Consider the following 45,076-nt stretch of genomic DNA (forward strand, 5'->3'; position numbering starts at 1 on the left):
GGAGCAGTCGAGGTTGCACAGGGAGGTCGACTGCACCACCACCAGGCCGATGGGGCCGAAACGGCTGAGATCAGGCCCGGAAGAGAAGGCTCGGATCACCAGTTGATGAACGTACGACCAGACCCATTGCGCCAGGCATCACCGCCCCCGTTGCGCCAGGCGGAGCTGCCCCCATTCCCCCAGCCGCCGCGGTAGGACCCATTGCTCCAGGTGGGGCGGCTGTTGCTCCACTTGGCGCCGCCCTTGCCATTGCTCCACTTGCCGCTGCCACGGGTGTTCTTGAAGGCGTGACCACCGCCGTTCCCCCACTTGCTCTTGGCAATCTGCTCGCCCTCGACGGCAGTGGGTCGCAGCAGGTTGCTCCAGTCACCATTTCTGACGGTCTCGATGCGGCTGTCGAGGCTGTTGGCAGGATCGGGCTGGCCATAAAAGACCGAGGCGTCGGCGCTCTGGCAAAGAGTGGCACTGCAGGCCAGAAGAACCTGGAAGGTGATCAGGGAACGTTTCATCGATGCAACAGGCTGGGGTTGGGGATGACACTCAGGGAAGCGGAATCAGAGGGGGAGATTCACTCGGGGCCCTGCTCATTCGCATTCGGTGGCTTCACAGTGGTGGAAATCTCCGCCGTGGAGGTCAGGATCATCTGGTAGAAGTCGCCGATCTGCTCTTCAGACAGTTTGATGGCGCTGCCCGGTCCCACCCAGCGATTCACCATCTCACGGGAACCGCTGTCGCCGTCCACATAGGCCTGCATCATCTGGGCGATGGCCAGGTTGCCGGCGGTCAGCAAGCCAGGATTGTTCTGCGCCACGATGCAACCGATGCCGGTTCGGGCATAGGGGTAGTCGGGCACCAGCATCTTGTTGCCAGACCCCCTGTTGGCGGCCAGCCAGAGGCTTGAGCCTGCCAGGATGTCCACCGTGTTGTCATTCAAAGCGGCCAGGGCCTCTGCCGGAGTCTTGAATCCCCTGAGCTTGGCCGCAGGCACCACACTGGCGATCACCTGGGCGGCGGCGGAGTTGTCCACCACCCCCACGGTTCTGCCGCTCAGGGAGTCAGGTGTGCCATCGACACCGGCGGGCGCCAGCAGGCGGGTGCCGCCGATGGCGAAGGGAAGGGTGAAGAGCACCTGCCGGGTTCGGGGCCAGGTGAAGGCCACGCCGCAGGCGATGTCGGCCTTGCCGGAGGTGATGGCCTCGAACCCTTCATCGATGCTGGCCGCAGGCAGGAAGCGGAGGCTCGTGGCCCCCGCCTCGTCTTTCACGGCGCTCAGCACATCAACGGCGAGACCCTCATAGCTGTCGCCCCGTTTCTCGATGAACGGCAGAACGGCATCGAAGACCACGGCCCTCAGTTCGCCCGTCGCGGGGCGGGACTGGGCGGCAGGCGGCATCAGACCGGCCAGCAGCACGAGGGCACCCAGGACGGGGACGAGCCGGGAACGCATCGGAATCCGCTGAACGACCATCCATGGATATCCGGTACCGCTGGGGCCAGTCGGCAGGACATACATATTGAAAGGAAGACTGGCTGAGTCAGGCATCATCGGTCCTGGCCAGGGCGGGCATCCTGCGGTGTTGATCGCACTGGCCACCGCCAGGGGAACGTTGCCCTGGTTCCCGATGCAATGTCAGGGGCGTGCCAGGCCCCATGGGTGCCATCAGTGCCGGTAGCGTCAGCTGATTCCCCCGGTCCAATGGATGGTGAACGGCTCTGAACGACCTGAGCGCCCGGCGCCCCAGGCCCCGGCAGGGCATCTGCCGGTCCAGCTGATCCACCGCTATCTCCGCCTGTTTGCCTTCTACGACCGCGATGGCGACGGACGCCACACCCTGCGCGGCGATTTCGAGCCGGTGGCTGCTCAGCTCGCTCAGCGCTGGCAGGGTCGGAGGACTCCCTTCCCGAATCTGCTGCAGCTTCTTCTCGACACCTACAGGCACGAAAACGCGCGTCGAGACAGCGACCATGACGGACTGGTGACTCAGGTGGAGTTCGTGGCCTCCCACGCGCGGGTGTTCGCTGCCTTCCAGGCCGATCCGGATGGTGCACGGCGGTTCATCGCCCGGTCCGCCGGTGGTTTTTTCGACGTGCTCGACCTCGATGGCGATGGCATGCTCTGCCTCGACGACCTGGCGGCCTTCGCCTCCGCCTACGGCCATCCCACCGGCAGCATCGCCGCCAACCTCGATGCAATGCTCGCCGGCCTGGGTTTGCCGGCAGGCCTGCTGCCGCGCGAGGCTTTCCTGACGCTGGTGGAACAGTATTGGTTCGATCCCTCCCCGGAGGCGCCCGGCCGCCACCTCTTTGATGGCGTGGGCCTGTCCGATCCATCCGATGCCCACACCGCAAGCATTGCCCCCCCCATCAGTGGATGACAAGCCTCGACTGGATGGGCCTGAACGCTGAACGGATTGGAGGGGTGCACTGTTTGTTCCCCGATCATTCGATTCAGACATCTCTTGCTGATCACAGCAAAAAACCTCGCCAGGGATTGATCCAAAACATCCTCAATGGCCGCATTCTTCGCCATTGCATGCCTGGTTAACGGGCAAGGCAGTTCAACAGCAGTTATCAGCAATGGTCATCCTTGTCGACAGCAGCCATACAATGAAGGTTAGACGCTCTTGACAGCTGATCGCCCAAGAAAAGGTATCCTTAGAACTCACTCCTCTTTTCAGATCCATTCTCCTTAAGATCCATATTTCCGAAATCCCTCCCATTTAGTGCTGTTTCTCATTTGAGAGATCCAAGCTCTTGAATCCGCTAGTTTCAGCCGATCCAATCCTCCCTTTCAGCAGGGGATGAACCATGGCTCACCCATTGAAGCGTTCGTTCGATAGGTAACGCCTTCCTCCATAGGATGACGTTGTCGTTGTCAGGTGGGAGGCGCCCCCAATCTGTGGCTCAACAAACTGGATGATGGGTTGCATCTGGCGGTGCTGTTCGTGCCCGACGATCGCGGCACACCACCACGCTGCGCTCAGGGCACTGCGGGATCTCTCCAATCACAACAACGACGAGGGCCGCCCCTTCATCGAAGGCCAGGCAGAGCTGCTGGGTGGCGGCCGCATTCCGGTTGGTCATGCCAACGTCAATGACCCGCCGCTGTATCGCTTCTTCCGCTACCTGGAGGCGATCACCGCCAGCCCGATCGCCGTCGGCCACAAACCAAACCCCCGCGATCTGCTGGTTCAGCGCAACTGAAGCAGATCCATCAGTCGCTGGCGCATCAGGGCGATCGGCTGGTCGGCTTCGATCAGATGCTCTCCTATCGGCCAGGGCTCGAGCACGGCGGCCACGGCGGTGAGAATCGCCCGGTCCTGATCGATCAGGCCCCGCTCGAACCGCACCATGGCAGCAGCCGACACCTGCTCTTCGGTGTCGTTGCGGACGAAGAAGCGGCTGACTCGCGTGTCCTGGGGATTGGTGGGCACGGCGTGGAACACGATCCGCTGCCGCAGGCCCTTCGGCCATTCCAACTCCAGGCTGAGGCCGGGCGGCGCAATCCAGCTCACCTGCCGCTCCAGCGATCTGGATCCCGGCAGATGTGGCATCTCGCGGTCTCGGGAGGGGTGGCTTTCAGCCCCGACCGCGACTCTGATCGCCGAGAGGCCAGCCGTCACTGTGCAGCTCCGCCGTCGCCCGGATCTCCGTCAGTTCCTCCGCAGGGATCTTCTCCAGTTGGCGCAGCACGAGCGTCATGCGGCCGTTGCGGCTCAGGTCGTGCTGGTGGCGGGCGAGGAAATCCCAGTAGTGGGCATTGAGCGGGCAGGCCTGCGGGCCGCTGCGCTGGCGGGGGTCGTAGCGGCAGCCCTGGCAGTAGTTGCTCATGCGGCGGATGTAGTTGCCGCTGGCGGCATATGGCTTGCTCGCCAGGCGCCCGCCATCGGCGAACAGGGCCATCCCCAGCACATTGGTCTGCATCACCCAGTCGTGGCCGTCGATGAACATGCGATGGAACCAGGCGGTGAGGGCCTGGGGATCGAGGCCGGCGATCAGGCCGTAGTTCGCCAGCACCATCAGCCGCTGGATGTGGTGCGCGTAACCGGTGGCCTTCACCTCCGCCAGCACCGTGTCGAGGCAGGCCATGCCGCTGCCGCCCAGCTCCTCGAAGAACGCCGGCAAGGGTCGCTGGTGGCCGAAGTGATTGCTGGTGGCATAGGCCTCACCGAACCAGTGGTAGAGGCCATGGGTGTACTCGCGCCAGCCGAGGATCTGGCGGATCACCCCCTCCAGCCCCGCCAGGGGCGTCCCCCGCTCCAGGCCCGCCGTCTCCAGCCGGCGGATCACCTCCAGCGGATGGAGCAGCCCCAGGTTCAGATAGGGCGAGATCAGCGCATGCCAGAGGGTGGGCTGCCCCTGAACCATGGCGTCCTGATACGGCCCGAAGCCATCGAGGCGGGTGGCAATGAAGTGTTCCAGCACTGCCAGGGCCTGCTGCCGGCTCACCCCCCAGCCGAAGGGACGGGGACTGCCCGGCAGTGGCGGCAGCCCTTCCGCGCGCCGCTGCTCCTGCAGCCGCTCCACCCGCTCGATCACCGCCTCGGTGATCGCATCCGGGGCAAAGACCAACGGTGCCGGACCCTCCAGCCCCCGCGGCGGTGCCTTGCGGTTGTCGGCATCGAAGTTCCACTGGCCACCCAGGGGACGGGCCATCTTGCCCTCCCCCTCCAGCAGCACGCCGAAACGGCGGCGCCCCTCGCGGTAGAAGAATTCCAGGCGCCATTGCTTCTGGCGCCCGGCCCACGCCGAGAACGCCTCCCGGCTCCAGAGGAAGGCGTTGCTGGGCAGCCACACCAGGCGCACCGGGAGCCGCAGGGCATCGATGGCCTGGCGAAACTCCCGGTCCGCCGGCTCCATCAGACGCAGTTCCTCGATCCGGTGCTCGGCGATCCAGCCCCGCACCGCCTCACCGGAGCTGGCCGCCTCACGGTGATCCACCTCCCAGCCCACCTGCCGCAGCGCGATGGCGAAGTGCCGCTGGGCGCTCCACTGCAGCACCAGCTTCTGGCAATGAGACGCCCGGCGGCGGAGTCCCGCGGCGCTCTCGACCAACAGCACCCGCGCCTGCCCCGGCCCGATGCTGGCCAGGGCGGCCTGATCGGCGCTGAGCTGATCGATCAGCACCCATACCCCCAGCCTGGGCGCGAGGTCAGCCAATCGGCTCACCGCTGAGACGGCAGGCGCGCCGGGTCACCGCCGCCACATAGCCCCGCTCCACCGGTCCCGTCGCCGGGCTGAGGCGCCCATCACGGCAATCCACCACCAACCGCTCGTGGTGCCCCTGCTGATCGCTCACCCGCAGGCGCAGCTGGAAATGGTGCTTGGCACTGCGGGTGATCTGATCTGCGCAGACCGGTCCGATGCACAGGCCCGGCTCCGCCAGGGCCTGCGGCATCAGAGCCTTGGGTGCCAGGGCCAGCGGGACAGGCAGAGGCAGGAGCAGCAGGGGAAGTGCCACCGTCAGAAGGCTCAGCAGCAGGCCAGCGATGTGCCTCAACCGGCGAGCTCCAGAGGGGTTCCATTCTCCTGGCTGCCGCAGTCAGGAGCGGAATCGGTGAGGCGTGGATCCTGATCCGCTGCTGGTGCCGTGTCGGTGTCGGTGTTGATGTCGGGGGTGTCAGCATCCGCATCCGGGTGGAAATAGGCCCAGATCTGCTGCGCCAGGGCCGGCCCCACCCCCGGAGCCTCGGCAATCCGCTCGGCACTGGCCAGCTGAATGGCATCGATCGAACGGAAGTGAGCCAGCAGCTCCTTGACGCGCTTGGGCCCCAGACCCGGAATATCGGAGAGGCGGGAGCGTTTCATTCGCTCCCCCCTCTGCTGCCGGTGGAAGCTCACAGCGAAACGGTGGGCCTCATCGCGCAGGCGACGCAGCAGCTGGACACCCAGCTGCTCGGGCTCGCTTTCGAGCGGCTCCCGGGCACCGGGCAGGAAGACCTCCTCCCGCTGCTTGGCCAGGGAGCAGACCACCAGGTCCTCGTCGAGATTCAACTCCCGCAGGGCCTCCATCACCGCCGAGAGCTGCCCCTTGCCGCCGTCGATCATCACCACATCCGGCCAGTCATTGAGCCCGCCGGTGTGCAGCGCCGAATCGGCCGCTCGCCGCAGCTCACGCAGATCCGCCCCCTCGGCCTTGGCCTGGGCCCAACGGCGGAAGCGGCGACGCATGATCTCGGCCATGGCCATGAAGTCGTCGGAGTGGCCGGAGCGGATCGAACTGCTCTGGATCTTGTACCTGCGGTAGTGCTGCTTGGCCGGCAGGCCATCGAGAAACACCACCTGCGAGGCCACCGCATCGCTGCCCTGGATGTGGCTGATGTCATAGCCCTCGATGCGGCGGGGTGGATGGGTCAGATCGAGCAGCTGGGCCAGATCTTCCGTCGCCAGCGTGTTCTGTTCACTGCTGCGCTGGGCCCGCTCCAGTTCATAGCCGGCATTGCGAACCACCAGCTCGATCAGCTCGGCCTTCTGCTGCCGCTGCGGTACCACCAGCTTCACCCGGCGGCCGCGCCGCTCCGCCAGCCAGTCCTCAATCAGGCTCTGCTGAGGCAGGGGGTATTGCAGCAGCAGCTCCGGCGGAATCTCCACTGGTTCCACCTGGCTGTAGTGCTCCTCGATCACCCGCTGCAGGATCCGGCCCAGGGCCTGCTGCCGCTCCGGCGCGGCTGGCAACTCCCCGCCAGCTCCTTCCTCCGCAGCGGGAAGGGCCACCGCATCGGCGGTGAAACCGAGCCGACCCACCAGTTTGCCGGCACGCATCTGGAACAGTTGCACCGCCGCCAGCCGGTCATTCGCCGCCAGGGCCAGCACATCGCGGGAGACGGAACTGTCCCCCAGGCTCATCTTCTGATCGGCGGTGAGGTTGGCCAGACCCTGCAGCTGGTCTCGTACCCGAGCTGCCGACTCGAAATCGAGCCGCTCGGCATAGCGCTCCATCTGGACCTGCAGCAACTCCAGGAGCTCATCATTGCGCCCCTGAAAAATCATCGCCACCTTGCGCAGGATGTGATGGTAGTCGTCTGAACTGATCTTCTCCTGGCAGACACCCGGGCAGCGGCCGATATCAAAGTTCAGGCAGGTGCGATCCCGATGCAGCGGCTGGGGCCGTTGCCGCAGCGGAAACACCCGTTTGACCAGGCCCAGGGTGCGGCGCAGCAGTCCCACATCCACATAGGGCCCGTAGAAACGATCCAGCGGGCTGCGGAGGCGGCGGCGGCGGGTGATGAACAACCGCGGATAAGCCTCACTCCAGGTGATGCAGAGATAGGGATACTTCTTGTCGTCCTTGAGCAGCACGTTGAAGTGCGGCTGGTTCTGCTTGATCAGGTTCGACTCCAGCGCCAGCGCCTCCGCTTCGCTGTCGGTGACGATGAACTCGATCTCACACACCTGCCGCACCATCAGGCCGATGCGGGGGCTGTGCCCCTGGGAGGCCTGAAAGTAACTGCGTACCCGGTTGCGCAGCAGCTTCGCCTTGCCGATGTAGAGGATGCGATCGTCGGCGTCGCGCATCAGATAGCAACCCGGCTCCGCAGGGACCGCCTTGAGGCGGGCCCGCAGACGCTCAGGCTGTTGGATCAGGGGGCGCTGGGTGGCCCCGGCGGGCTCGGGGAGGGACTCAGCCACGGGGCAAACCACCGGGTGCTGCGTGGGATCAGCCGCCGTACTGCCAGCCGGTGCTGCTCAGCTCCAGGGCACTGGCATCGCGGTGCAGCACAGCGCTCTTCACCTCAGCCACGAAGACGGTGTGATCGCCGTGGGCCACCTGCCCCACCAGCTCACACTCCACGCCGCCCAGGGCGTCGTTGAGGATCGGCAGGCCGAGGGGGCCAAGACTGAAGGGTGCCGCATCAAAGCGGCCACCCATGGCCTTCTGGGGCTTGAAGAACACGGCCGCCAGATCCTTCTGATCGGAGCTCAGCACGTTCAAGGAAAACCGTCTGGTGCGCTGGATGATGCCGTTGCTGGTGGAATCGGCCCGCACGGCCATCACCACCAGCGGCGGCTCGAACGATCCCTGGGTGACCCAGCTGGCGGTGAAGCCATTCACCTCCTCGCCTTCGGTCACGCCGCAGATGAACACCCCATGGGGGATCTTGCGCAGGAGCACCTTCTTGGCTTCGGCGTTCAGGCCGGGCTGGTCGGACATGGCAGGGGAGGGCGCGGACGCCCGCGGCTGTCCTGACTCTAGAAAGCCATCCGCAGGTGAAGCAGCCCATAGGCTGGCCGCCAGCAGGAACCGAGCGATGCGCGCCCTCTACCCCGGCAGCTTCGATCCCCTCACCCTGGGCCACCTCGACCTGATCGAGCGATCCGCCGGCCTGTTCGACGGCGTGATGGTGGCGGTGCTGCAGAACCCGGGCAAGCGCCCCGCCTTCACTCTGGAACAACGCCTGGAGCAGATCCAGGCCGCCACTGCTCACCTCGCCGGTGTGGAGGTGGGCAGCTTCGACGGGCTCACCGTCGACTTCGCCCGCCAGTGCGGCACCGCCGTGATCCTGCGGGGGCTGCGGGCCCTGAGCGACTTTGAGTTCGAACTGCAGATCGCCCACACCAACAAGAGCCTGGCGCCGGCGGTGGAAACCCTGTTCCTGGCCACTGCAGTGCACCACAGCTTCCTGAGCAGTTCGGTGGTGAAGGAGGTTGCCCGCTTCGGCGGGGATGTGCGTCACATGGTGCCGGCGGGAGTGGCGGAAGATCTGGCCAGGCTCTTTAATCGGACATCCACGACAGCCTGAGATGTCCGAGTTGCGCATCACCGTGCTCGATCAGCTGGAGCAGCTTGAGGAGCTCATTCTGGATGGCAGCCGCATCCCCTTCAGCGGCGGGCGGCTGGTCAACGAGCAGGACGCCATCGAGCTCATGGATGCGTTGCGTGACGCTCTGCCGAGCCAGATCGAACAGGCGGACGAGCTGATCCGTCAGCGGGAGAGCTTCATCGAGAAGGCACGCCAGCAGGCCGAGGAGATCGTCAACCAGGCGCGACGGGAGCGGGAACAGCTGATCCAGAACGCGTCCGTACGACAGGAAGCCGAACGGCAGAGCGCCGAGATGCGCGAACAGGCCCGCCAGCAGTGCGAGCAGGTGCTGCTGCAAGCCCGCCAGCAGGTTGCCCAGGCAGAACAGGAGCACCAGGGGCGTCTCGCCGGGATGGAACAGCAGTTCGCAGCCAGGCGCCAGCACCTCGAGCAGGAAGCCCAGGGCCGACGCCAGCAGATGGAGCAGGAAGCGGCAGAACGCAACCGCCAGCTGGTCGAACAGCACGAACGGTCCCGTCAGCAGAGCCTGCAAGAACTGGAAGGCATTCGCCAGGAAGGCCTGCGGATCCAGCGGGAAAGCCAGGCGGAAGCCGAACGGCTGCAGAACGACGCTCTGCAGTTCCGCCAACAGACCCAGCAGCAGTGTGAGCAACTGATCACCCGCAGCCGTCAGGAAGCTGCCTCGGTGCAGGAGGGGGCCAATCGCTATGCCGAGCAGGTGCTCGGGGAACTGGAAGGCCGCCTCAAGGACCTCAGCCAGGTCGTGCTGGCCGGCCGCCGGGAGCTGGTGCGGATGCAGACGGAGGAGTCCGTCACCTCCAGCCGGCCAGCTGCCTCTGCGCCCGCTCCAGCGGAGGGTCCTGAGGGCTCTGGAGGATCGGTCAGCAGGGCCCGCCGGGCCGCCGGTCGGCTGCGGCAGGTGGCCGGCGGCAGGGGCTGAAGCCCCCTCCGCCACCCCCTCCCAGCCGGACTAGACCGCTGGGCACAGTCCAGCTGTCTGCGCTTGGCGCAGCACCTGACCGATGGTGGTGTTCGGAGCTGCCGCACCATTGGAGATCGCACTCACGTAGCGGGTGCCATCCGCAGAATCGAGCACGCCACTGATCGAGCGCACCCCGCTGATCGTGCCGGTCTTGCCGTGGAAATGGCCCTGCAGCGGGGTGCCCACATAGAGATTGCGCAGGGTTCCGCGTTGGCCTGCGATCGCCATCGAGGCCACGTACTGACGGCCATAGGGGTGCTGATCCATGCGCAGCAGCAGGGCTGCAAGCATCCGGCTGGTGAGGCGGTTGGCCCGGTCCAGACCACTGCCATCCACGACCCGCAACCCCTCGGTCGGCAGGCCCTGCTCGGTGAGCCAAAGGGTGGCCGCCTGACGGGCCTGATCAAGATCCCAGGTGCCGCTGGCCTGGCGCAGCAGCACCTCGGCCGTGAAATTGTGGCTCTCGGTGTTGGCCAGGCTGAGCAGCCCGTACATCGGCAGCGAGGCCTCCTCATGCAGCAGCACCGCATCGGCTGGCAGGGGTGTGGTGGCTGATACCACGGCCAGTCGAGCCTTGCCTCCCTGCTGAACCATCAGTTTCTGCAACAGCGCCTGAAGACGGGCCGGCGGGTTGGCCACAGCATCGTGAATGGCGTTGCTGGTGACCGCAAGGCGCGTGATCGGAGCGCCATAGGCGTAGGCCCGATCGGCCGGATGCCAACCCTTGGGCCACCAGGCCTGGGCCGGTTCCTCGGCCAGTTGCAGGGTGACCAGCCCAGGCGCGACACCAGGTCCACCACCAGCACCGAGAGCCAGCTTGGCGAAGCGCTGAAGCTGCGGCACCGCCAGGTCGGGATCACCCTCGCCGGTGAGGCGCAGGGTGCCATCGGGCAGACGCCACAGGCGGGTGCTGAGGTGATAATCCGGACCGAGTCGATCAAGGGCGAAAGCCGTGCTGACCAGCTTCTGGTTGGAGGCCGGAATACGGGGAAGAGTGCCGTTCACATCCGCCAGCAGACGGCCACTGGCATCCGCCACGGACACGCTCCACACCGATCGCTCAGCACCGATGACGGCCAGAAGTCGTTGTTGCAGTGCAGGGCAACTCACCTGGGCCTGAAGTCGCGGCAGACCCACCGGCTGCGGCGTGGCGGGCAGGGTCAGCGGCAGGGCCGGTTGCAGAGCCACCGGAGGCGGCGAGGCCAGAACCGCCGGGCGCTGCTGGGCAAAGGCGCTGAGCGGCGTGGCCAGCAGACTGAAGGCCGTCAGGGCCAGAGCAGACCGGTGCGACAGGCTGTGGCGCCGGGAGGACTGCTGAACCCAGTGCAGCTTGGACAGGAGATAGGAACGCATCTCAACCCTCCCCGACCTGGAGGCCGGTAACGACACCCTGCACCCTGTATTGCTTGCCCTCCAGCTCCACCGGAGCCCCGATCTTGAGGTTCTGGTTGCCGAAGACCACCCCACCCTCACTCCTGCGGCCCTGTCCCTCCAGCACAAACCGGGCATCAAAACGGCCGAAGACGGCCTGGTTGGGATCAATCGCCGTGACCACCGAGCCATTCGGCTGCAAGGCCACGAGGCGGCTCTGAAGTGGGATCAGCTTCTGGATCGCCACGGTGCCATGAGGCTGGTTACGAATCACGATCGCTACCTTGCGCTCCGTCTCGATGGCGGAGATCAGGGCGCCGGGGTCAGCCACAGGGACACCCCTGACGTCCACCACGACTTTGACGGGCCGCAGATCACCGGTGGCCTTCGCCACGGCACTGCTCAACTTGGGGCTCCAGATCACGCCAGCGGCGGCCAGCAGCACGGCAACGGCTGCACCTGCATCCACCAGGCTCCAGCCGCGGGGTCGGGATGCGGGGGAATCAGCCATGGGCCTCCTTCTTTGGGGGAAGTGTAAGGAGGGCAACCATGGCCCTCAAGCCCCAACGCGAATGCGGGGGTGCTGACTTCCGAGATAGAGACCTGTCGCCCCTCAGTTGCGCAGGCCTTCGATGAACTGATCCAGCACCCGCATCTGTCCGCCCAGATCAAGGCCCTCCTCTCCGGCCAGGGCCATAGCCTGCTGCTCGGCATCAGGCTTCTGCTCGAACGTCGTGCAGAGGCGGTAGCCATCGGGATCGAGGCGGTAGAGCTCCCAGGGGCCGGGATAGGCCCGCTTCAGGGCTGCCTCCGCCTGGGGAAGCAGCGCGTAGGCGCTCTGCCAGCCCGCCAGGAAGCCCCGCCGCCGCTCCCGGGCGACGCTGCCGATCCCCACCGCCGCATCCTCCAGGGACCCGTTCACCAGCACCACGGCGCCGCGATGGCCACCGCAGACCTGCTCCACCAGCTCATAGTCCGCCTGGCTGGCGCCCACGAGCAGCAGCAGCTCGTTGCCCGAGGCCTCGCTCTGACGACGGATCTGGTCGCTGAAACTGGCGATGCAACCGGCGAGCTCAGGAGCATCCCGCTTCGCCAGAGCAGTGGCACCGGCATCGCTGAACAGCAGCCGCAGCTCCTGGCCCGTCTCCAGCAACGCTGCGGCCAGCCGCAGCACCACCGGCAGCACCCGCAACCCTTCAAAGCGCCACTCCACGGTCCAGCGGCCCTTGGGGTCGGCGAGGAACGCGGCCTTCAGCGCCTCGAGGGCCTGCGACTCGGCGGCGCGCAGATCGGCGGGAAGCATCGGCAAGGGGCGAGATCGGCGCGACCCTACCCATCCCGACCGTCACCGCCGGCTGAAACCGCTGCGAGGTCGGCACGGGCCTGCTGCAATGCCGCCGGAAATCCTTCCAGATCCGCCTCGCACAGCCACGGGCCGAGACTGAGACGCAGGCCGCTGGCCGCCTCCTCAGGGCTGTACCCCATGGCCAGCAGTACGGGGCTGGCATCCGGGCGCAGCCGCTGAGGATCCCCGCCGGGACCTGCGGTGCTGGCAGAGCTGCTGCGCACAGAACTTCCGCGTGCGGAACTGCTGCAAGCCGAACCACTGCTCACCGCATAGCCGTGGCGCCACAGCGCCCGCACCAGAGCCCGGCCCGCCAGCGGGCGGCCAGCGGCATCGGAAACCAGGAGACTGATGTGATGGGGCAGGCGTCCATCGGGATCGGCGGGATCGGGTCCGCTGAGGCGCACCCCCTCCAGACCCAGGAGTGTCTCCAGCAAACGGTCGCGCAGGGGGAGAAGCGGGTCGAGTCCTCCATGGCCGTACAGCCGCGCGGCCGCCAGATCGAGTGCGGCGGCGAAGCCGGCGGCGAGGGCAACCGACTCAGTACCGCCACGGCGTCCCCCCTCCTGGCCGCCGCCGCCGATCAAGGGATCGATCTCCACCCCTGGCGCCAGGACCAGAGCACCGATCCCGCGCGGCCCCTGCAGTTTGTGGGCGGTGAGGCTGAGCAGGTCGACCGGCAGGCGGCCCAGATTGACGCTGCGGTGGCCCACCACCTGCACCGCATCGGTGTGGAACGGCACTCCAGCCGCTCGGCAACGGGCGCCGATCGCCTCGATCGGCTGCAGCGCCCCCACCTCGCTCTGGCCCCAGATTATCGAGACCAGCCGGGTCGGGGCCTGTAGCAGCTCTTCAAAGCGATCCAGGCGCACCACCCCACGCCGATCAACCGGCAGGGCCCGCACCTGCCAGCCACGGGCCTGGAGACCGGCCGCCGCCGCCGCCAATGCCGGGTGCTCCACTGCGGAGATCAGCAGCCGACCTGGCTGCATCCGAGCCGCCATGCCGAGCAGAGCCGCATGGTTGGACTCACTGCCGCCGGAGACGAACACCAGTCGATCGGGCTCCACCCCCAGATGGGTGGCGATTGAGATCCGGCTGCGCTCCAGTCGCTCGGCCGCCGCCAGGCCAAACCCATGCAGGCTGGAGGGATTGGCCCAGGCCTCCGCGGCAGCGTCCGCCATAGCCGCCAGCACCGCCGGAGCCGGCGGACTGGTGGCACAGGCATCGAGGTAGACCTCAGCCGCCAAGGGGACCATTCGCTTCGATCCGGGCCCGGGTGCGGTCGTCCAGGGAATTGGTGGCGATCGCGACCAGGTCGTCGAGGGAGCGGCTTTCCAGCAGGGCAGCCACGCGGGCGCGGGCCTCGGCGCTGGGGCAGGCATCCGGCCGCACACAGCCGTTCACGCAGGCCACCGCACAGTTGATTTCGGGCAGGGCAGAGGCCGGGTTGGAGGCAGCAACCTCTGGATCTTGATCCGCAGCATCATCCTCGAGTGCAGCGGAGTCCGCACGGGGGGCTGGGGCCGGTTCGACAGCACCCTGCTGGTCCGGCTCGTGCTGCTCAAGATCCAGCAGGGCCGGAGCCACCACGCCGTCGAAGACGGCCTCGGCCGGGCCGGTCATGAACAGGTGGCCCGTGGCCTCATCCCAGTCGATCTCCAGGGGGCCGCCGGGCAGATCGAGCCGGGCGCGACGTTCACTGAGGCCAAGCCGGTGGCAGACCACCAGGGTGGCGCAGGCACCGGTGCCGCAGGCCAGGGTGGGCCCGGCGCCGCGCTCCCACACCCGCATCACCAGATGGGTGGGGGAGAGCACTTGTACGAAGTGCACGTTGGTGCGGGCGGGGAAGGCCGGATGCACCTCCAGCGCCGCGCCGAAGCTGTCCAGCTCCACCAGCGCCACATCGGTGACCGGGATCACCACATGGGGGTTGCCCATGCCGGCAGCGCCGACCGAAAAGGTGTAACCAGCTGCCTCCAGATCCCCCTGGGGGATGCCGGCCTCGCCCACGGGCAGGGTGGTCGGGACCGCCTCGGGGTCGAGCAGGGGCCTGCCCATGTCCACCCGGATCGTGCCGTCCTCCTGAAGCTCCGGCACGATCCGGCCCGCCAGGGTCTCGATCTGCCACTGGCGGCCCGGTTGATCGCCATCGCTGTCCGCCAGGAAGCGGGCCAGACAGCGGATGCCGTTGCCACACATCTCCGGTTCGGTGCCGTCGGCGTTGAAGATCCGCATCCGCAGCTCTCCCCCCTGGCCCGGAGGCAGGGCCAGGATCACCCCGTCGCCGCCCACACCGAAGCGCCGATCGCAGAGACGGCGCACCAGCTCGGAGGTGAGGCCCAGGCTGTCGTCCTCCTCGGGGGCGTTGCGCCCGTCGAGCATCAGGAAATCGTTGCCCAGGCCTTGGTACTTGCTGAACTGGAGCACGATGGTGCGCGACAGGAGCTGAGGGTGATCCTAGGAAGGGCGCCCCACCAGCCCGGCAGCCGAACAGCCCGTGCGCCCGCCATGGACAACCCGTACACCGACCGCCGCGGACCGATTCTCGACACCACCCAGCCGGGCATCCGCCACATTCAGGACATGATCCGGGAACACAAGCCCGTCAGCGTGCTGATCCAGAGCGGCAGCGAACTGGAGGGCGTCATCCTCTGGCAGGATCTCGAATACATCGGGCTGCAGCACGAGGACGGCCGGCCACTGATGCTGATCAACCGACGCTCCATCAGCATGCTCCGCGCCCTCGGCTGACCCACGGGATCAGCAGGGACCACCAGGCTGAGCCAGCAGGCCTGTGGCACGATCACAGGCTGCCCTGCGGCCCGTCTTCCACGGCCGGGCCCGCGCCGTGACCGATCCCGCCGTGACCGATTCCTCCCGTTACCAGCCGCAGGCCCTCGAAACGCGCTGGCAGGAGCTGTGGGATCGCCACCAGCTGCACCGCACGCCGGAGCCAGGCAACGGTGAGAATTTCTACGCCCTGTCGATGTTCCCCTATCCCTCAGGGAATCTGCACATGGGGCATGTGCGCAATTACGTGATCACCGATGTGATCGCCCGGGCGGCCCGGATGCGGGGCAAGGCGGTGCTGCATCCAATGGGCTGGGACGCCTTCGGCCTGCCGGCCGAGAACGCCGCCATCGAGCGGGGCGTGGAGCCCGGCACCTGGACCGACCAGAACATCGCCTCGATGCGCGCCCAGCTCAACCAGCTGGGCCTCTCGATCGACTGGCAGCGCGAGGTGGCCACCTGCCACGCCGATTACTACCGCTGGACCCAGTGGCTGTTCCTGCAGTTCCTCGACGCCGGTCTGGCGTACCAGAAGGACGCCACCGTGAACTGGGACCCGATCGACCAGACGGTGCTGGCCAACGAACAGGTAGACGGTGAAGGCCGCTCCTGGCGCTCCGGCGCCCTTGTGGAGAAGCGCAAGCTGCGCCAGTGGTTCCTGAAGATCACCGCCTACGCCGACCAGCTGCTGGACGACCTCGACACGCTGCAGGGTTGGCCGGAGCGGGTCCGAACCATGCAGGCCAACTGGATCGGCCGCAGCACCGGAGCTGAACTCAGCTTCGAGGTCGTGGACGCCAGGGGAGAGCCCAGCGGTGAACGGATCACTGTGTTCACGACCCGGCCGGACACGATCTACGGCGCCAGCTATGTGGTATTGGCGCCGGAGCATCCCCTGGTGGCCCAGCTCACCACTGCGGAGCAGGCGATCCACGTGGAAGCCTTCTGCGATCTGGTGAGCCGCCAGAGCGAACAGGAGCGCACCGCCGAAGACAAGCCCAAACGGGGCGTGCCGATCGGTGCCATGGTGCGCAACCCCGCCACGGGGGGCCTGATCCCCCTCTGGATCGCCGACTACGTGCTGGCGGAGTACGGCACCGGCGCCGTGATGGGCGTGCCCGCCCACGACCATCGGGACTTCGTCTTTGCGCGCCAATACGAACTACCCGTGCGGCAGGTGATCATTCCCGAAGGCAGCGATGAGCACGCCTTCGAGGGAGGCGCCTGGACCGAATCGGGGGTGCTGATCCATTCCGGCCCGTTCGATGGGATGCCGAGCCGCGAGGCCAAACAGGCCATCACTGCGGCGGCGGAGCAACAGGGATGGGGCACGGGCAAGGTCCAGTTCCGCCTGCGCGATTGGCTGATCTCGCGTCAGCGCTACTGGGGCTGTCCGATTCCGGTGATCCACTGCGAAACCTGCGGTGTGGTGCCGGTGCCAGCCGAGCAGCTTCCGGTGGAGCTGCCCCAGGGCATAGCGCTGGCCGGCAGGGGCGGCTCGCCCCTGGCCCAGCTGGAGCACTGGGTGACGGTGGACTGCCCCTGCTGCGGCAAACCCGCCCGCCGCGAGACCGACACCATGGACACCTTCATGTGTTCCTCGTGGTATTTCCTCCGCTACAGCGACGCCGGCAACACGCAGGTTCCCTTCAGCCGCGAGGCGGTGGATACCTGGTTGCCTGTGGATCAGTACGTGGGTGGCATCGAACACGCCATCCTGCATCTGCTCTACTCCCGCTTCTTCACCAAGGTGCTGCGTGATCGCGGTCTGCTGGGCTTCGATGAGCCCTTCAAACGCCTCCTCACCCAAGGCATGGTGCAGGGGATCACCTACAAGAATCCCCACAGCGGCAAGTACATCGCGCCGGCGGATGTGGCTGACCCCACCGATCCGCGCGACCCGATCTCCGGCGAGGTTCTGGAGGTCTTCTACGAGAAGATGTCGAAGTCGAAATACAACGGTGTTGATCCATCCGTGGTGATCGACCGTTATGGCGCCGACACGGCGCGCATGTTCATCCTCTTCAAGGCGCCACCCGAGAAGGATCTCGAATGGGACGACGCCGATGTGGAGGGTCAGTATCGCTTCCTGCAGCGGATCTGGCGCCTGGTGGATGCCGCTGCGGAGCGAGGTCTGAGCCTGGCCGCTGGGGCCGGCAACGCGGAGGCCGTGGCAGAGGCGATCGCGGCGGCAGGGGGCAGCCCTGGCCTCCTGGACGACGAACGGGAGCTGCGCCGGGCGGTGCATACCGCCATCGCCGCCGTGACTGATGACCTGACCGGCGAGGAGCTGCAGTGCAACACGGCCGTGTCGGAGCTGATGAAGCTCAGCAATGCCATGGCCAGCCATCTGGCGGCCAGTGGCGACGCCTTCGCCGCCGAAGCCCTGCGCACCCTGGTGCTGCTGCTGGCGCCGTTCGCGCCGCATCTGGCCGAGGAGCTGTGGCTGAAACTCGGCGGCCGCCGCGACAGCGATGACCTGGCCACCACCAGCATCCACGCCCAGCCCTGGCCGACTGCCGACGCCTCAGCCCTGATGCGCAGCACCATTCCCCTGGTGATCCAGGTCAAGGGCAAGGTGCGCGGCAACCTGGAGGTGCCGGCGGATGCCGATGCCGCCACCCTGGAACGCCTGGCCCTGGCCAGCGACATCGCCGCCAGGTGGCTCCAGGGTCAGGCACCGCGTCGGGTGATCGTGGTGCCGGGCAAGCTGGTGAACCTGGTGCCCTGAGGCTCAGGCGCGACGGAACACCAGGGAGGCCGGCTCGCCCCAGTTCCCATCCGCCTGATAGCCGCGGTCGTTGCCGCAGAGGTGACGCAGGATCCAGAAGAGTGGTTCGGGACTGTCCGATCCGAGTTCGTTCTGGAGGGCAGCCAGGGAGCGGGGCTGGCCATCGGCAAGGCGGCCTTCGAGCTGCTCCTGCAGCGACAGAATCACCGCGGCCGCCTTCTTGCCGGCCTCGACACCGGGCTGGTCGTAGGCATTGATGTTGACCAGTTCGGCGTAGAAGCCCACGGCCCGCTCGAACAAGGCAATCAGGGCACCGAGAGCTCGGGCATCGAAGCGACGCAGGGTGATCGCCATGGATTGCCGTCCTCCTTCCATCAGTGCTGAGCGGGTGCCCTGCAGGAATCCCTCGAGAAAGTCACCGGGCCGCTCCCCCTGAACCGGTTCGATATCGGCCGGATCATCGAGGGCTTCGATGAAGGTGACGAAGAAGTTGTCGACCCCATCGCGGAGCTGCTGCACATAGGCGTGCTGATCGGTTGAGCCCTTGTTGCCGTACACGGCAATGCCCTGGTTGACGATCAGGCCGTCACGATCGCGCTGCTTGCCGAGCGACTCCATCACCAGCTGCTGCAGATAGCGGCTGAACACCTCGAGGCGATCGCGGTAGGGGAGCACCACCATGTCGCGGGCGCCATGGCCTTCACCCGCCTGGTACCAGGAGGCGGCCATCAGGGCAGCGGGATTGCTCTCGAGGCGGGCCACCCGCGTGGCTTCATCCATCGCGGCGGCGCCGCCGAGGAAGGAGCGGATGTCTGCACCCGCCAGGGCCCCGGGCAGCAGACCCACGGCGCTGGTGATGCTGGTCCGCCCGCCGACCCAATCGAACATGTCGAAGCGCTGCAACCAGCCCTCCTGCTCGGCGAGGCGGTCGAGCTGGCTGCCCTGCATGGTCACGGCCACGGCCTGGGCGGCCCAGGTGCCGCCGCGGCTCTCGAGGCGGGCGCGGGCCTGCTGCATGCCCAGCCTCGGTTCCGGCGTTCCGCCGGACTTGCTGACGACGATCACCAGGGTGGTGGTCAGCCGCTCCTCCAGGGCCCGCAGGGTGCGGCTCATCCCCTGGGGATCGACGTTGTCGAAGAAGTGGAAGGGAAGGCCCGCCTCCTGCTCCTGAAGGGCGCGGATGATCAGCAGCGGCCCCAGCCCCGAACCGCCGATGCCGATCCAGAGCACATCGGTGAAGGGGCGGCCGCAGGGGGCCATCAGCTCCCCGGCGAGGATGCGGCGTCCAAAGGTCTCAATCTGATCCACCTCGCTGGCGATGTGGGCGCCGCTCTCGGCATCGGGGGCCAGCTGCGGTGCCCGCAGCCAGTAGTGCCCCACCATGCGCTGTTCGTCGGGGTTGGCGATGGCTCCGGCCTCCAGGGCCGCCATCGCCTCAAAGGCCTGGGCAAAGCGTGGACGAAGAGCGTCAAGGCCGGGCTGATCGAGCGCCATGCGGCTCACATCCAGCCAGAAGCCCAGGGCCTCGTCGTGCCAGAGCAGGGCGCAGAAGCGGTCCCACTGGGTCGCCGGATCGTGGCCGTTGAAAGCGGGAAGCTGGGACATGGGGCCTGGAACCGCCTGCGGTGATCAAATCGACGGTATCGGGGGGGCGAGAAGAACCGCAACCGCACACTCCTGCTCAGAGATGGGGCCGAATCTCTTTAAACTTTCTGTCAAAGACTCCCAGTTCCCCTTCAGGACTCTCCCCCTTCGTGCTGCGTTTCCTGCACCATCGTGTCTCCGGAGAAGTCTCAGGTGCTCCTTCGCTCTGCTCAGGGCCAGGCACCGCAGAACATTCCGCGTCTCCCGCCACCGGACGACCTGGTCGGAAGCGTCGACGTGAGCTTGCAGCCGCCACAGTGCTGCTAGCCACCGCCTTGGGTGGTGTTGGCGAAGCGCAACACCCCCTGGAATCCCTGATCAACGTTCCGGATCAGAGCAGCACCATCAGCGGCGACAGTCGCGCTGCTGTCGGCTCAGTCACTGAGGGCCAGCGGGTCAATCCGATCGATTTCACCCCCGAGGAACTGCGGGAGTTGCAGAAGCGCTTCGGGGTCCATGGACCTCAGCCACGCCTGGCCCAATTGCTCACCGAAGGCCTCGACCAGCTCGAACCGCTCCGCTCCCACACCCTCACCCGCCTGGAGGAGCTGCGGCCGGTGATCCTGAGTGAGTCCCTGCGCCGCCGTGTCAATCCGATGCTCGTGGCTGCCGTGCTGTTCGATGAAATGCAGCACGCCAAGCCAGGCGAAAGCCACCCGATCGCAGCCCATTCCGGCCTGTTCAGCACTCTCGGCCCAGCCCAGCTTGGATTAGGGGAGATGGTGCACCAGGGCCTGCTCCCTGCCGATGCGACACCGGAGCAATTGGAGGCGGCTCGCGATGCGTTGCTGGACCCGGAGCAGAACGTGACCCTCTTGGTGGGCAAGTTCGAGCGCCTCCAGAAGGAACTGGAACTGACCACTCCCCTCCCGCCGATCGCGAGCCGCTCCCCCCACGAAGCCAAGGCTCTCGCCACCCTGGCCTACCTGCACAACGGCAAGCTGGACTATCCCGCACGGGTGCTGCGCTACATGCAGGACCCTGAGCTCCACGCCCTCCTCTACGGCAACCGCCGCAAGCAGCTCCCTCCGCTGATCTGATCCAGCAGCTCTCAGGTTCAAGACCGCTGGGCTGGCCTCAGCGGGGTGGACAGAGCATCCCGAGAGCCGCCAGCCGGACCTCAAGTGCCCGCCAGTCGAAGCTGCGGGGATCGCCCCGCTCACCGCCCAGATCCACGTAGCGGTGAGTGGTGATGTTCTGGGCCGGAAAGCCAAACCGCCGCATCCAGTCGGTCAGCACCACGGCCATGGCGTCGTACTGGGCGGAGCTGTAGCCGCTGTGGGCTGGGTCGTTGTCTTCACCATCCAGCGGCGTTTCGAGGCTGAGATGCAGAGCGAAGTTATTGACCGAGCCACTCACCCTGGGATTGGTGATCACCCAGAGGCCATTGAAGGCGGAATTGCCGGCCCCGAAGGCCCGCAGGGACGGATCCACCGTGTTCAGCACCGCGCCATCACCGCCGATCAGGGTGTGGTAGCTGACCTGGTCATCGTCGTTCGGATGGGGGGTGAGGAAGGTGTTGAGGGCCGAGCCGATGCCGTAAACCGTCTCATGCAGCACCACCACCTTCGGGGTGGAATCCACCGGATTGCCGAAGGCATCGTGATCGAAACGTTGGCCGAAATTGCTGGGATCAATGGCCACGCGATGGGGCGTGTTCTGCAGAACAACCAGGCGATTCTCCAGGCGCTGGCGCAGGGCCTCGGCAGGTGGCGCGCAGGAGGGGCGCAAAGGCGAACGCCAGGCCTGCCTCTGGGGTGGTGGTGGAGCCTGACGCCGGCCTGCTTCCGGCGCCATCGGCGGCTGGCGGACCTCCTGAAGAATCTCCAGCAGAGAGGGGCGTCCCTCCGCGCCGCTGGCAGAGGCGATCAGCTGGCGCGCCATCCAGCCCAGTCCGCCCAGGCCAAGCAGCCCGGCAGCAGCGATGGCCACCAGGGCCGGAGGGGCGATCACGGTGGCAGAGGGAGAGCTCCAGCGGCGCCAACGCCGCCGCAGCACCACGCGGGCCCGCCTCATGGCACCACCCCGAACCAGGCGGTGCGTTGGGCAAGGGCAGCGGCCCCGGCGGAGGGATCCGCTTGCAAAGACCAGCTCTTCACCGCCGGCGGCCCCGGCTGCAGCCAACAGGAACGGACCAGTCCATCGCGGCAGACCAGCAACTCCAAGGCTGGGATCGCTGCGACCGGAGCCCCAGCCTCGTCCGCAGCTGCATTCCAGGCAGGACGCAGGGGATCGTTCCAGATGGTCTCCAGATCAGCGACAGCCCGGAGACGCTGGCCATCCACCGCCAGAAGCTCATCGCCCACATCAAGGCCGGCCTGCTCGGCCGCGCCGCCCCGCACCACCCCCTTGACGCGGATCACCCCGGGGCTCGCCTCATCAACAGTGATCCCGAGATCGGGGTGATCCTGCAGTTCCGGCAGCAGCTGCAGGCCCACACTGGCAAGGTAGCCATCCAGATCCGGTTCCTCCGCCTCGGTCGTGCCCTCAAGCCAGCGAGGCAGCAGGGCAGCCAGATCGGCAGCCTCAGCAGTGAAGGCTTCAAGCAGATCGGCCTCGCGGTATCCCCGTCCGCAGCGACCGAGCATCATCCAGAGCCTCCGAAGCACCCGGGCCAGGCAGGAGCCGGAGCGCCGCAGGTGCAGATCGAGCACCAGGGCGAGCACAGCACCCTTGAGGTAATAGCTCACCTGGTTGTCGGGGGAATAGGCATCGGCTCGATAGAGCTTGACCCAGGCCTCCTCACTACTACTCCGCAGGCTTTGCACCCGCCGCCCTCGATTGAGGCGGTACCGGCTCAGGTCGGCACCGAGATCCTCCAGCAAGGCGGTTTCGTCGCTGCAGCCGGCCAGCAGGGGCAGGAATTGGTCGAAGTAACTGGTCACGCCCTCGGCAAACCAGAGGGTAGGCACGATTGCAGCAGTGCCGTAATCGATCGGCGTCAGTTCCGCCGGGCGCAGGCGCCGCACGTTCCACTGGTGCAGGTATTCGTGCGCCACGAGCTGCAGCAATTTGCGCCGGCCATCGGGCCTGGCCAGGGCACGGCGGCCGTACTGCAGCACGGTGCTGCGGTCGTGCTCCAGGCCGCCATAGCCATTGTCCAGCAGATGGAGCACGAACAGATAGTCCGGCGCTGCCGGTGCCGCTTCGCCCATCAGGCGGCAGCAGGCCAGGCAGACCTTCTCCACATCGCTCAGCCAGGCCTGATCCAGTGCCGGCAGATCACCGCCCCAGCCCACCCAGCGGTGGGGCACCCCAGCCACCGTGAAACCATGGCAGGGGTGGGGACCGGCTTCGACCGGCGTGTCGATCAGCTGATCAGCATCGGAGGCGCACCAGTGGCCCCGGTCGTTGCGCGGCAGGGGCACAAAGGGCTCCCACCCGTCCGGCAAGCGCAGCTCCAGGTCATGGGGAGACCAGCGTTCGCCGTCCACCAGCAGGAGCACCGCCGCCAGAGCGAGAAAGCCGTGGTCGCTGGAGAGGTGACAGGTTCGCACCGTCAGCTCGGTGGCCTGGAGCGTGTACGCGATCGTCAGGTCTTCCGGACCCACCCCATCAAGCTGCCAGAGACTCGGCCCCAGCCGGCGGGGCTGCAGAACTCGGGCGGCCTGCACCACCTGCAAGCCCTCCAGGTGGCGCACGTACTCCCGCAACAGATAGGAACCGGGTGTCCAGCGCGGCAAGCTGAAACGGAGGCAATCCGTTCGCGGTTTGAACGACAGCCTGGCCCGCACCAGGTGCTGATGGGGCTCCGAAAGATCCAGCGTCAGCAGAGGCACCGGCAGCCGCGGATCAGGGAACGAGCGTCACGCTGGCACCATCAAAGGAGGCCTGGGCTTCCAGCAGGGCCAGGCGGCTGGCGTAGTGGCGGGTGAGCTCGGAGAGGAGGCGCTGCAGCGTTCGCGAACGGCTGATCCGCTGGAGATCGCCCACAAGGGCGAGGCTTCCATCCGCAGCTGGAGCCCAGCCCAGAACGCCGTGAGAACCAAGCTTCACCTGCAGTTGCACTGGCTCACTCTCGCCGGCGAAACCCTTGAGAACACCCCCCCAGCGGGGCTCAAAACCCATGGAAGTCAGACTGGCTGCCAGGCAATCGACATCGCGCAGCACCGTGGGCAGGATGGAGAGATGGGACATGGACACCAGGCCCGCTTCGTCGAACACTAGCGATTCCGGACTGGCAATCCAGTGGCCATTGCCACAACCGCCGTCCCAATCCCAGCCCCGATCCGAGTCTGAGCGGCATCCTCCCCTGCGGCTGGGGGTGATGGCGTCGGGCAACGGCACCAACTTCGAGGTTCTGGTGCACGCCTGCCGCAGCGGGGTGCTGCACGGCACGGTGGAGCGTCTGGTGGTGAACAACCCCGGTTGCGGCGCGGCGCAGCGGGCTGAGCGGCTGGGCATCCCCTGCCACACCCTCGACCATCGGCTTCAGCCCAGCCGCGAAGCGCTCGACAGGGCCCTGAGCGAGAGCTTCCAGGACGCGCAGGTGGACCTGGTGGTGATGGCAGGCTGGATGCGGATCGTCACACCGGTGCTGATCGCCGCCTATCCCGATCGACTGGTCAACATCCACCCTTCACTGCTGCCCAGCTTCCGCGGCGTCGATGCGGTGGGGCAGGCCCTGGATGCAGGGGTGCGACTGGCGGGCTGCACCGTTCACCTGGTCTGCGAGGAGGTGGACAGTGGCCGGATCCTGATCCAGGCCGCCGTTCCGGTGCTCGACGGTGATGATCGCGCCAGCCTCGCTGCGCGTATTCAGATCCAGGAGCACCGCATCCTGCCGCTGGGGGTCGCCATCGCCGCCCAGCGTCTCAGGGGTAGAACGGCAGCAGGGGGAGCCCAGTGGCGGCCGGCAGGCCCGCCATCAGGTTGAGGCACTGCACCCCCTGGCCCGCCTGGCCCTTGATCAGGTTGTCGACGGCGCTCATCACGATCAGCTGGCCGGTGCGCGAATCAACCTGCACGCTGATCAGAGCTCGGTTGGTGCCCCGCACCCATTTGGTGGAGGGATAGGTCCCCACCGGCAGCACCTCGACGCAGTCGGCATGGCGGTAGGCGGCGGCCAGCACGGTGGTGCAGTCGTCGGCGGTGAGGCCCGGATCCCGCAGCCGCCCGTACACCGTGGCCAGCAGACCCCGCACCATCGGCATCAGGTGCGGCGTGAACTGCAGCTGGATGGCACGCCCGGCAGCTTCACCGGCCAGCTGCTCGATCTCACTGGTGTGGCGGTGACCCACCACGCCGTAGGGGGCCACTGCTTCGCTGGCCTCCGCCAGCAACAGGTGCTCCTTGGCGGCCCGACCACCGCCGGAGGTGCCCGTCTTGGCATCGATCACAATGCCGCGGGTCTCGATCAGACCCTGCTGCAGAAAGGGAAGCAGGCCCAGCAGGCTGGCGGTGGGGAAGCAGCCGGGCGCCGCCACCAGCCGGGCGCCGCGAATGCGCTCTTCCGCCCACTCCACCAGCCCATAGACCGCCTCCTGGCACAGATCGGTGTCGCTGCGGGGAACCTGGCGCGCTTCGGTGGCGTAGACCTCCTGCCATTGGCTGAGGGAGCGGTAGCGGTAGTCGGCGGAGAGATCGACCACCTTCACGCCCCGCTCCAGCAAAGGCGGCACCAGTTGGGCTGCCAGGCCATTCGGCAGGCTGAGCACCGCCAGATCCGCCGCCGCCGCGATCGCCTCGGGATCGGGTGACTGGACCACGGGATCCCCCGGCAAGGGAAGGAACGGCACCAGATCGCGCCAGCGCTTGCCGGAACTGCGTTCACCGCCGAGGTAGGTCACCTGCAGCTGCGGATGCTGATGCAGCAACCGCAGGGTCTGCAGACCGCCATAGCCGGTAGCTCCGATCACCGCCACCCGGGCAATGGTCGCGGCAGGGACTGAGGAGGGAGCCATGCCGAATCGGCGGGAACGCCAGATCGTACCGGGCTCTATAAAGGACTATTGCGACTCGGTCGCTGGCCTTGACCGCCCTTTCCGAACCGTTCCAGCTCGAGGCCATCGCCTTCGACGCCATCGCCGACGCCCTGGCGGCCATCCGCAACGGCGAATCGATCGTGGTGGTGGACGACGAAAACCGCGAAAACGAAGGCGACCTGATCTGTGCCGCTCAGTTCGCCACCCCCGAACAGATCAACTTCATGGCCACCGAGGCCCGGGGCCTGATCTGCCTGGCCATGGAGGGGGAGCGGCTCGATGCCCTCGATCTGCCCCTGATGGTGGATCGCAACACCGACAGCAACCAGACGGCCTTCACGGTGAGCGTCGACGCCGGCCCGGAAAACGGCGTCAGCACCGGCATCTCCGCCGAAGACCGGGCCCGCACCATCCAGGTGGCGATCCATCCCCACTCCCGGCCAGCGGATCTGCGGCGCCCGGGCCACATTTTTCCCCTCAGGGCCCGTCAGGGCGGGGTGCTGAAGCGGGCTGGCCACACGGAAGCGGCCGTGGACCTGGCCCGCCTCTCCGGCCTGTATCCCGCCGGAGTGATCTGCGAGATCCAGAACCCCGACGGCTCCATGGCCCGCCTGCCCCAGCTGGCGCTCTACGCCCGGCGGCATGGCCTGCGGCTGATCTCGATCGCCGATCTGATCCGCTACCGACTCGACACCGAACGCTTCGTCCGCCGCCAGGCGGAGGCCGCCCTGCCCAGCGCCTTCGGCACCTTCCGCGCGATCGGCTACCGCAACGAGCTCGACGGCAGCGAGCATGTGGCGATCGTCAAGGGCAGCCCGGAGACCTCCACTGGCCCGGTGCTGGTGCGGGTGCACTCCGAATGCCTCACCGGCGACGCCTTCGGGTCGCTGCGCTGCGACTGCCGGCCCCAGCTGGAGACCGCCATGCAGATGATCGAGGCCGCCGGTGAAGGCGTGGTGGTGTACCTGCGCCAGGAGGGCCGCGGCATCGGCCTGATCAACAAGCTGCGGGCCTACAGCCTCCAGGATGGGGGCCTCGACACCGTGGAAGCCAACGAACACCTGGGCTTTGCGGCAGACCTGCGCAACTACGGCGTGGGAGCCCAGATTCTCAGCGACCTGGGGGTGCAGCGACTGCGGCTGATCACCAACAATCCCCGCAAGATCGCCGGCCTGGGCGGCTATGGGCTTGAGGTGGTGGATCGGGTGCCCCTGGTGATGGATGCGGGCCAGCACAATGCCGCCTACCTCCAGACCAAGCGCACCAAGCTCGGCCACCTGATGGGCCGCGACTCCCACAAACCCACGGCGGTGCTGGCCTGGCGCGGACAGAGCGATGAAGCCGTCCTTGCCCGGCACATGGAGTCCCTGGAGGTCTGGGCCAGCCGCCGGGAGGTGCTGCTGGAACGGGAGGAACACGTGCGTCTGCTCGCCCTGTTGGATCAGCCGCAGCTGGCGGTGTTGCTCACCGCCACGGCGGGCGAAGCCCTGGAGGCAGGGGTGCTGATCGAGGCCTTACAACTGATGGCCAGCTGGGAGGCCACCGCGGCGGTGAGCCTTCTCCTGGCCCCGGATGCTCAGCGCACCGCCCACCCCAGCGCCCTGCTCGAGCCAGAGCATCGGGACCTGGTGGCCCTGCGCAACGCCCCGGCCCCCCGGCTGACGCTCGAACCCAATGCCTTCCTGCACTGGGCCGCGCCGGTCACTTCTGAATGGTGACCGTGTTGATGCGGCTGCCGTTGCGCAGTGCCATCACCACATCCATGTTGCCGGTGTGACCGAACACGGTGTGCACCCCATCGAGGTGGGGCTGGGCACCATGGCAGAGAAAGAACTGGCTGCCACCGGTGTTCTTGCCTGCATGGGCCATCGAAAGGCTGCCGGCCTGGTGCTTGTTGCCGTTGATCTCGCAGGGGATCGTGTAACCGGGGCCACCGGTACCGGCCATGCCACGGGCACCTTCGCGGGAATTGGGGCAACCGCCCTGGGCCATGAAGCCATCAATGACGCGGTGGAAGGCAAGACCGTCGTAGAAGCCCTCTTCGGCCAGCTTGACGAAATTGGCGACGGTGCCCGGTGCATCGGCATCGAACAGTTCCAGCTCGATCGTGCCGGCGTCGGTCTCCATCACGGCTTTGGTCACAGGGAAGCAAGCAGAAAGGAGGACTGTATCGAGCTCGCCCTGCTCCGCCGGGTCGTCGCAGCGGGGGATCACCGCCCGGTCGCCGGACTCCGGTGCCGTGGGGTAGAACAGCCGCAGTGATTCACCCAGTTTCGGCCCGCAGGGCTTGACGATTCCAGGCACTAAGGCCCTTCCCTCGCCAGATTTCTTTTCGATGGCCCCACTCTCTGCAAGCACCTCCTCACGGGACGATCTGGCCAGTGCCCGGATCGGCGTTCTGGGAGGCAGCGGGCTCTATGCCATGGATGGGCTGGAAGACGTGCGTGAGATCACGGTCGACACCCCCTACGGTCCCACCTCGGACGACCTTCGGCTCGGGCGGCTGGGCAACGCCGAGGTGGTGTTTCTGGCACGCCACGGCAGGCATCACACCTACACCCCCACGGAGGTGCCTTACCGCGCCAACCTCTGGGCCCTGCGCTCGCTCGGGGTGCGCTGGATCGTGTCGGTCTCGGCGGTGGGGTCACTGCAGGAGCACTTCCGCCCGCTCGACATGCTGGTGCCTGATCAGTTCATTGATCGCACCCACCAGCGGCCGCTCACCTTCTTCGGTGAGGGCGCCGTGGCCCATGTGGGCGTGGCTGATCCGTTCTGTCCCACCCTCAGCCGCCTGCTCTCCGATGTGGGTGACAGCCTGATGCCCGGTGGCCGGGCCCTGCATCGCGGCGGCACCTATCTGTGTATGGAGGGACCCGCCTTCTCCACCCGGGCTGAATCGGAGCTTTACCGCAGCTGGGGCTGCTCAGTGATCGGCATGACCAACCACAGCGAGGCCCGCCTGGCCCGGGAAGCGGAGATGGCCTACGCCACCCTGGCGATGGTGACCGACTACGACTGCTGGCACAACGACCATGCCTCGGTCAGCGTCGAAATGGTGATCGACAACCTGCGGGCTAACGCGACCCTGGCCCAGCAGATCGTGCGCATGGCCGTGGAGCGGCTCGGTGAACTGCGCCCGCCCAGCACCGCCCACCATGCGCTGCGGCATGCGCTGATGACGCCCGCCGATCAGGTCCCCCCGGAAACCCGTCGCCGGGTCGATCTGTTCACCACCCCCTACTGGGGAGCCTTCGAGGCGGCGGCCTGAACCTCAACCCCTGGCGCCAGGTCCACCCCTGCAACGGCCAGAGTGGCCCGCAGGGAGGGACCATGCTGATCCAGCAGGCCACGGGCCACCTCAAGGGTTGATGCTGCGGCAGAGGCGGCAGAACCCTGTTCAGGGGCGGCATCACCGGCTGCGTCTCTGTTGGCTGTGATCAGGGCCGCCAGCAGCAGGGCCAGCTTCACGGATCCACCGGTCAGATCCAGCAGCTCGGCACCCTGCTGCCGGTCGACGCCAGCCAGATCCCGCAGGATGCGCAGGGCCCGATCCTCAAGCTTGCTGTTGGTCACCGCCACATCCACCATGCGGTTGCCGTGCACCTTGCCCAGCCGCACCATCACGCCGGTGGAGAGGATGTTGAGCGCCATCTTCGTGGCTGTGCCGGCCTTGAGACGGGTGGAGCCGGTCAGCAGCTCCGGTCCCGTGAGCAGGCGGATATCGAGGTCGCAGGGCATGGGGGCCTGGGCGGCGGGCACGCAGGCCATGGCGATGGCCATGGCACCGATCTCGAGGGCATAGGTGAGGCCGCCATGCACGTAGGGGGTGGTGCCTCCCGCGGCGATCCCCACCAGGCAATCGGCGCCGCTGAAGCCGCGGGCCTCAAGATCCTGGCGGCCCGCCTCGGCCAGATCCTCCAGGCCTTCCGAGCTGCGCAGCAGGGCCGCGGCTCCGCCGGCCAGAACCCCCTGCACCAGCTCGGGCGGGGTGCAGAACGTGGGTGGGCACTCCGCCGCATCGAGCACACCGAGACGGCCTGAAGTGCCGGCACCCAGATAGAAGAGGCGGCCGCCGGCACGCAAACGATCGGTGATGGCATCGATGGCCTGGGCGAGGACCCCGGCGGCGCCGGCCACAGCCCGCTGAGGGCCGCGCTCGTTCTCGCAGAACAGGTCCACCAGGGCATCGGTAGACAGCCGGTCGAGCCCCTCGCTGGCGGGGTTGGGCTGCTCGGTGAGCAGATGACCCCGATCGCTGCCCGTGCTGGATGGCTCCAGACTCACAACAGCCCCTCCAGCTGGCGGCGGAAGGCCTCCAGGTCGGCATTACCGGAGCTGATCGGTTCTGGAATCGCCTGCTCCAGCGCCTGCTCCTGCCACTGGCTCACGTCCATGTTGCGTTCAGGTGGAGCGATCAGCAGCCGCTCCTCGGCGGACTGGGGCAGGAATCCGGCCGGAACGAAGCGGGCCTCGTAACCGGACTGGTCACAGAACAGTTCCATCTCCTCCCGATCCAGCGCTTCCACCGTGGGAGCGGGGAAATCCTGGGCTTCGAGCAAACCGGCATAGCGCTCAGCGTCGTCGCGGTCCTCAAACAGCAGCACCACGGTGCGACCGCTCACCTCCAGGGAGTGGATGCCTTCACTCTCGCTACCGGCATCGAAGAGCAGAACGTGCACCGCCATGGCAGGCCAACCAGAACCTGGTCAGTGTCTCACTGATCCGAATCTGCCTGATCGGCACTTCAGTGATCCGAGGCGGCCTCGGCGGCCAGCTCCCGCAGCCGGCGATAGAGCGCCTGCTCCGCATCGCTGAGCAGCTCGGGCACCAGCACCCGAACCTCCACGATCTGATCGCCGCACTGCTCCCCGAGGCGCAACCCCCGGCCCCGCAGGCGCAGCAGCCGCCCCGACGACGACCCGGGCGGAACCCGCAGCTTCACGGGTCCGTTCAGGGTGGGCACGACCGCCTCACAGCCCAGGGCGGCATCGGGCGGCTGGAGCTCCAGGGCGTAGGACACGCGCAGCCCATCGACCCGTAACCCCTCGGCGGTGCGAACGCGCAGCTGCAGGAAATGGTCGCCGCCACCGGGAGCAACTCCGGCCAGCCGCAGCCGCCAGCCATCCCCGGCCAGGGGCGGCGTGCTCACCTCCACCACCGTGCCGTCTGACAGCTCCAACTGCACCGGTGCCCCGCTGAGGGCCTGTTCAGGGGTGAGATCGAGCACCGTTTCCTGATCTTCGGCAAACAGCACCGGCGGCGGCGACGCGGCGGCGGCCGTCACCTCACCGCTCTGGCCATCAAGACCGGGATCCTCGGAATCGAGATCCCCATCCCTGCTGCGGCCGGCACCGAACGGCCCTCCCCATGTCGCGACCGAATCGGAAGGTTGGGGACCCGGAGCGTGGGCGGGGCCTGGAGCGTCCACAGGTTCCGTGTCCTCAACCTGCCTGCGCCGGTTGCGCCCACGACCGAACAGGGTCTCAAGGTAGTCATGGAATTCCGGAAAGCCCGTCGCAAAGGGATCAGATGACGACGCCCCGGCCGCATTTCCCTCGCCGGCTTCCCAGGTCCGGCGGCGCTGCGGATCGGACAGCACCGCGTAGGCCTCATTGACCAGCTTGAATCGCTCCTCGGCCACCGGATCATTGCCGTTCAGGTCGGGATGCCAACGGCGCGCCTGAGCCCGGAACGCCCGCTTCAGGCTGGAGGCGTCGCTGCCAGGCTCCAGCCCGAGCACCGCCCAGTGGTCAGGGGCGCTGCCGGCACCCATCATTGGCATCCCCATCGCTGGCATCCCGGTCTGCGCGTCTCCCAGGCTCAGATCTCGCCCCAGGGGTCATCGTCGCGCCACTCGGAGCGCGGCGGCCGGCCGGGGGGACGGGGTGCAGCGCGCCGGCGGCTCTCGTCCAGGCGGTTGTCTGGATCCTGGCGGTCGGGATCGCGATAGGCAGGTTCGCGGAGGTCATTGCCGCGGTACGGGGGAGGCTCTGGGTAGGCGGACTGGGAGTAGCCGGTCTCGGAATACGAGCGCTCCCTGGGAGCACGATCCATGCGCAGGCCCTGCTCACTCGGGAAGCCGCCGGAACCCCCCCAACGGCTCTCGCGAGGCATGGCCGATTCCCGATCGAGCCCCACGCCGCCAAGTCCACCATAGGCGCCGGAGCCCCAGCGATCGGCATCGGAGCGGCCAGCACGGCCGGGACCATCCCAGTCGTCCCAGTCGTCATCGGAAAACAGCTCATCCTTGAGGGAGCCGAGCGTGTTCTTGAGGCCCTGCAAGGGGCCGCTCTCGGCCTTGCGTTCACTCAGCAGACGGCGATTGAGGCCGAACAGGGCCTCCTGCAACTGGCTCACCGCCAGATCCAGTTCGCCGAGATCACCACCCGCCAGCAGATCCTGCACATCGCGAACCGCCAGCTCCACAGCCCGTTGCTGCCGCTCCGCCCCATAGGGCCCAAGCTCCAGGGCCGCATCCCGCAGTCGCCGTTCGGCCTGGGCCACCAGGGTCTGGGCGCGGTTGCGGCGATCGACCTCGGCCCGTTTGCGGCGATCCTCGCCAGCCTTCTGCTCGGCCTCCGCCAGCAGGCTCTGAATCTCATCCTCGCTGAGGTTGGAGCCCCCCTGGATCGACACACTCTGCTTGCGGCCCGTGGTGCGGTCGGTGGCTGACACCTGCAGCAATCCATTGGCGTCGATGTCGAACGAGACCTGCACCTGGGGCACCCCCCGCGGCGCTGGCGGAATGCCGGAGAGGCGAAAACGCCCCAGCGACTTGTTGCCCTCGGCCATCTGCCGCTCCCCCTGCAGCACGTGGATCTCCACGGAGCTCTGGTTCGATTCCGAGGTGCTGAACACATCGCTCTTGCGCACCGGAATCGGCGTGTTGCGCGGGATCAGCACCTTCATCACCCCGCCGATCGTCTCGAGGCCAAGCGACAGCGGCGTGACGTCGTTGAGCATCAGATCGCGCAGCTCACCGGTGAGGATGCCGGCCTGAACAGCGGCTCCGATCGCCACCACCTCATCGGGGTTGACCGACTGGCAGGGTTCCCGCGGGATCAGGGTGCGCACCATCTCCTGCACCATCGGCATGCGGGTGGAGCCCCCCACCAGCACCACGTCGTCGATATCTTCTGAGGCAAGGCCGGCATCCCGCAGAGCCCGCTGCACCGGTCGTAGCAGCCGATCGAGCAGATCCGGGCAGAGGCTTTCGAACACCCGCCGCTCCAAGGTGGTCTCGATATGGAGGGGGCCATCCGGGCCCGTGGCAATGAAGGGCAGGGAGATGGGCGTGCTCTGCACGCCGCTGAGCTCCTGCTTCGCCTTCTCTGCCGCCTCGGTGAGCCGCTGCAGCGCCTGACGATCGCGGCGCAGGTCGATGCTGTGATCGCTCTGGAAGGCATCAGCGAGCCAGTCGACGATGCGGCGATCCCAGTCGTTGCCACCCAGCTGGGTGTCGCCGCTGGTGGCCTTGACATCGAAGACCCCGTTGGCGATCCGCAGCACCGACACATCAAAGGTGCCGCCTCCCAGGTCAAAGACCATCACCCGCTTGGCACTGCTGCGATCGAAGCCGTAGGCGAGGGCAGCGGCGGTGGGTTCGTTGAGGATTCTCTCCACGGCGATGCCCGCCAGCCGGCCGGCATCACGGGTGGCCTGGCGCTGGGCGTCGTTGAAATAGGCGGGCACGGTGATCACCGCCGCCTCCACCGGCTCGCCCAGGTAGGTGGCGGCATCGTCCACCAGCTTGCGCAGGATGCTGGCAACCAGCTCTTCAGGGGCGTACTCCCGCTCGGTGGCAGGGCAGACAACCCGCACATTGCCGGCCTCGTTGGCCCGCACCGTGTACGGCACCGCCAGGCTGCCCTCATCGAGCTCATCCCAGCTGCGCCCCACGAAGCGCTTGAGGTTGGCAAAGCTGTTGCGCGGGTTGAGCACCAGCTGACGCCGCGCCAGCTGGCCCACCAGCAGCTCCTGGTCCCGGCTGAACCCCACCACCGAGGGGGTGGTGCGACCGCCTTCGGCACTGGCGATCACCTGGGGACGGCCACCTTCCAGCACCGCCACCACCGAATTGGTGGTGCCCAGGTCGATGCCCACGATGCGGCCCATGAATTCCCGTTGCGTGCCCCAAAGCTACCGACTCCCGCTGTGGCCACTCCGTTCAAGGGGAGCCGGGCCGTTAATCGGGCTTTAAACGGTGTGGACAACCCATTTCCTTAGATTCAAGGGGCGGTGCCGTTCGCACATCACCGTGATCTGCTCCGCCCCCCCATGACGACGGATTCCAGTAACGACGCCTTCACCCTCCGTCGTCGTCCGGCGTTCGAACGGTTTCTGGACATCGGCTTCCGCCAGCTCACCCTGGCCCTGGCTTCCGTGGTAGCCCTGTTGCTCCTGGGCATTTTCCTCACGATCGCCGAGGGCGCCCACGAGGCCATTGCCACCTTCGGCGCGAGATTCCTGGTCAGCTCCGCCTGGGATCCGGTCAACAATCAGTACGGAGCCTTGGTGGCCATCTACGGCACGATGGTGTCGTCCCTTCTGGCCCTGGCCATTGCCGTGCCACTGGGCGTGGGAACCGCGATCTTCATCACCGAAGACCTGATCCCCACCGGGCTGCGCAGTGCCATTGGTCTGATGGTCGAGCTCTTGGCTGCCATCCCCTCGGTGGTCTTGGGGCTGTGGGCGATTTTCGTGATGGAGCCAGCCATCCGCCCAGCCCTGCAGTTGCTGCATCGGCTGCTGGGTTGGACGCCGTTTTTTGACACGGTTCCCCAGGGACCGGGCATGGCTCCAGCGATCCTGATTCTGGTGGTGATGATTCTGCCGATCATCACGGCCATTTCTCGCGATGCGCTCAACCAGGTTCCCCTTGAGCTGCGTCAGGCCGCCTACGGCATTGGCAGCACCCGCTGGGGCGCGATCTTCAACATCATTCTTCCAGCAGCGATCTCGGCCATCGTCGGGGGGGTGATGTTATCGCTGGGCCGGGCCATGGGCGAAACCATGGCCGTGACGATGATCATCGGCAATTCGCTCAACTTCAGCTTCTCTCTGCTCGCTCCCGGCAACACAATCTCCGCCATGCTCGCCAACCAGTTTGGTGAGGCCTCCGGCATTCAGGTTTCGGCACTGATGTATGCGGCCCTGGTGCTGATGGTGCTCACCTTCGCTGTGAACGTCCTGGCGCAGTTGCTGGTACGACGCCTCAGCCTTCGCTACTGAGCGTCCTGCTTCGGCTTGATTCAGTGGTTTTCGTCCCAGCTCCCCCCACCCCCCTTGCCTTCCTCCTCTGCCCCCATGAGCAGCAGCACCATCGGCCCTGCGCAGGACGATCTGTTTGACCGACGGCCGCTGAGTTTCGATCCGGGCCTGAAACGCAACCGCAGTAATCGGCTGCTGACAGGCGTTGCCGGACTGTTTGCCGCCATCGCCATCCTGCCGCTGGTGTTGGTGATTTTCCATGTGCTGGTCCAGGGGGGCAGGCTTCTCACCCTGAGCCTGTTCACCGAACTGCCGCCGCCTCCGGGCCTGGACGGGGGAGGCATCGGCAATGCGGTGCTCGGCACGCTGGTCGTCACCTTGGTCGCTGCTCTGGTGGCAATCCCAGTGGGCGTCGGAGGGGGGATCTATCTGAGCGAATACTCGATGGGTGGCTGGTTCGCCCGGTTCGTGCGGTTCGGCAACGACGTGCTGGCCGGGGTTCCTTCGATCATCTGCGGCGTCTTCGTCTACGGCGCCATCGTCGCCTCACGCATTCTGTTCGACCGCAGCTACAGCGCCCTGGCCGGTGGCCTGGCCCTGGCCGTGCTGATGCTGCCCACCGTGATCAAGACCACCGACGAAGGTCTCAAGCTGGTGCCGCAGGAACTGCGCTGGGGTGCCTATGGCGTCGGCGCCTCCCGCTTCGTCACGATCGTGCGCATCACCCTGCCGTCGGCCTTCACGCCGATTGCCACCGGCGTGGTGCTGGCGATCGCTCGGGCCGCAGGCGAAACGGCTCCGCTGATCTTCACAGCCCTGTTCTCTCCCTTCTGGCCGGAGAGTCTGCTGAGCCCGATCGCGACGATGTCGGTGCTGATCTTCAATTTTGCGATCATGCCCTACGAGGCGCAGAACGCCCTGGCCTGGGCCGCCTCATTCGTGCTAGTGGTGATGATCTTGATCGCCAATCTGCTGGCCCGCTGGTTCAGCAGCATCGCCCAGAGATGAGTTCTCTTCTTCGTTTGTAGTACCGATTTACTCCCCGCCCGATTCCCCCCGCTCTGCTCCGATGACTTCCACGCTGCAAAAACCAAAGGCTCTCGCACAAGACATTTGCATGTCACTGCAGAACGTGACGATCTCCTACGGTAAGTTTGAGGCAGTCCGTAATGTCTACATCGACATCCCTCACGGCCAGGTCACGGCCTTCATCGGTCCATCCGGGTGCGGTAAGTCCACGGTTCTGCGAGCTCTGAACCGGATGAACGATCTGATCCCGGGCTGCCATCTCAAGGGCCGGGTAATCTTCGACAACCACGACCTCTACGAACCCCATGTGGATCCGGTCGAAGTACGCCGGAGGATCGGCATGGTGTTTCAGAAGCCCAATCCCTTTCCCAAGACCATCTACGAGAACATCGCCTTCGGTGCCCGGATCAATGGCTATCGCGGCGATATGGATGAACTGGTCGAGCGTTCCCTGCGCAAGGCGGCCGTGTGGGAAGAATGCAAAGACAAATTGCAGGAGAGTGGTCTCGCCCTCTCCGGCGGCCAGCAGCAGCGCCTCTGCATCGCCCGCGCCATCGCCACCGAGCCGGAGGTGATCCTGATGGATGAACCCTGCTCGGCCCTCGATCCGATCTCCACCCTGAAGATCGAAGAGACGATGCACGAGCTCAAGCGCAGCTACACGATTGTGATCGTCACCCACAACATGCAGCAGGCCGTGCGGGTGGCGGACATGACCGCCTTCTTCAATGCCGAGGCCGTGGAGGGTGGCTCCGGCAAGGTGGGCTATCTGGTGGAGTTCAGTGAAACTGAGCGGATTTTCAATGCCCCGGGGCAACAGGCCACGCAGGACTATGTTTCTGGCCGCTTCGGCTGAGTCAAGCGACCAGTGAATCGGCTCACGATGAAACTTGCTGCTGCCTTGGTCTTCTTCTGACGAGACTTGCTTCACCAGAATTGACATTCAATTGAATTCCGGGTGAGTTGAACCTCCACGATTGACAAGCCTGCGCCCGCTTGCCCATGGATTCCCTCACGATCTTCGGGGTAGCCGCGGTCGCGGTCATGCTGATCGCCTACATCCAGGAAGAGAGGGCGGCCGGCTGGATCCTGGTGTTTGCGGCTGGTTGCCTGGCCTCCGGCATCTACGGGCTTCTGGCGGGTGTCTGGCCCTTCATGGTGGCGGAGATGCTCTGGAGCGTGGTGGCCTATCGGCGCTGGCGGCGGCGTCGGATCCGGGATCGTTCAGCGGCGATCGAGGCAGGCAGCCTGGAACCAGCGCACAAGGGACAATGGGAGGAATCGCTCAAGATGCCGCCTCTGCAACCAACTGCGCCGCAACGACGACGATGGCAGGCATGCCCTGAAGCTCGCAATGTAAGGCGCATTCAAGGCCTAATCCGAATGAACTCAGACCACGATCGCCAGGATCAGGGGCAAGGATCACTGTGCAGACATCGCTCCGGTCATCCATAAAAAAAGCCGGCTTCAAGAGCCGGCGGAGGTAACGGAGAGGGAGGGATTCGAACCCTCGATAGAGTTGCCCCTATACAGCATTTCCAGTGCTGCGCCTTCGACCACTCGGCCACCTCTCCGGGGGCAAAATGGGGCAACCAAGTGGCAATGTAGCAGCAGGTCCGGCGGCTTCCCGCCCATCGACCCCGCCCCTCCAGCGTTCCTGTTCATGACCCGCAGCCATCCGATCACGGTCCACTGGCGTCAGGCCAACCGGGTGATCCGCAGGGAGGTGCCGGAAGGGGAGTACATCCTGCGTAGCTTCGAGCAGCAGGGTGAACCGCTGCCGTTCAGTTGCCGTAACGGCTGCTGCACGGCCTGCGCGGTGCGGGTGCTGTCCGGGGAGATCGACCAGCGCGAGGCCCTGGGGCTGTCGCGGGAGCTACGCGCCAAGGGCTACGGCCTGCTCTGCGTGGCCAGGGCCCTCGGACCGCTTGAAGTCGAAACCCAGGACGAAGACGAGGTCTATGACCTGCAGTTCGGTCGGTTCTTCGGCCGTGGCAAGGTGCGTCCCGGCCTGCCCCTCGACGACGAATGAGCGGTTCCACCAGCTCCCTGCCCACCGCCCCGTCGAACGCTCGGACCGATGGTCTCGTGAGTCCGCCGCTGTCGGTGTCCGGTGACGCCCTGGCGGCCTCGGGCCTCTCCCTCGGCGAGCTGGAGCGGTTGGTGGCCATCGCCCGCCGCGCCGCCGAGGCCGGTGGCACCCAGTTGCGGCGCTTTGATGGTCAGCTCGAGCAGGTCCGCGAGAAGGGTCGCGCCGGCGATCTGGTCACCGAGGCTGATCTGGCCGCCGAAGCCGCCGTGCTGGCCTTTCTGGAGGCGGAAACACCCCAGATCGGAGTGCTGGCTGAGGAGAGCGGTCGCCGCCAACGCTCCGGCGATCTCGAGTGGTGTGTGGACCCTCTGGACGGCACCACCAACTACGCCCATGGATTTCCTTTTTATGGCACCTCCGTGGGCCTCACCTGGCAGGGCCAGCCGCTGCTCGGCGCTCTGGCCGCACCGGGCCTTGATCAGCTCTACTGGGCCGCACCGGGCCTGGGCTCCTGGTGCAATGGTCACCGACTGCAGGTGAGCCCCTGCGGGGGACTCAGTGACGCTCTTCTGGCCACCGGCTTCGCCTACGACCGCACCACCCGGCTTGATAACAATTACGCCGAGTTCGCCTACTTCACCCACCGCAGCCACGGCGTGCGGCGCGCTGGTGCCGCCGCCCTGGATCTGGCCTTTGTGGCGGCAGGACGGCTGGACGGTTACTGGGAGCGCGGCCTGTCCCCCTGGGATCTGGCCGCCGGCGTGGTGCTGGTGGAACAGGCCGGTGGCTTGATCAGCAGCTACGACGGCAGTCCCTTCGATCTCAGCAGTGGTCGCCTGATCGCCTGCGGCCCCCAGCTGCATGGTGGCCTGGTGGCAGGCCTGGCCGCCTGCCGTCCGCTGAGCGGCGCCAGCTTCGGAGCCCCTGAGCTGGATGGCCCCTGACGGTGCGGTCCATAGGATCGCCCAGCCTTCTCCCTCGCCCGATCGCCATGGCTCTGCAACCCGCCGCCGGCGCCCGGGACCGCCACCCGCGCGAGGTGGAGAGGAACCGCAGGCTGGTGGAGCTGCTGGCTGGTGTGTTCCGCCTCTGGGGGTATCAGGAGGTGGACCCCCCCACGATCGAGCGGATCGACACCCTCGAAGCCGGAGGCGCCATCGCCACCAGCGAGATGGTTCGGCTCGCCTCCGACGATCCGCTGGCCCTGCGTCCTGAACTGACAGCCTCGATCGCCCGGGCCGCCAGCACGCGCCTGGCCGGCCGGCCACGGCCCCTGCGGCTGTGGGCCAGCGGCAACACCTTCCGCAGCGTGATCGCCGATGGCGGCGACCAGCGGATCAGCGAACAGGTGCAATGCGGCGTGGAGCTGCTGGGGGAGCCCTCCGCCGCGGCAGACACGGAACTGCTGCATCTGCTGCTCGCCGCAGCCGCCACCCTGGGATTGCAGCCCCACCACCAGCCCCGGTTGCTGGTGGGGCACCACGGCATCCTCTCGGCCCTGCTGGCATCGATTCCTGTCGAGCAGGCTGGTGCGGTGCGACAGGCCCTCACCAGCTTCGATCCCCTCGCCCTTGACCAGCTAGCGCTGCTGGGAGGGCAGCGCAGCCAATTGCAGCAACTGATGCGGCTACGGGGAGAACCCACGGCGGTGCTGTACCAGCTCGAGCAATGGCTCGGGCCGATCGAGCCGCTCAACGAGCTCGCCCAGACCCTGGCCAGCGTTGCACCGATGGCGGCATCACTTGGAGTGGCCCTGCAACTCGATCCCACCTTTCAGCCTCACTTCGCCCTGTACGACGGCCTGGTGATCAAATTGGTCTGCCAGGCTGCAGACGCCCCCCGCGACATCGCCAGCGGGGGGCGCTACGACAAGCTCGTGGGGCGCTTCTGCAGCGATGCCGGCCAGGCGGCGGGGGTGGGTTTTGCCTTCGCGATCGATGCCATCCGTGACCTGCTGGGCAGCGCCGCCTCTGGCGGTGACGCCGAGCCACGCTGGCTGGTGAGCTGTCGCACCAGCGCTGGCCTGCCGAAGGCGTTGCAGCGGCTCCAACAACTGCACGTGGCCGAAGAAGCGGCGGAACTGGGCCCGAAATCCTGTGCCAGCCAGGCCGAGGCCGACACCATCGCCCGCGAGCGCGGCTGTCGTGGAGCCATCTGGCTGCCGGACTGAATGCCCCGGAGTGGCCGGAAGCACAGAGGCCCAAAGCCAATCCTTAGGATCAGTGCCCACCGGTTCAACCCTGCATGGCCCACACGATCGTCACCAATGTGTGCGAGGGCGTGGCCGACTGCGTCGATGCCTGCCCGGTGGCCTGCATTCATCCCGGCCAAGGGGCCAACAGCAAGGGCACGGGCTTTTTCTGGATCGACTTCGACACCTGCATTGACTGCGGCATCTGTCTGCAGGTATGCCCCGTGGAGGGGGCCATCCTTCCGGAAGAGAAACCCGAGCTCCAGCGAGCAGGCTGAGGCTGCGGGGATCCATACGGCAGCGTGTCTCCCGCTTCCCAGGCACCTGACCCCCAACAAGAACAAGACGGTTGAGAGGCCGAACCGACCTTCTCGAGTTGTGGTGGCTTCAGTGAGGTTGTCCTGATGGCATCAAGCGACAAGTTCGGAGACCCCTCCCTCTGATGGCTTGAGCAGTTCACCACCAGGCCTCTACGGTCAGCAGCAGTGATCCAAACCTGACCAATGCCGGTGCTGGAAGAGACAGGCCAGATTCAGATCCATACAGAAAACATCTTCCCGATCATCAAGAAGGCCGTCTACAGCGGTCATGAGGTGTTTCTGCGGGAACTGGTGAGCAACGGCGTCGATGCCATCAGCAAGCGCCGCATGGCCGCCATGGGCGGCGATTGCAGTGAAGGTCCGGAAGGCGAGATCCAGATCCGCATCGATCGGGACGCCAAGACCCTCACGATCAGCGACAACGGCATCGGCATGACAGCCGATGAGGTGAAGCGCTACATCAACCAGGTGGCCTTCTCCAGCGCTGAAGACTTTCTCGAGAAATACAAGCAGGAAGACGACGCCATCATCGGCCACTTCGGCCTCGGCTTCTACTCCAGTTTCATGGTGGCCAGGCAGGTGGAGCTGGTCTCGCTCAGCGCCCGCGACGGCAGCGAGGCCGTGCGCTGGAGCTGCGATGGCTCGCCCAATTTCAGCCTCGAGAGCGCTGAGCGCAGCGAGCCGGGCACCGATGTGATCCTGCACCTGATGGAGGAGGAACTCGAATACATCGAGCCCTCCCGCATCCGCACCCTGATCACCACCTACTGCGACTTCCTGCCGGTGGCGGTGCAGCTCGAGGGTGAAACGGTGAACAAGCGGGAGGCGCCGTGGCGCAAAAGCCCCCGCGAGCTGAAGGATGACGACTATATCGAGCTGTATCGGTATCTCTACCCCTTCCAGGGTGACCCGCTGCTCTGGGTGCATCTCAACACCGATTACCCCTACAACCTCCAGGGAATTCTCTACTTCCCCCGCTCCAGCGGCCGGGCCGACTGGGAGAAGGGAGAGATCCGGCTCTACTGCAACCAGGTGTTTGTGAGCGACTCCATCAAGGAGGTGGTGCCGCGCTATCTGCTGCCCCTGCGCGGCGTGATCGATTCGCCGGATATTCCCCTGAACGTGAGCCGCTCGGCCCTGCAGACCGACCGACGGGTGCGCTCGATCGGCGGTTTCGTGGCCAAGAAGGTGGGCGACACGCTCAAGCAGCTGCATCGCGACGAACCGAAGCGCTACGCCGAGATCTGGGAATCGCTTGCCCCCTTCATCAAGATCGGTGCCATGGAAGACGAGAAGTTCGCCGACCAGGTGGCTGATCTGGTGCTGTTCGGCACCACGGCTCCTGCGGCTGAATCGCCCTCCAGCGATACCGATGACAACGCCGCTGCCGAAGCAACTGCCCTCGATCCCATCCCCACCGATGGGAAGACTTACACCACGCTCTCCGGCTATCGCAGCCGCCTCACTGCCGGCAACGACAAACGCATCCTCTACTGCACCGATGAAGCCGGCCAGGCCGGGGCACTGGCCCTGTGGCGCAGCCAGGGCGCCGAGGTGCTGCTGGCGGACACCTTCATCGACACCCAGTTCATCCCCTGGCTGGAACACCGCCACGAGGAGCTGAAATTCCAGCGGGTCGATGCCGAACTCGACGACAGCCTCAAGGAACAGGAGAGCGAGCTGGCCGATGCCGATGGCAAAGACGCCTCTGAGAAGTTGCGAGACCTGTTCCGCAGTGCCCTGAACGACGACAGGGTGACCATCCAGGTGCAGGCCCTCAAGGGCGACAGTGCCCCGGCCGCCCTGATCCTGTTGCCGGAACAGATGCGCCGTATCAACGACATGGACGCCCTGATGGAGCAGCGCCTGCCGGGATTGCCCGATCATCACGTGCTGGTGATCAACCGCCGTCACCGGCTTGTGGAGGGCCTGCTGAAGCTCTCCGCTGGCGCGGTTCTCACCTCGCCCGCCGCTGCGGCCAGCTCCCCCAGTCAGCAACTCTCCAGCGACCTGAGCCGCCATATCTATGAGCTGGCCCGATTGGCTGTGGGAGGTCTGGAGCCGAATCAGCTGGCGGGCTTCCAGCAGCGCAGCGGTGATCTGATGGGCCGGCTGATGGAACGGGGCCTCTGAAGCTGAATCCGGCCCTCCGGGCCAGCTTGAACCGGGGCCCCAACCATGCCTGGGGCCCCTTTGGTAAGATCTTCGCTTGGGCGTTGATGCCCGAGCGTTGTGTTGTTTCGGTAGAACGTCATGTCCCGGGTTTGTCAGCTCACCGGCAAGCGCGCCAACAACGGGATGGCCGTCAGCCACTCCCACGTGCGCACCAAGAAACTTCAGCAGGTGAACCTCCAGGAGCGACGCCTGTGGTGGGCCGAGGGCAAACGCTTCGTGAAGCTGCGGGTCTCCACCCGTGCCCTCAAGACCATTCAGAAGAAAGGCCTGGGTGCCTATGCCCGCGAACTGGGGGTCAACCTGGCCAAAATCTGAAGGGCATCAGCACCGGCCGCTCTGCTGGGGCAGCTGAGGCTGACGCCGCCATCAAGTTCTGAATCCTGCCATGCATCGCCGACCCCTTCTTCAAGGCCTGGCCATGGCGGCTCTTGGCCTGCTTGGACATCCCAGGCAGGCTTTTGCAATGGGAGGCACACTTCCTTCGCTCGATACAGAGGCTCCGGCCTTTGATCTTGAGGGCGTCGTGGCTGGAGCCATCATCCACCGCAGTCTCACCGACTTCGCCGGCCGCTGGTTGGTGCTCTATTTCTATCCCAAGGATTTCACCGGCGGTTGCACGCTCGAAGCTCGTGGCTTCCAGCGTGACCTGGCCGCCTTTGCTGCGCTGGACGCCAACGTGGTCGGCATCAGCGCCGATGATCCCGAGGCCCACGCGTCCTTCTGCGACAGCGAAGGGCTGGCCTTCCCTCTGCTCTCTGATCCGGGTGGCACCGTGAGCCAACGCTACGGCTCCTGGATCCCCCCATTCTCACAACGGCATACCTTTCTGATCGATCCGGCCGGCATCCTGCGGCAGCGCTGGGTGGCGGTTCGCCCCACCCTGCACAGCCAGGAGGTGCTGGCCGCACTGCAAAGCATTCAGGGCAAACACCCCTAGGGTGTCGGCTGCGATATCCGCCCCATGGCCCCGTTCCCCCGGAGTCTGCAAGGCCAGTTGCCTCGGCTGCGCCGCCGTCAGTTGCTCAGAATGTTGCCCTCTCTGGGCATCGCCATCGCAGCAGCGCCCTGGTTCATTCCCCGGTCTGGCCGGTCTGCAAGTCAGGGCCCGCCCACCAGATTGCGGGTTCTGGCGATCGCTGACAGCGGCAGCGGCAACGCCAATCAACAGGCCGTGGCCGATCGCATGGCCGCATTGCATCGCCGAGAGCCAGTCAATCTGGTGCTGATGGGCGGAGACAACATCTACCCAGACGGCAACATCAAGCTGGTGCAGTCCACCTTTGAGCGTCCCTACCGGGCCCTGCTTCAGGCGGGGGTGCCCTTTCATGCGGTGCTGGGCAATCACGACATCCGCACCGCGAACGGCACTCCGCAGCTCCACTACAAACCCTTCGGCATGGCAGGACGGTGGTACAGCCTGCGACGAGGGCCGGTGGAGTTCTTTCTGCTCGACACCAATGGCAACGCCGACTGGAACCGACAGTTACCGTGGCTTCAGAGTGCCCTGAGCGCTTCCAAGGCCCCCTGGAAGGTGGTGGTAGGCCACCATCCGATTTACTCATCGGGTCATTACGGCGACCAGCCGCACCTGATCCATCGACTCACACCACTGTTCAAACGACACGGCGTGCAGCTGTACATCAACGGCCACGAGCACAACTACGAGCGCACAAAGCCGATTGATGGCATCACTTACCTCACGGTGGGCGGTGCTGGGGCCTGGCTGCGACCGGTCAAGGCCAACGCCCGCAGCGCCCGGGCCGCCAGTGTCTACAGCTTCGCTGAACTCGATTTCACTCCCACCCAACTTGAGCTGCGGGCCTGGGACAGCAAGGGACAGCGTATCGATCAGGTGCAACTGACGGCGCAACCCTGAGCACGAGCCCGCGTTGTCAGCTCACAATCCTCAGCCCACAATCCAGGTGCACGACTTTCAGCGGTATAGCTGCCTGGTGCATGGTCTCCAGCGGCATGCTGTCCGGCGGTCCTGCATGAAACAGCCTGGCAACCAGAACCGCACGGCCTGATCTGTCGCCATGCTGATTTCTCTCCATTCTGATCCGTCTCCATGACGACTCTCACGCTTCCGAGACTGGTCGGGTCAAGCCTTGCCCTGGGTTTGTATGCCGCTGTTGCCGGGCTCGGCCATGGCCGCGTCTCTGAAAGGGCGGATTCCCCTGACCGAGGCGGCACCCCTGCGTGTGGAGCTGCGTGAACAAGCCCACTATCGCTGCCGCGGCGGCGGAGAGGTGAGAGCCAGCTATTACAGCCTCAACGACGACAGCCTTGCCTTTGTCCGCCTGATCTTGCCTGGGGGGAGCCAGCAGACCCTGCCCAACATCGTCTCCGGGTCGGGTGCCCGCTACAGCGACGACGCCTCAATGGTGTGGTGGGTCAAGGGCGATGGAGCCTTCGCACAGACCCGAGGATCAGATGGCAGCTAGTGTCCCGTCCTGGAAATAACAGCTAAAATCAGGGGTGTCACCCGAGGTGCCCTGTGGCGCTTGGTCGTCCGATGCCTCCGCTGGTCCTCAGCGAGGACGAAGCTCAGCAGTTGCGGGCCCTTG

45 protein-coding genes and 1 tRNA gene (1 of these 46 only partly in view) are annotated in these 45,076 nt (G+C 66.4%); 22 read left to right on the top strand and 24 right to left on the bottom strand.

What is annotated here, in order from left to right:
- The 3 genes in view from grrM to grrP are tightly spaced (at most 59 nt apart) and all read right to left on the bottom strand, a layout consistent with a single transcriptional unit that may run on beyond the window.
- Positions 1-99: the 5' end (the start) of a cyclophane-forming radical SAM/SPASM peptide maturase GrrM/OscB gene (gene grrM, locus VB777_RS14715; protein WP_416238365.1), read on the bottom strand. It extends 1,098 nt beyond the left edge of the window; 99 of the gene's 1,197 nt are visible here — the first part of the coding sequence; the start codon lies at positions 97-99; the stop codon falls past the left edge of the window.
- Positions 96-509 carry a GrrA/OscA1 family cyclophane-containing rSAM-modified RiPP gene (gene grrA, locus VB777_RS14720; protein WP_323249840.1) on the bottom strand — a complete coding sequence of 138 codons (414 nt, stop codon included), beginning with the start codon at positions 507-509 and terminating at the stop codon, positions 96-98. Before grrA ends, grrM begins: the two co-directional genes overlap by 4 nt.
- Positions 510-568: 59 nt before the next feature.
- Complete coding sequence (gene grrP / locus VB777_RS14725) at positions 569-1,447, bottom strand: extracellular substrate binding-like orphan protein GrrP (protein WP_323249842.1); 879 nt, start codon at positions 1,445-1,447, stop codon at positions 569-571.
- A gap of 253 nt (positions 1,448-1,700) precedes the next feature.
- On the opposite strand from grrP, the gene VB777_RS14730 reads away from it, so the two are divergent.
- Together VB777_RS14730 and VB777_RS14735 are read left to right on the top strand one after the other, a co-directional pair.
- Positions 1,701-2,375, top strand: a complete 675-nt coding sequence (locus VB777_RS14730; protein ID WP_323249844.1) for an EF-hand domain-containing protein — start codon at positions 1,701-1,703, stop codon at positions 2,373-2,375.
- A gap of 541 nt (positions 2,376-2,916) precedes the next feature.
- Positions 2,917-3,204 (top strand): hypothetical protein, encoded by a 288-nt coding sequence (locus tag VB777_RS14735; protein WP_323249846.1) that lies wholly within the window; start codon positions 2,917-2,919, stop codon positions 3,202-3,204.
- On the opposite strand, the gene VB777_RS14740 is transcribed toward VB777_RS14735, so the two are convergent.
- The 5 genes from VB777_RS14740 to VB777_RS14760 all read right to left on the bottom strand — a co-directional run bounded on the left by VB777_RS14740 (position 3,192) and on the right by VB777_RS14760 (position 8,152).
- The gene (locus tag VB777_RS14740; RefSeq protein WP_323249848.1) at positions 3,192-3,554 is read right to left on the bottom strand and encodes a hypothetical protein; all 363 of its coding nucleotides are present in this window, start codon (positions 3,552-3,554) and stop codon (positions 3,192-3,194) included. The genes VB777_RS14735 and VB777_RS14740 overlap by 13 nt on opposite strands.
- 25 nt (positions 3,555-3,579) lie before the next feature.
- Positions 3,580-5,169: a cryptochrome/photolyase family protein gene (locus tag VB777_RS14745; RefSeq protein ID WP_323249850.1), complete on the bottom strand. Its 1,590-nt coding sequence runs from the start codon at positions 5,167-5,169 to the stop codon at positions 3,580-3,582.
- Positions 5,153-5,398, bottom strand: a complete 246-nt coding sequence (locus VB777_RS14750; protein WP_197172467.1) for a hypothetical protein — start codon at positions 5,396-5,398, stop codon at positions 5,153-5,155. Before VB777_RS14750 ends, VB777_RS14745 begins: the two co-directional genes overlap by 17 nt.
- Before the next feature lie 98 nt (positions 5,399-5,496).
- Complete coding sequence (gene uvrC / locus VB777_RS14755) at positions 5,497-7,629, bottom strand: excinuclease ABC subunit UvrC (RefSeq protein ID WP_323249852.1); 2,133 nt, start codon at positions 7,627-7,629, stop codon at positions 5,497-5,499.
- A 28-nt stretch (positions 7,630-7,657) separates the two neighbouring features.
- Positions 7,658-8,152, bottom strand: a complete 495-nt coding sequence (locus VB777_RS14760; protein ID WP_323249854.1) for a flavin reductase family protein — start codon at positions 8,150-8,152, stop codon at positions 7,658-7,660.
- A gap of 97 nt (positions 8,153-8,249) precedes the next feature.
- Between VB777_RS14760 and coaD the strand changes: the two genes are divergently transcribed.
- Together coaD and VB777_RS14770 are read left to right on the top strand one after the other, a co-directional pair.
- Complete coding sequence (gene coaD, locus VB777_RS14765; RefSeq protein WP_197170258.1) at positions 8,250-8,741, top strand: pantetheine-phosphate adenylyltransferase; 492 nt, start codon at positions 8,250-8,252, stop codon at positions 8,739-8,741.
- A gap of 1 nt (position 8,742) precedes the next feature.
- Positions 8,743-9,702 carry a hypothetical protein gene (locus VB777_RS14770; protein ID WP_197170259.1) on the top strand — a complete coding sequence of 320 codons (960 nt, stop codon included), beginning with the start codon at positions 8,743-8,745 and terminating at the stop codon, positions 9,700-9,702.
- 30 nt (positions 9,703-9,732) lie between these two features.
- Here the strand turns inward: VB777_RS14770 and dacB are convergent, their stop codons facing one another.
- From dacB to dapF, 5 genes are all read right to left on the bottom strand, one after another.
- On the bottom strand, positions 9,733-11,097 hold the full coding sequence (gene dacB / locus VB777_RS14775; protein ID WP_197170260.1) for a D-alanyl-D-alanine carboxypeptidase/D-alanyl-D-alanine-endopeptidase: 1,365 nt from the start codon (positions 11,095-11,097) through the stop codon (positions 9,733-9,735).
- A 1-nt stretch (position 11,098) separates the two neighbouring features.
- Entirely contained in the window at positions 11,099-11,626 is a 528-nt protein-coding gene (locus VB777_RS14780) for a DUF4330 domain-containing protein (protein ID WP_197170261.1), read from the bottom strand.
- Between the two features lie 102 nt (positions 11,627-11,728).
- Positions 11,729-12,418 (bottom strand): DUF1995 family protein, encoded by a 690-nt coding sequence (locus VB777_RS14785; RefSeq protein ID WP_197170262.1) that lies wholly within the window; start codon positions 12,416-12,418, stop codon positions 11,729-11,731.
- Between the two features lie 26 nt (positions 12,419-12,444).
- The gene (locus tag VB777_RS14790; RefSeq protein ID WP_416238366.1) at positions 12,445-13,719 is read right to left on the bottom strand and encodes a cysteine desulfurase family protein; all 1,275 of its coding nucleotides are present in this window, start codon (positions 13,717-13,719) and stop codon (positions 12,445-12,447) included.
- Positions 13,700-14,890, bottom strand: coding sequence for a diaminopimelate epimerase (gene dapF, locus VB777_RS14795; protein WP_323249858.1), 1,191 nt, complete (start codon positions 14,888-14,890; stop codon positions 13,700-13,702). Before dapF ends, VB777_RS14790 begins: the two co-directional genes overlap by 20 nt.
- 81 nt (positions 14,891-14,971) lie before the next feature.
- Between dapF and VB777_RS14800 the strand changes: the two genes are divergently transcribed.
- Both VB777_RS14800 and leuS read left to right on the top strand, forming a co-directional pair.
- The gene (locus VB777_RS14800) at positions 14,972-15,214 is read left to right on the top strand and encodes an Hfq-related RNA-binding protein (protein WP_197155852.1); all 243 of its coding nucleotides are present in this window, start codon (positions 14,972-14,974) and stop codon (positions 15,212-15,214) included.
- Positions 15,215-15,278: 64 nt separating this feature from the next.
- Entirely contained in the window at positions 15,279-17,984 is a 2,706-nt protein-coding gene (gene leuS, locus VB777_RS14805; protein WP_416238368.1) for a leucine--tRNA ligase, read from the top strand.
- Positions 17,985-17,987: 3 nt separating this feature from the next.
- Here leuS and VB777_RS14810 read toward each other — a convergent pair whose 3' ends face one another.
- On the bottom strand, positions 17,988-19,589 hold the full coding sequence (locus VB777_RS14810; protein WP_322758715.1) for a glucose-6-phosphate isomerase: 1,602 nt from the start codon (positions 19,587-19,589) through the stop codon (positions 17,988-17,990).
- 296 nt (positions 19,590-19,885) lie between these two features.
- On the opposite strand from VB777_RS14810, the gene VB777_RS14815 reads away from it, so the two are divergent.
- Positions 19,886-20,668: a helicase DnaB gene (locus tag VB777_RS14815; RefSeq protein WP_416238367.1), complete on the top strand. Its 783-nt coding sequence runs from the start codon at positions 19,886-19,888 to the stop codon at positions 20,666-20,668.
- 37 nt (positions 20,669-20,705) lie between these two features.
- Here VB777_RS14815 and VB777_RS14820 read toward each other — a convergent pair whose 3' ends face one another.
- From VB777_RS14820 to VB777_RS14830, 3 genes are read right to left on the bottom strand one after another with little or no spacing between them, the layout of a single operon-like run.
- Positions 20,706-21,644 (bottom strand): peptidoglycan recognition family protein, encoded by a 939-nt coding sequence (locus VB777_RS14820; protein WP_323249860.1) that lies wholly within the window; start codon positions 21,642-21,644, stop codon positions 20,706-20,708.
- On the bottom strand, positions 21,641-23,407 hold the full coding sequence (locus tag VB777_RS14825) for a M61 family metallopeptidase (RefSeq protein ID WP_323249862.1): 1,767 nt from the start codon (positions 23,405-23,407) through the stop codon (positions 21,641-21,643). The genes VB777_RS14820 and VB777_RS14825 overlap by 4 nt, the downstream gene beginning before the upstream one ends.
- 13 nt (positions 23,408-23,420) lie before the next feature.
- On the bottom strand, positions 23,421-23,765 hold the full coding sequence (locus VB777_RS14830; RefSeq protein ID WP_197170267.1) for a DUF1257 domain-containing protein: 345 nt from the start codon (positions 23,763-23,765) through the stop codon (positions 23,421-23,423).
- 130 nt (positions 23,766-23,895) lie between these two features.
- Here VB777_RS14830 and purN point away from each other — a divergent pair, with 130 nt between their 5' ends.
- Positions 23,896-24,504, top strand: a complete 609-nt coding sequence (gene purN / locus VB777_RS14835; RefSeq protein WP_323249864.1) for a phosphoribosylglycinamide formyltransferase — start codon at positions 23,896-23,898, stop codon at positions 24,502-24,504.
- On the opposite strand, the gene argC is transcribed toward purN, so the two are convergent.
- Positions 24,443-25,531, bottom strand: a complete 1,089-nt coding sequence (gene argC / locus VB777_RS14840; RefSeq protein ID WP_323249866.1) for an N-acetyl-gamma-glutamyl-phosphate reductase — start codon at positions 25,529-25,531, stop codon at positions 24,443-24,445. The genes purN and argC overlap by 62 nt on opposite strands.
- Positions 25,532-25,599: 68 nt before the next feature.
- Here argC and ribBA point away from each other — a divergent pair, with 68 nt between their 5' ends.
- Positions 25,600-27,270 (top strand): bifunctional 3,4-dihydroxy-2-butanone-4-phosphate synthase/GTP cyclohydrolase II, encoded by a 1,671-nt coding sequence (gene ribBA, locus VB777_RS14845; protein WP_323249868.1) that lies wholly within the window; start codon positions 25,600-25,602, stop codon positions 27,268-27,270.
- Here the strand turns inward: ribBA and VB777_RS14850 are convergent.
- Positions 27,254-27,694 (bottom strand): peptidylprolyl isomerase, encoded by a 441-nt coding sequence (locus VB777_RS14850; RefSeq protein WP_197155864.1) that lies wholly within the window; start codon positions 27,692-27,694, stop codon positions 27,254-27,256. The genes ribBA and VB777_RS14850 overlap by 17 nt on opposite strands.
- A 193-nt stretch (positions 27,695-27,887) precedes the next feature.
- Here VB777_RS14850 and mtnP point away from each other — a divergent pair, with 193 nt between their 5' ends.
- The gene (gene mtnP, locus VB777_RS14855; protein WP_197170269.1) at positions 27,888-28,820 is read left to right on the top strand and encodes an S-methyl-5'-thioadenosine phosphorylase; all 933 of its coding nucleotides are present in this window, start codon (positions 27,888-27,890) and stop codon (positions 28,818-28,820) included.
- Here the strand turns inward: mtnP and murQ are convergent.
- The 4 genes from murQ to dnaK are packed head-to-tail and all read right to left on the bottom strand — an operon-like array spanning position 28,790 to position 33,667.
- Complete coding sequence (gene murQ, locus VB777_RS14860) at positions 28,790-29,836, bottom strand: N-acetylmuramic acid 6-phosphate etherase (protein WP_323249870.1); 1,047 nt, start codon at positions 29,834-29,836, stop codon at positions 28,790-28,792. The two genes, mtnP and murQ, sit on opposite strands and share 31 nt — an antisense overlap.
- Positions 29,833-30,237: a DUF3110 domain-containing protein gene (locus VB777_RS14865; RefSeq protein ID WP_197155869.1), complete on the bottom strand. Its 405-nt coding sequence runs from the start codon at positions 30,235-30,237 to the stop codon at positions 29,833-29,835. The genes murQ and VB777_RS14865 overlap by 4 nt, the downstream gene beginning before the upstream one ends.
- A 59-nt stretch (positions 30,238-30,296) precedes the next feature.
- Entirely contained in the window at positions 30,297-31,325 is a 1,029-nt protein-coding gene (locus VB777_RS14870) for a DnaJ domain-containing protein (protein WP_323249883.1), read from the bottom strand.
- A 47-nt stretch (positions 31,326-31,372) separates the two neighbouring features.
- Complete coding sequence (gene dnaK, locus VB777_RS14875; protein WP_323249873.1) at positions 31,373-33,667, bottom strand: molecular chaperone DnaK; 2,295 nt, start codon at positions 33,665-33,667, stop codon at positions 31,373-31,375.
- Positions 33,668-33,829: 162 nt separating this feature from the next.
- Here dnaK and pstC point away from each other — a divergent pair, with 162 nt between their 5' ends.
- The 3 genes from pstC to pstB all read left to right on the top strand — a co-directional run bounded on the left by pstC (position 33,830) and on the right by pstB (position 36,647).
- Positions 33,830-34,783: a phosphate ABC transporter permease subunit PstC gene (gene pstC / locus VB777_RS14880; RefSeq protein ID WP_197170272.1), complete on the top strand. Its 954-nt coding sequence runs from the start codon at positions 33,830-33,832 to the stop codon at positions 34,781-34,783.
- 75 nt (positions 34,784-34,858) lie between these two features.
- Positions 34,859-35,770 (top strand): phosphate ABC transporter permease PstA, encoded by a 912-nt coding sequence (gene pstA, locus VB777_RS14885; RefSeq protein WP_322758707.1) that lies wholly within the window; start codon positions 34,859-34,861, stop codon positions 35,768-35,770.
- A 61-nt stretch (positions 35,771-35,831) separates the two neighbouring features.
- Positions 35,832-36,647, top strand: a complete 816-nt coding sequence (pstB, locus tag VB777_RS14890) for a phosphate ABC transporter ATP-binding protein PstB (RefSeq protein WP_197155877.1) — start codon at positions 35,832-35,834, stop codon at positions 36,645-36,647.
- 631 nt (positions 36,648-37,278) lie between these two features.
- Here the strand turns inward: pstB and VB777_RS14895 are convergent.
- A tRNA-Ser gene (locus VB777_RS14895) sits at positions 37,279-37,365 on the bottom strand.
- Between the two features lie 89 nt (positions 37,366-37,454).
- Between VB777_RS14895 and VB777_RS14900 the strand changes: the two genes are divergently transcribed.
- The 9 genes from VB777_RS14900 to VB777_RS14940 all read left to right on the top strand — a co-directional run bounded on the left by VB777_RS14900 (position 37,455) and on the right by VB777_RS14940 (position 44,953).
- Positions 37,455-37,823 (top strand): 2Fe-2S iron-sulfur cluster-binding protein, encoded by a 369-nt coding sequence (locus tag VB777_RS14900; protein WP_197170274.1) that lies wholly within the window; start codon positions 37,455-37,457, stop codon positions 37,821-37,823.
- Entirely contained in the window at positions 37,820-38,767 is a 948-nt protein-coding gene (locus tag VB777_RS14905; protein WP_322758705.1) for an inositol monophosphatase family protein, read from the top strand. Before VB777_RS14900 ends, VB777_RS14905 begins: the two co-directional genes overlap by 4 nt.
- Positions 38,768-38,814: 47 nt before the next feature.
- Complete coding sequence (locus VB777_RS14910; RefSeq protein WP_322758704.1) at positions 38,815-39,993, top strand: ATP phosphoribosyltransferase regulatory subunit; 1,179 nt, start codon at positions 38,815-38,817, stop codon at positions 39,991-39,993.
- Positions 39,994-40,067: 74 nt separating this feature from the next.
- Positions 40,068-40,292: an indolepyruvate ferredoxin oxidoreductase subunit alpha gene (locus VB777_RS14915; protein ID WP_197155886.1), complete on the top strand. Its 225-nt coding sequence runs from the start codon at positions 40,068-40,070 to the stop codon at positions 40,290-40,292.
- 225 nt (positions 40,293-40,517) lie between these two features.
- The gene (gene htpG / locus VB777_RS14920) at positions 40,518-42,467 is read left to right on the top strand and encodes a molecular chaperone HtpG (protein WP_323249875.1); all 1,950 of its coding nucleotides are present in this window, start codon (positions 40,518-40,520) and stop codon (positions 42,465-42,467) included.
- Between the two features lie 120 nt (positions 42,468-42,587).
- On the top strand, positions 42,588-42,824 hold the full coding sequence (rpmB, locus tag VB777_RS14925; protein ID WP_197155889.1) for a 50S ribosomal protein L28: 237 nt from the start codon (positions 42,588-42,590) through the stop codon (positions 42,822-42,824).
- Between the two features lie 70 nt (positions 42,825-42,894).
- Complete coding sequence (locus VB777_RS14930) at positions 42,895-43,446, top strand: peroxiredoxin (protein ID WP_197155891.1); 552 nt, start codon at positions 42,895-42,897, stop codon at positions 43,444-43,446.
- A gap of 24 nt (positions 43,447-43,470) precedes the next feature.
- On the top strand, positions 43,471-44,385 hold the full coding sequence (locus VB777_RS14935; RefSeq protein ID WP_231605310.1) for a metallophosphoesterase: 915 nt from the start codon (positions 43,471-43,473) through the stop codon (positions 44,383-44,385).
- A gap of 271 nt (positions 44,386-44,656) precedes the next feature.
- Positions 44,657-44,953, top strand: coding sequence for an MliC family protein (locus VB777_RS14940; protein ID WP_323249877.1), 297 nt, complete (start codon positions 44,657-44,659; stop codon positions 44,951-44,953).
- Positions 44,954-45,076: the final 123 nt, after the last annotated feature.

Source organism: Synechococcus sp. CCY9202, from assembly GCF_034931685.1.
GTDB lineage: Bacteria > Cyanobacteriota > Cyanobacteriia > PCC-6307 > Cyanobiaceae > CBW1002.

What these genes read in the sequence shown, in the direction of transcription:
- grrA (WP_323249840.1), bottom strand. Translation starts at nt 509, where the DNA reads ATGAAACGTTCCCTGATCACCTTCCAGGTTCTTCTGGCCTGCAGTGCC.
- grrP (WP_323249842.1), bottom strand. Translation starts at nt 1,447, where the DNA reads ATGCGTTCCCGGCTCGTCCCCGTCCTGGGTGCCCTCGTGCTGCTGGCC.
- VB777_RS14730 (WP_323249844.1), top strand. Translation starts at nt 1,701, where the DNA reads ATGGTGAACGGCTCTGAACGACCTGAGCGCCCGGCGCCCCAGGCCCCG.
- VB777_RS14735 (WP_323249846.1), top strand. Translation starts at nt 2,917, where the DNA reads ATGATGGGTTGCATCTGGCGGTGCTGTTCGTGCCCGACGATCGCGGCA.
- VB777_RS14740 (WP_323249848.1), bottom strand. Translation starts at nt 3,554, where the DNA reads ATGCCACATCTGCCGGGATCCAGATCGCTGGAGCGGCAGGTGAGCTGG.
- VB777_RS14750 (WP_197172467.1), bottom strand. Translation starts at nt 5,398, where the DNA reads ATGCCGCAGGCCCTGGCGGAGCCGGGCCTGTGCATCGGACCGGTCTGC.
- VB777_RS14760 (WP_323249854.1), bottom strand. Translation starts at nt 8,152, where the DNA reads ATGTCCGACCAGCCCGGCCTGAACGCCGAAGCCAAGAAGGTGCTCCTG.
- coaD (WP_197170258.1), top strand. Translation starts at nt 8,250, where the DNA reads ATGCGCGCCCTCTACCCCGGCAGCTTCGATCCCCTCACCCTGGGCCAC.
- VB777_RS14770 (WP_197170259.1), top strand. Translation starts at nt 8,743, where the DNA reads ATGTCCGAGTTGCGCATCACCGTGCTCGATCAGCTGGAGCAGCTTGAG.
- dacB (WP_197170260.1), bottom strand. Translation starts at nt 11,097, where the DNA reads ATGCGTTCCTATCTCCTGTCCAAGCTGCACTGGGTTCAGCAGTCCTCC.
- VB777_RS14780 (WP_197170261.1), bottom strand. Translation starts at nt 11,626, where the DNA reads ATGGCTGATTCCCCCGCATCCCGACCCCGCGGCTGGAGCCTGGTGGAT.
- VB777_RS14785 (WP_197170262.1), bottom strand. Translation starts at nt 12,418, where the DNA reads ATGCTTCCCGCCGATCTGCGCGCCGCCGAGTCGCAGGCCCTCGAGGCG.
- VB777_RS14790 (WP_416238366.1), bottom strand. Translation starts at nt 13,719, where the DNA reads ATGGTCCCCTTGGCGGCTGAGGTCTACCTCGATGCCTGTGCCACCAGT.
- VB777_RS14800 (WP_197155852.1), top strand. Translation starts at nt 14,972, where the DNA reads ATGGACAACCCGTACACCGACCGCCGCGGACCGATTCTCGACACCACC.
- VB777_RS14810 (WP_322758715.1), bottom strand. Translation starts at nt 19,589, where the DNA reads ATGTCCCAGCTTCCCGCTTTCAACGGCCACGATCCGGCGACCCAGTGG.
- VB777_RS14820 (WP_323249860.1), bottom strand. Translation starts at nt 21,644, where the DNA reads ATGAGGCGGGCCCGCGTGGTGCTGCGGCGGCGTTGGCGCCGCTGGAGC.
- VB777_RS14830 (WP_197170267.1), bottom strand. Translation starts at nt 23,765, where the DNA reads ATGTCCCATCTCTCCATCCTGCCCACGGTGCTGCGCGATGTCGATTGC.
- purN (WP_323249864.1), top strand. Translation starts at nt 23,896, where the DNA reads ATGGCGTCGGGCAACGGCACCAACTTCGAGGTTCTGGTGCACGCCTGC.
- argC (WP_323249866.1), bottom strand. Translation starts at nt 25,531, where the DNA reads ATGGCTCCCTCCTCAGTCCCTGCCGCGACCATTGCCCGGGTGGCGGTG.
- mtnP (WP_197170269.1), top strand. Translation starts at nt 27,888, where the DNA reads ATGGCCCCACTCTCTGCAAGCACCTCCTCACGGGACGATCTGGCCAGT.
- VB777_RS14865 (WP_197155869.1), bottom strand. Translation starts at nt 30,237, where the DNA reads ATGGCGGTGCACGTTCTGCTCTTCGATGCCGGTAGCGAGAGTGAAGGC.
- VB777_RS14870 (WP_323249883.1), bottom strand. Translation starts at nt 31,325, where the DNA reads ATGGGTGCCGGCAGCGCCCCTGACCACTGGGCGGTGCTCGGGCTGGAG.
- dnaK (WP_323249873.1), bottom strand. Translation starts at nt 33,667, where the DNA reads ATGGGCCGCATCGTGGGCATCGACCTGGGCACCACCAATTCGGTGGTG.
- pstC (WP_197170272.1), top strand. Translation starts at nt 33,830, where the DNA reads ATGACGACGGATTCCAGTAACGACGCCTTCACCCTCCGTCGTCGTCCG.
- pstA (WP_322758707.1), top strand. Translation starts at nt 34,859, where the DNA reads ATGAGCAGCAGCACCATCGGCCCTGCGCAGGACGATCTGTTTGACCGA.
- pstB (WP_197155877.1), top strand. Translation starts at nt 35,832, where the DNA reads ATGACTTCCACGCTGCAAAAACCAAAGGCTCTCGCACAAGACATTTGC.
- VB777_RS14900 (WP_197170274.1), top strand. Translation starts at nt 37,455, where the DNA reads ATGACCCGCAGCCATCCGATCACGGTCCACTGGCGTCAGGCCAACCGG.
- VB777_RS14905 (WP_322758705.1), top strand. Translation starts at nt 37,820, where the DNA reads ATGAGCGGTTCCACCAGCTCCCTGCCCACCGCCCCGTCGAACGCTCGG.
- VB777_RS14910 (WP_322758704.1), top strand. Translation starts at nt 38,815, where the DNA reads ATGGCTCTGCAACCCGCCGCCGGCGCCCGGGACCGCCACCCGCGCGAG.
- VB777_RS14915 (WP_197155886.1), top strand. Translation starts at nt 40,068, where the DNA reads ATGGCCCACACGATCGTCACCAATGTGTGCGAGGGCGTGGCCGACTGC.
- htpG (WP_323249875.1), top strand. Translation starts at nt 40,518, where the DNA reads ATGCCGGTGCTGGAAGAGACAGGCCAGATTCAGATCCATACAGAAAAC.
- rpmB (WP_197155889.1), top strand. Translation starts at nt 42,588, where the DNA reads ATGTCCCGGGTTTGTCAGCTCACCGGCAAGCGCGCCAACAACGGGATG.
- VB777_RS14930 (WP_197155891.1), top strand. Translation starts at nt 42,895, where the DNA reads ATGCATCGCCGACCCCTTCTTCAAGGCCTGGCCATGGCGGCTCTTGGC.
- VB777_RS14935 (WP_231605310.1), top strand. Translation starts at nt 43,471, where the DNA reads ATGGCCCCGTTCCCCCGGAGTCTGCAAGGCCAGTTGCCTCGGCTGCGC.
- VB777_RS14940 (WP_323249877.1), top strand. Translation starts at nt 44,657, where the DNA reads ATGGCCGCGTCTCTGAAAGGGCGGATTCCCCTGACCGAGGCGGCACCC.